Here is a 54,965-nt window from a genome sequence, read left to right on the forward strand (position 1 = left end):
GCCCGGGCGGCGCATCGACATCGCCGAGGTGCTCAATGCCGGCGCGCGGGCCCGCATGGTGCGCAACAAGGCGGGCAAGATCGAATGGGTCAGTTCGCCGATCCTGAAAACGATCCGCGAGAGCGATGCCAAAGCCAGGGATGAGAAACCCTGGATCGGCAAGGTAGGCAAACTGGCCGTCGAGGATCTCGGCTTCCGCTTCGAGGACCAGGCGACCCAGCCGAACGCCGTGCAGGAAATCGATGGTTTCAGCCTCCATGGCGAAGGCTTGACCAACGAGCCCAACCAGAAGGGGCGGATCGCGCTGAAGACCCGGGTCAACAAGAAGGGCAGCCTGAACGTCGATGGCAGCCTGCAGGTCTTTCCGCTCGACGTCGCGGTCAAGGTCGAGACCCTGGCGGTGCCGCTGACCCCGCTCGAGCCTTATCTCAGCCAGTTCCTCAACGTTTCGGTCAATCGCGGGCAGATATCGAACAAGGGCGAGGCCACGGCCAAGCTCGATACGGTCGGGCTGAAAGCCGGCTACAAGGGCAATTTCACGCTGGGCGACTTCGTGGCGGTGGACAAGGCGAACAGCGCCGACTTCCTGAAGTGGAAGTCGCTGTATTTCGGCGGTATCGATTTCAGGCTGGAGCCGATGGCCGTCAATATCGGCGAAATCGCGCTCAGCGATTTCTACTCGCGCCTGATCCTCAACAAGGAAGGCAAGCTGAACGTTGCCGACATCGTCAGGAAGCCGGAAGGCGAAGCCGCGGCCAAGCCGGCCGAGCCGCCCGTCGCGGCCAAGGGCGAGGCGAAACCGGCCGCCGCGCCGGCCAAGCCCGCCGTCCCGATCAAGATCGCCAAGATCACCTTGCAGAACGGCACGGTCAATTTCTCGGATCTTTTCGTCAAGCCGAACTACACGGTCAATCTCGCCAAGCTGGGCGGGCGGATCAGCGGCCTGTCGTCGGCCGCCGACACGGTCGCCGACATGGAGTTGCGCGGCCGCTATGCCAATTCGGCCCCGGTCCAGATCCTGGCCAAGCTGAATCCGCTGGCCGCCAAGTCCTATCTCGACCTGAAGGCCGATATCACCGGTGTCGACCTGACCGGCTTTTCTCCCTACGCGGGCAAGTACGCCGGCTACGCCATCGAGAAGGGCAAGCTGTCGCTGAACGTTGCCTACAAGCTGGAAAACAACCAGCTGGCCGCCGAGAACCGCCTGTTCATCGACCAGTTCACCTTCGGCGACAAGGTGGAAAGCCCGGATGCGACGAAGCTGCCGGTGAATCTGGCCATCTCCCTGCTCAAGAACAACCGCGGCGAGATCGACCTGAACCTGCCCATCGCGGGCTCGCTCGACGATCCGCAGTTCTCCATCGGCGGCCTGGTCGTCAAGGTCATCGTCAACCTCTTCGTCAAGGCGGTGACTTCGCCGTTCGCCTTGCTCGGTTCGATGTTCGGCGGCGGCGAAGAGTTGTCGACCATCGAATTCGCCGCCGGACGGGCGGGCTTCGATGCCGCGGCCACGAAGAAGCTGGAAAGCCTGTCCAAGGCGCTGGTCGAACGCAATTCGCTGAAGCTGGACATCACCGGCCGCGCCGACCCGGAAGCCGACAAGGAAGGCGTCAAGCGGGTTGCCATCGAGCGGGCCATGAAGGCCGAGAAACTGAAGGACCTGAAAAAGGCCGGCGAAGGCAAATCGCTCGAGGAAATCGACATTGCCGCCGAGGAATACAAGACCTACCTGACGCGGGCCTACAAGGAAGCCAAGTTCCCGAAGCCGCGTAACGTCGTCGGCATGCAGAAGGACCTTCCGGTCGAGGAAATGGAGAAGCTGATGCTGACCAACCTGCCGGCAAGCGACGACGACATCAAGACCCTGGCCGGCCGTCGCGCCGAAGCCGTGCAGTCCTGGCTGGTCGAGCAGGGCAAGGTGCCGCCCGAGCGGGTCTTCCTGCTGCCGCCCAAGGTCGAGCATGACGACAAGGGCAAGGGTAGTCGTGCCGATTTTTCCTTGAGGTGAGTTGTTGATGAGTGAAGCGATGGGGCTGGCCGTACTGGTCGGCGTGGTGGTGGTCATCCTGCTGCAGGTGGCCGTGTTGCTGCGCGGGGGGCGCAGGCAGGACGACGAGGCGCGTTTCCGCGCCCAGCAGGAGGCCCAGGAAAAGGGGCTGATGCGCCTGGAGCGGGAGTTGCGGGAGGAACTGGCGCGCGGCCGCCGGGAGGATGCCGAGGAGGCTTTCCGCGACCGCGAGGAGCGCGCCCAGTCGTCGAACCTGCTCAGCCAGGCCGTGACCACCCAGGTCGGCCAGTTCGGCGCCCTGCAGGCGGAACGCCTGGAAGCCTTCGCCCGCGAGCTGAACCGTTTCTCGCTGGGGCTCGACGAACGTTTCGAGCGCCTGAAGCTGACGGTCGAGGGCCGACTGACGGCGATGCAGGCCGACAATGCCAACAAGCTGGAGGAAATGCGCCGGACCGTCGATGAAAAGCTGCACGCCACGCTGGAGCAGCGCCTCGGCGAATCGTTCAAGCTGGTCAGCGACCGGCTCGAGCAGGTGCATCGCGGCCTGGGCGAAATGCAGACCCTGGCGGCCGGCGTCGGCGACCTCAAGCGGGTGCTGACCAACGTCAAGACGCGCGGCATGTGGGGCGAAGTGCAGTTGTCGGCCCTGCTCGAGCAGGTGCTGACCGGCGAGCAGTTCGCCGCCAACGTGGCGACCCGGCCGGGCAGCGGCGAGCGCGTGGACTTCGCGATTCGCCTGCCCGGCAAGGACGACGGCGCGGTCGTCTGGCTGCCCATCGACGCCAAGTTCCCGATCGAGGATTACCAGCGCCTGGTTGACGCGCAGGACCCGGCGGCCATCGAGGAGGCCGGCAAGGCCATCGAGCTGCGCCTGCGCAACGAGGCGAAAAGCATCCGCGAAAAATACGTGTCGCCGCCGCATACCACCGATTTCGCCATTCTCTACCTGCCCATCGAGGGCCTGTACGCCGAGGCGCTGCGCCGCCCCGGGCTGGCCGAGGCGCTGCAGCGCGACCAGCGCGTCAGCCTGGCCGGTCCGACGACCCTGGCGGCGATGCTCAACAGCCTGCAGATGGGTTTCCGGACGCTGGCCATCGAGCAGCGCTCGGCCGAGGTGTGGGCCGTACTGGGAGCGGTCAAGACCGAATTCGGCAAGTTCGGCGAAGCGCTGGCGCATACGAAAAAGAAGCTCGACGAAGCGAGCAACAGCATCGCCAAGGCGGAAACCCGGACCCGGCAGCTGTCGCGCAAGCTGAAGGAAGTCGAGGCGCTGCCGGTGGCGGATACGGAACAACTGATCGGCGTGGCGGATTTCGATGGCGAAGACGAGTGAGCTTGACGCGGCCTACAAGGCAACGACCTACCGGGTGTTCCTGCCCGGCGGCATGTGCGACCTGCGCGTCGGCGAGGCCTGCGAGGCATTGCGCTGCTGGCTGGAAACCGCCGGTTGTACGCAGTTCGCGGTGATCACCGCCTACAACCCGGGTTCCGTGACGACCGACGAGGCGATCAACGCCGAACGGCAGGCGGCGCTCGAGTGCGATCTGCTCGAGGGGAACTACGAGCCCTATGCCGCGCAGAACCTGCCGGATGCTGCCGGTGCGCCGCAGGAGGAAAGCTGCTTCGTTCCCGATCTGGCCGTGGAAGATGCCTGTGCATTGGCCGGGGATTACGGGCAGAATGCGGTTATCAGCGGAGGCCTCGACGGTGTGCCGCATCTGGTCTGGATTGAAGAAATCGAAGAATGAGCCGAAAGATCGGGCGTTTCGAAGTCAGGGGCGAGTTGGGACGCGGTGCGCAGAGCGTCGTCTATCTGGGGTTCGATCCCCAGCTGCAACGCGAGATCGCCATCAAGACCCTGCATTTCGCGCGTCCCGACCCGGTTCATAACCAGACCCTGCTGGCCGAGGCGCGGGCGGTCGGGCGCATGCGCCATCCCGGCATCGTGCCGATTTTCGAGGCCGGCGAGGAGGGGGGCGACCTCTACCTCGTGTTTGAATACGTGCCGGGCAAGAACCTCGCCGAGTTTCTGGCGCAGAGCGGCGCCTTGCCGCCGGTCAAGGCGGTCAGCATCCTCCGCCCCATCCTCGACGCGGTGTCCCATGCCCATGCGCAGGGGATCATCCACCGCGACCTGAAACCGTCGAACATCCTGCTCGACGACGACGGGACGCCCCGGGTCATGGATTTCGGCATCGCCGCGCGTGTCGATGCGGCGGGGGACGCGGCGGGGCAGATCACCGGGACGCCGGCCTACATGGCGCCCGAGTACATCCTGAATCGCGAAATCAGCGCGCGTTCCGACGTTTTCTCGGCGGGCGCGATTTTCTTCGAAATGCTGGTCGGCCGGCGCGCTTTCGCCGGCGACAGCCTGCAGGCGGTGCTCAAGCAGATTACCGGCGTCGATCTGACGCTGCCGGAGGGAACGGGCGTCGACGATCGCCTGCGCCCCATCCTGTTGAAGGCGGTGGCGCGCGACCCGGCGCTGCGCTTCCAGACGGCCGCCCAGTTCGCCGAGGCGCTCGACAACTATCTCGACCCGGAAGACGAGGAGCCGGCGACCGGCAACCGGCAGTCGACCATCGACTTCCTGCTCCGTCGGATGCGCCACAAGAGCGATTTCCCGGCGCTTTCCGAGTCGGTCACCGCGATCAACCGGATCGCCAACAGCGAAACGGAGAGCATCGACAAGCTGTCGAACACCATCCTCAAGGATTTCGCGCTGACCAACAAGCTGCTGCGCCTGGTCAATTCGGCCTACTTCAGGCCGGCCGGCGGCGGCAGCATCAGCACGGTGTCGCGGGCGGTGGTCGTGCTCGGCTTCGAGGCCGTCCGCAACATCGCGATCACCGTGCTGCTGTTCGAACACCTCCAGAACAAGGGCAACGCCAACCAGTTGAAGGAGGACTTCCTGCGCGCCAACCTGGCCGGCGTGCTGGCCAAGGACATCGGTGCCGCAGCGCAGATGCGCGATCTCGAGCAGTCCTTCATCTGCTCGCTGTTCCACAGTCTCGGCCGCCTGCTGTCGCAATACTATTTCCCCGAGGAGTCCGACGAGATTCGCCGGATCATCGCGCAAAAGACGTGCGCCGAGGAGGTCGCGGCCCGCCAGGTCCTCGGCATCTCGTTCGAGGAGCTGGGCGTCGCCATCGCGCGCCAGTGGGGCTTCCCGCCGCTGATCGTCAGCACCATGCGCCGCCTGCCGAGCGGCCCGGTGCGCAACCCGACGCAGCAGGAGGATCGCCTGCGCGTCCTGTCCGGGTTCGCCAACGAATTGTGCGACGTCATCGCCCAGGCCACGCCCGAGGCGCGCGACCGGGAGCTGAAGCGGACCATGGCGCGCTTTGCCGAGGCCATCGCCCTCGACCAGACGGAAATACTGCGCACGGTGCAGCGCGCCGTCGAGGAGGTCGCCGATTTTGCCCGTGTCGTTCATCTCAACCTGCAGCAGACGACCTTCGGCAAGCAGATGCGTCTTTTCGCCAAGGGGGCGGCGGCCGATTCGGCCGGCGGAGCGGGGGGGCACGACACCGACTACGCGGACAGCACCGTGTTGCTGGAAACCGACCCGCTGGCCGGCGGCGGGGGCGGCAAGGGCGAGCCGCAGGTCGATGCCCAGGCCGTCCTGACGGCGGGAATCCAGGATATCAGCAACACCCTGATCGACGGTTTCCAGCTCAACGACATCCTGCGCATCATTCTCGAAACGATGTACCGGGCGATGGGTTTTCGCCGCGTCGTGCTGTGCATACGCGACGCCAAGGCCGGCGTCATGCAGGGGCGTTTCGGATTCGGTCCGGATGCCAACGAGGTGGCCCGCGCCTTCCGCTTTCCGCTGAGCTTCACGCCGGACATCTTTCACGCCGCGACGTCGAAGGGGGTCGATATCCTGATCAGCGACATCGACGATCCGAAGATCGCCAGCCGGATTCCCGACTGGTATCGCAAGGCGGTGCCCGCGCATTCCTTCGTGCTGTTCCCGCTGAACATCAAGAGCAACCCGGTGGCGCTGATCTATGCCGACCGCGACGAGCCGGGCGGCATCGCGATTCCGGAAAAGGAGCTGCAGTTGCTGCGCACCTTGCGCAATCAGGCGATCCTGGCCATCAAGCAGGGCAGTTAGGGCCAGCCTCGGCCGGGAGGCCGGCGGCCATGGGCCGCCGGCGCCGCGCTTACTTGATGAAGCTGAGCTGCTTGCTGATGCGCTCGAGGACCGGCTTCTTCTTTTCGTTGAAACCGGCCTTGTTCTGCGAAATCAGGTTCTTGCCCTTGGTGTCGATGGAGATGATCAGCGGGCCGAATTCCCTGACCCGGTTGATCCACAGCGTTTCCGGCATGCCCAGGTCCTGCCATTCGGCGCCTTCGATCTCTTCGACCTGCGTCGCCGCCAGCACGGCGCAGCCGCCCGGGAAGATGGCGTGCACCGCCTTGTTCTCCTGGCAGCCGGCGGCCGTTTCCGGCCCCATGCCGCCCTTGCCGACGATCAGCTTGACGCCGGTCTGCCTGATGAACTCGCGCTCGAATTTCTCCATGCGCATGCTGGTTGTCGGGCCGATGGAAACCATCTCGAAATTGCCGTCGTCCTTCTTGCGGACGATGGGGCCGGCGTGGAAGATGGCGCCGCCTTCGAGATCGACCGGCAGCGCGCGGCCCTGTTCGATCAGGCGGCGGTGCGCCACGTCGCGGCAGGTGACCAGGCGGCCGGTGAGGTAGACCACGTCGCCGACATTGAGGTTTTCGAGGTCTTCGTCCCTGATGGGGGTCGTCAGAATCTTTTTCACAGCACCACTCCTTCGTGGGAAATGATTTCGTAGGACATGTCGGCGTTGATCTTGATCTTGCCGCGGCGATGGGCCCAGCAGCCGGTATTGACGGCGACGCCGATGGTCGAGGGATGGCGGGCCGACGATTCGATATTGACGCCCATCACGCTGTTGTTGCCGGTCAGGCCCTGCGGGCCGATGCCGATTTCGTTGAGGCCCTGTTCGAGCAGTTCTTCCATCAGCGCGGCGCGCGGGTTGGCGCTCTTCGAATCGACCGGCCGCATGATCGCCAGCTTGGACAGGCGGGCCGCGGTTTCGACCGAGGTCGACACGCCGACGCCGACGAGCAGCGGCGGGCAGGCATTGACGCCGCGCTCGGTGATGACGTCCATGACGAACTCGGCGACGCCCTCGTAGCCCTGGCCCGGCATCAGCACCTTGGCGGCGCCGGGCAGCGTGCAGCCGCCGCCGGCCATGTAGACGTCGATGGTGCAGCTGTCGAGCGTCGGCACGATGCGCCAGTCCAGCCAGGGAATGTTGGTGCCGGTGTTGGTGCCGGTGTTCTTCTCGTCGAAAGTCTCGACCGCGTTGTGGCGCAGCGGCCCCATGCGGGTCGCCCCGGCCGTCGCGTCCTTGAGGATGTCTTCCAGTTCGCCGAGCAGCGGGAAGTTGGCGCCGGCCTCGACGAAATACTGGATGACGCCGGTGTCCTGGCAGCTCGGGCGGTCGAGCCTGTCGGCCGCCTCCTGGTTGCCGGCCATCGAATCGTAGATCGACTTGGCCAGCGGGTTGGTTTCCAGCGTGCGCAGTTCGGCCAGCTTGTGCTTGACGTCCTTGGGCAGGCGCTTGCCGATGTAGGCCGTGAATTTGGCCATGGTGTCCGTCAGCGACTGGACGGCGATTTCCTTGTCCATGATTGGCTCCTTGAAGAAACTGTTGGGGTGGGGGTGTTGCGTCAGTGAGCCGCGGCTTCGGCGGTCACCAGATCGGGTTTTTGCGAGCGGGCCAGTAGCAGGGTCAGCACCGCCGAGAGCACGAGCAGGCCGGCGACGAAGTAGAGGCCGCCGGCATAGCTGCCGGTCTGGTCCTTGACCCAGCCGATCATCGCCGGGCCGGCGAAGCCGCCGAGGTTGCCGATCGAGTTGATGGTGGCGATGCCGGTGGCGGCCGCGGCGCCGGACAGGAACATCGTCGGCATGCTCCACAGCGGCGGCTTGGCGCAGCTGATGCCGATATTGACCAGGGTCAGCGCGGCGATCAGGCCGACGACGCTGTTGGCGCCGGCGGCGACGATCAGCCCCACGGAGGCCGCAACGCAGGCCAGCACGACGTGCCAGGTGCGTTCGCCGGTGCGGTCGGAATGACGCGACCAGAGCACCATGGCGACGACCGAGACGATGGGCGGGATGGCGTTCAGGAAACCGACGGTCATCGATGACACGCCCAGCTGCTTGATGATCTGCGGCGCCCAGATGCCCAGCGTGTACAGGCCGGCCGAGGTGCCGAAGTAGATCATCGCCAGGGCCAGCACGCGGGGATTGGCCAGGCCGCTCAGGATGCCGTGCTTGGCGCTGTCGGCCTTGCTGGCGTTTTCGTCGGCCATCGCCTTGACCAGCCAGGCGCGCTCGTCATCCTTCAGCCATTTGGCCTGTTCCGGCTTGTCGGTCATGTGGAAGAAGACGACGACGCCGAGGATCAGGGCGGGGATGGCCTCGAGGATGAACATCCATTGCCAGCCGTGCATGCCCATGACGCCGTTCATTTCGAGCAGCGCGGCGGAAATCGGCGAACCGAGCGCGGTGGAGATCGGCGCGGCGGCCATGAAGAAGGCGGTGACGCCGGCGCGGTGGCGGGCCGGGAACCAGTAGCTGAGGTAGAGGATGATGCCGGGGAAGAAGCCCGCCTCAGCCGCGCCGAGCAGGAAGCGCATGACGTAGAAGCTGGTCGGCCCCTCGACGAAGGCCATGGCGCCGGAGATGATGCCCCAGGTCACCATCACCCGGGCGATCCACAGCCGGGCGCCGACCTTGTGCAGGATGATGTTGGACGGCACCTCGAACAGGAAGTAGCCCCAGAAGAAGATGCCGGCGCCGAAACCGAGCATGGAGGCGGTGAAGCCCAGGTCGTTCTTCATGGTCAGGGCGGCGAAGCCGATGTTGACCCGGTCCAGGTAGGCGATGAAATACAGCAGCATGATGAATGGCACGATGCGCCAGGTGATGCGGCGCAGGGTCCGCTTTTCGATATCCAGTTCCATAAGGTGTCTCCTCCTTTTTTCATGGTTGCCGACCAATGCCGGTAACGTGGAACGGAGGTTAAAACCTGGGAAAAAAATATGAATCGCTGTAAAGTTAATTCATCATTGCAAAAAACTGACTAATGAACGCCGATTCCGAACTCGCCTTCTTCTGCCTGCTGGTCAAGCAGGGGAGCCTCGCCGCCACGGCGCGCGAGCTGAACCTGACGCCGCCGGCTGTCTCGCGCCGCCTGGCGCAACTGGAGGAGCGGCTCGGCGTCAGGCTCCTTAACCGGACGACGCGGCGCATCAGCCTGACCAGCGAAGGCGAGGTCTATTTCGAGAACGCGCAGCGCATCCTCGGCGACATCGACGAAATGGAGCGCCTGGTCTCCAGCAGCCGGGCCGCCCCGAAAGGCCTGCTGCGGGTCAATGCGCCGCTCGGTTTCGGGCGCTCCTATATCGGCCCGGCCATCTCGGCGTTTACCAAAACCTACCCGGATGTCGATGTTCAGCTGCACCTCACCGACCGTCCGGTCAGCCTGCCGGACGAGGCGATCGACGTCTCGATCCGCTTCGGCGACCTGCCCGATTCGCGGCTGATCGCCAAGAAGATCGCCGTCAACCGCCGCCTGCTGTGCGCCTCGCCGGCCTATCTGCGCGCGGCCGGCACCCCGGGCTATCCCCATGACCTGACGCAGCACCAGTGCATCGTGCTGCGCCAGAACGAATCGGCCTATGGCAACTGGCGCCTGAGCCGGGGCAAGCAGCTGGATACCGTCAAGGTCCATGGCAAGCTCAGCACCAACGATGGCGAGGTGGCGCTGAACTGGGCGCTGGAGGGGCACGGCATCCTGATGCGCGCCGAGTGGGATGTCGCCAAGTACCTGCGCAGCGGCCGCCTGGTCCAGGTGCTGGCGGATTACGCGACGCCCGCCGCCGATATCTATGCCGTCTATCTCGAGCGTCTGAACCTGTCGGCCAAGGTCGCCTGTTTCGTCGATTTCCTGCGCAGCTACCTGAGCCAGCACGCCGACGGCCCGCGCCAGGATCGCTCCAACTGGTAGCGCTAGCTACCTTCGTTCATTCCGGTCTGGGCGAACCACTGTTCCAGAAATTCGACGCACACCTTGACCTTGGCGGAGACCGATAGCCGCGAGGGATAGACGGCCCACACGTCGGCCTGCTGGAAATACTGCGGCAAGACCGGAACCAGCACGCCGGATTCGATTTCCCGGCTGACGTCCCAGGTCGAGCGGAGGATGATGCCGTGTCCGTCGATGGCCCATTGGCGGACGATTTCACCGTTGTTGGCCGACAGCGGCCCGCTGACCTTGATGGCGACCAGGCCTTCCGGCCCCGCCAGCTCCCAGTGTCCGAAGTCCTGGTCGCGTTCGCGGATGGGAATGCAGCGATGGCCTTGCAGGTCGGCCAGCGACAGCGGTGTTCCGCAGCGTTCCAGGTAGGCCGGCGACGCGCAGAGCACGCGCCGGTTGCGGGCGATCTGCCGCTTGATGACGTTGCCTTCGCGCACCGCGCCGATCCGGATGTCGAGCTGGAAGCCTTCGTCCACCAGGTCGACCGGGCGGTCGAACAGTTCGACCTGGATTTCCAGTTGCGGAAAGCGGCGGGCCAGTTCCGACAGGGCGGGAGCCAGGCGGTTGCGGCCAAAGCCCGTGCTGCTGCATATCCGCAGCAAGCCGCTCGGGGCCGCCTTTTCGCGCGAGATGGCCTCGCCCATCAGGTCGACATCCTCGAGGATGCGCAGCGCCCAAATGTGGACGATCTCGCCTTGCGCGGTCAGTTGCACGCTGCGCGTGGTCCGATGGAACAGCTGTTCCATGATGGCCGCTTCGAGCAAGGCGATCCGCTTGCTGACGACGGCTTTGGACAGGCCGAGTTCGCGGGCGGTGGCGGCAAAGCTGCGATTGCGCGCGACGACGCAGAACAGGCGAAGGTCTTCAAGCTGGGGTTTGATGTTCACGAATCGTATCCACCGGATTCACATTTTGATGGATTGTAAATAATTTCGTCGCCTATAAGCTAAGCCGATCTGAAAACCCTTCATTTGCGCAGGAGATCGACATGGGACACAAAATTGCAGTCATCGCGGGCGACGGCATCGGCCAGGAAGTCATGCCCGAAGGGCTGCGCGTGCTCGAGGCGGCGATGCGCAAGTTCGGCCTCGATCTCGAATTCACCGCCTTCGACTGGGCGCACTGCGACTATTACCTCGAACACGGCCAGATGATGCCGGACGACTGGTTTGCCCAGCTCAAGGACTTCGACGCCATCTACTTCGGCGCCGTCGGCTGGCCGGCGACCGTGCCGGACCACATCTCGCTGTGGGGCTCGCTGCTCAAGTTCCGCCGCGAATTCGACCAGTACGCCAACGTTCGCCCGGTGCGCCTGATGCCGGGCATTCCCTGTCCGCTGGCCGGCAAGCAGGTCGGCGACATCGACTTCTACGTCATCCGCGAGAATACCGAGGGCGAGTATTCCTCGATCGGCGGCCGCATCTTCGAAGGCAGCGAGCGCGAAACGGTGATCCAGGAGTCGATCTTCACGCGCAAAGGCACCGACCGCATCCTGAAATTCGCCTTCGACCTGGCGCAGACAAGGCCGAAGAAGCATGTCACCTCGGCCACCAAGTCGAACGGCATCGCCATCAGCATGCCCTACTGGGACGAGCGCCTGGAGGCCATGGCCGGCAATTACCCCGAGGTGCGCTGGGACAAGTACCACATCGACATCCTGACCGCCCGCTTCGTGCTCAGCCCGGAGCGCTTCGACGTCGTCGTCGCCTCCAACCTGTTCGGCGACATCCTGTCCGACCTTGGCCCGGCGTGCACCGGCACCATCGGCATCGCGCCGTCGGCCAACCTGAATCCGGATCGCACCTTTCCCTCGCTGTTCGAGCCGGTGCACGGCTCGGCTCCCGACATCGCCGGCCGGGGCATCGCCAATCCCATCGCCATGATCTGGTCGGGCGCCATGATGCTGGATTTCCTGGGGCAGGGCGACGCCCGCTACAAGGCTGCCCACGATGCCATCATGCAGGCCGTCGAGCACGTGCTGGTCGCCGGGCCGCGCACGCCGGACATGGGCGGCACGGCCGGCACGGTGGAACTCGGCAGCGCGATTGCCGAGGCCCTGGCGCAAGCGGGAGCCCGACCCGACCGATGAATGCCTTCCTCCATCAGCTCGCGCTCGGCGTGCCCCTGTTCGCGCTGATCCTGCTCGGCTATCTGCTGATGCGGGTCGGCGGCTGGCCGAAGGCGATGTCGCATCACCTGACCACCTTCGTGTTCAGCGTCGGCTTGCCGGCCATGCTGTTCCGGATGATGAGCGACCTGTCGAAACTGCCGCCGGTGGACGGCCGGCTGCTCATCGCCTTCTTCGGCGCCTGCCTGATCGTTTTCGTGGTCGGCCGGCTGGTCGCCTGGAAGCTGTTCGGCCTCGACGGCATCGGGCAATCGGTGTTCGGCGTCGGCTGCATCTTCTCCAACAACATCATGCTCGGCCTGCCGCTGGCCAAGGCCTCGCTGGGCGACCAGGCCATCCCGTCCGTCGCGCTGGTGCTGGTCTTCAACGCGCTCGTCCTGTGGAGCCTGGTCAGCCTGTCGGTCGAATGGCACCGGCACGGCAGCCTGTCGTTCAAGGGCATTCGGGATACGCTGAAAGGCGTGCTGCGCAATCCGATCATCCTCTCCATCCTGGCCGGCAGCGCCTTCGGCCTGACCGGTGCCAGCCTGCCGGAAATCGTCGATAGCCCGCTCAGGATGGTCGGCCAGACCGGCATGCCGCTGGCGCTGGTGGCGCTCGGCATGAGCCTGGCCGACTACGATCTCAAGGACGAATGGCGGCTCAGCCTGGGCATCGCCGGCCTCAAGCTCCTGCTCCTGCCGCTCCTCGTGTTCGGCCTGGCCCGGCTGATCGGCCTGCCTGAGCAGGAAACCCGGGTCATCGTCCTGCTCGGTTCCATCGGTTTGGGCGCCAATGTCTTCCTGATGGCCCGCCAGTTCAAGGCCGTGGAGGGGGGCATGGCCGGCGCGCTGATCATCTCCACCATGTGCTCGGCCGTCACCACGCCGCTTTTCATGGCGCTGCTCAGTCACTTCTGAAATCGGGCCGGGGTGCGATACGCATCCCGGTTTGCGCAAGGGGCGGTGCGTTGCGCCGCAAAAAAAATGCCCGCGTTGTGCGGGCATTTTTCTTGATCAGCGTCGTTCGCTTACCAGAGCTTCCACCAGGCGGTCTTGCGCTCCAGACCGTCCTTGTAGAAACGGCTGTCCGGGAAGTTCTTCTTCAGCACGCGGTTGGCGTCGTCGCGCAAATCCGTCATGCCCAGCTTGTCGTAGGCGGTGACCATGACGTACATGGCTTCTTCTATCGCCGGGGCCTGCGGGTAGGTCTTGATCGCGTACTGGGCGCGGTTGGCCGCCGCGATGTAGGCGCCCCGCTTGACGTAGTAGCGCGCGACGTGGACTTCGAGCGAGGCCATGGCATTGACCAGGTAGTTCATGCGCAAGGTCGCATCCGGCGCGTATTTGCTGTTCGGGAAGCGGTTGACCAGTTCCTTGAAGGCTTCGAACGATTCGCGGGCGGCCTTCGGGTCGCGCTCGGTCGGGTCCTGCGAACTGACGTAGGCGGTCAGGCCGAGGTCTTCGTTGAAGTTGATCAGGCCCTTCAGGTAATAGACGTAGTCGACCGTCGGGTGGCTGGGGTGCAGCTTGATGAAGCGGTCGCAGGCGGCGAGGGCGGAACCGGGCTCGTTCGCCTTCCAGTACACGTAGCCCAGTTCGAGCTGGGCCTGCTGGGCGTAGCGGCCGTACGGGAAACGGGCTTCGAGCTTTTCCAGGTACTTGGCCGATTTGTCCCAGGCGCCTTCGCCCTGGGCATCCTTGGCTTCGGAGTAAAGCTTGCCGGCGGACCAGCCGCTGGTCTCGTCGTATTTTTCCGAAGAACCGCATCCTGCGATGAGGGCTGCCACAAATAGTGCCAGCAATGTGCGGATGAGGGCGGGGAAAGACGGGAATGCGGGTAAACTTCGCATCTATGAATGATCCTATTGAAGATTCCGGCGATTATAGCCGAACTGAACCGCTCCGCCTGACCGTCCCCGAAGCATCTACCGGTCGTCGCCTCGACCAGGTGCTGGCCGACCTGTTGCCGCAGCATTCGCGCAATCGCCTCCAGGGCTGGGTCAAGGATGGCTGCGTGCTGGTCGATGACAAGTTGGAAACCGAGCCCAAGCGGAAACTGCTGGGCGGCCAGGTGCTGCTCGTGGAGGAGCCGGAAGAGGCGCGCAACCAGGTCGATCAACCCGAAGACATTCCGCTCGACGTCGTTTACGAGGACGAGACGCTGCTGGTGATCAACAAGCCGGCCGGCCTGGTCGTCCATCCCGGCAGCGGCAACTGGAGCGGAACGCTGATGAATGCCCTGCTGCACCACGTGCCGGGCATCGACCAGATTCCCCGCGCCGGTATCGTCCATCGCCTGGACAAGGACACCAGCGGCCTGATGGTGGTCGCCAAGACCCTGGAGGCGCAGACCGATCTGGTGCGCCAGTTGCAGGCACGGACCGTCAAGCGCATTTACCTGGCCTTCGCGGCGGGCGTGATCAAGAAGGATGGCGGCGTCGATTCGCCCATCGGCCGGCACCCCACGCAGCGCATCAAGATGGCGGTGGTTCCCGAGAACCGGGGCGGCAAGCCGGCCTTGACCTGGTATCGCGTGCTCGATTCCTTCCCCTATTGCACCTTCGTCGAGTGTTCGCTGGAAACCGGGCGAACCCACCAGATTCGCGTCCACCTCGCGTCGATCAACCATCCCCTGGTCGGCGACCCGGTCTACGGCAAGAACAACCCCAAGCTGCCGGAGTTCCCGCGGCAGGCGCTGCATGCTACGCGCCTCGGCCTCGTTCATCCGCTGACCGGCCTCAAGATGCAGTGGGAGGTGCCGATGCCCGAGGACATGAGGAACCTGCTCGATACCCTGCGCTATGGCTGAGTTGCTGGTTCCCGACTGGCCGGCCCCGGCTGCGGTGCGCGCCTTGCAAACGACGCGCCTCGGCGGCTGCAGTGCCGCGCCATGGGATAGCCTGAATCTCGGCGATCATGTCGGCGACGATCCGGCCAGCGTCCTGGCAAACCGCGCCCGCTTGCGCAGCGGCTTGCCGGGCGAGCCGGCCTGGTTGAAACAGGTGCATGGCACGCGGGTGGTCGATGCGGCCTTGCGCAGTTCCGACGCCGTCGAGGCGGATGCGGCGTATGCCCGCCAGGCCGGGGCTGTCTGCGTTGTCATGACGGCCGACTGCCTGCCGGTGCTGTTCTGCAACCGTGCCGGAACGGTCGTGGCGGCGGCCCATGCCGGCTGGCGCGGTCTGCAGGCCGGCGTGCTGGAGGAGACCATCGCCGCCATGGCCGAAGCGCCGGGCAATTTGCTGGCCTGGCTGGGGCCGGCTATCGGGCCGGCTCGCTTCGAGGTCGGCGACGAGGTGCGGGCGGCGTTCGTCGCCGGCGACCCGGAGGCCGCGCAGGCATTCGTGCCTGCGTCGCCGGGCAAGTGGCTGGCCGACATCTACCGGCTGGCGGAGCGCCGCCTGCGCGCAGCCGGCCTGGCGTCGATTCACGGTGGGGGGCTATGCACGGTCAGCGACGGCGAGCGATATTTCTCCTACCGCCGCGACGGCGTGACCGGTCGCATGGCGACGCTGATCTGGCTGGCCGCCGACGGCGTATAATCCGGCGCTTTTCATCAGGCCGACATTCGTGAGCACATTATCCTGGATCATTGCCGTATCGCTGGCCGGCGGCGCGCTGAGCGTTGCTGCCGCGGCGGCACTGAGCCTCTCGGTCGGGGTGCATCGGGTCAATATCCTGATCTCGTACGCCATCGGCGCCCTGCTTGGCGCGGCATTCCTGGAGATCCTGCCGCATGCGCTTGAGCATGGCGATCCGCACAAGATGGCGGCCACCGTGCTGTTCGGGATCATGGTGTTTTTCGTCCTTGAAAAACTGGTCCTCTGGAGGCATTGCCACCACGATCACTGCGAGGCCCACGAAGCCCATGCCCCGGCGCACGACCATGGACGCTCGGGCCTGCTGATCCTGGTCGGCGATACCTTCCACAATTTCGTGGACGGCATCCTCATCGCCGCGGCCTTCCTCGAAAACACCGAGCTCGGGATCGTCACGGCGCTGGCCATCATCGCCCACGAAATTCCGCAGGAAGTCGGCGATTACCTGATCCTCCTGCATTCCGGCTACAGCAGGCTCAAGGCGCTGGCCTTCAACCTGTTGTCCAGTCTGGCCACGCTGGCCGGCGCGATGCTGGCCTATTTCGCCCTGTCGGAACTGACCGAGTGGATTCCGACCCTGCTCGGCCTGGCGGCGGCGAGCATGATCTATGTCGCGGTCGCCGACCTGATACCGGGGCTGCACAAGCGAACGGAACTGAAGGCGACCCTGCAGCAGGTCCTGCTGATCGGCTCGGGCATTGCGTCCATCGCGCTGGTCAGGGCGCTGGTCGGCGAGTAACTGCCGCCCGGCCCGGGGCGGCGAGCTCGCCCTAGGTGCCCGTGTCCTGGCGGTTCTTCTCCGCCATCATCTCCTTGAAGCGCCGGCGCTCCCGGCGTACCCGTGATCCGGCAAAGTAGAGCAGGAGGCCGCAGGGCAGGGCGCCATAGAACAGGAACGAGATGATCCCGGATATGACGGTCGGCTCGTTGGCGGCGACCAGGACGGTGACGTAAAGCCACCCGATGACGATGATCAGTACGAGCGACATGGCATGGCGTCGCGGCTAGGCGAGTAAATCATTTCAAGAGTCCGGCTGATTGCAACAATGTACGGCGCGAGGGCGTCCGCGACGCCAGAATTATGCATGCAAATGCATTGACAGCGCCGAAGCGGGTATGGAGAATCCAGAGGCTCAAGCCCCCGAAACTACAGATACGAGACTTCCCATGGCGCAGGGATCGAACAACAACGACGCTTTCATGGGTTCTGCCGCGCAGTTCATGCAGGCAGGGCAGAACATGATGCAGCAGTTCATGGATTATCTCGGCAAGTCGGGCGCTCAGTCCGCTGCCATGCCACCGCCGGTTGCCGATCCGCAGGCGCTGACTACGCTGCAGAAACAGTTCATGGACCAGCAGATGTCGCTGTGGCAGTCGGTACTCGCCAAGCAGCAGGGCCAGGAACCCGCCTTCAAGGTGGCGCCGGAGCCGGGCGATCGGCGTTTTTCGGCACCGGAGTGGAAGGAAAGCCCGATCTACGATTACCTGCACCAGGCCTACCTGCTCAATACCCAGTACCTGAAGCAGATGGTCGAGGTGATTCCGGCCCAGGACGACAAGGCCAAGGAGCGCATGCGTTTCCTGGCACGCCAGATGGCCGATGCCATGGCGCCGTCGAATTTCGCCGCGACCAATCCTGAGTTCATCAAACTGGCCCTCGAAACCAAGGGGCAGAGCATCACCGACGGCATCAACAACCTGATCAAGGATTTCGAAAAAGGCCGTATTTCGATGACCGACGAGTCGGTGTTCGAGGTCGGCAAGAACATCGCGACGACGGAAGGTGCCGTCGTTTTCGAAAACGACCTGATGCAGTTGATCCAGTACGCGCCGCTCACCCCCAAGGTCGGAACCCGGCCGCTGGTCGTCGTGCCGCCGTGCATCAACAAGTTCTACATCATGGACCTGCAGCCGGACAATTCGTTGATCCGCTACGCTGTGGAGCAGGGCAACACGGTATTCCTGGTTTCCTGGCGCAACCCGCAGGAAGAACTGGGACATCTCGGCTGGGACGACTACCTCGAGCAGGGGCCGATCGCCGCCTTGCAGGTGGCCCGGGAAATCACCAAGGTCAAGCAGGTCAATGCGCTGGGCTTTTGTGTCGGCGGCACCGTTCTCACCTCGGCCCTGGCCGTGCTCAAGGCCCGTGGCGAGAGCCCGGTGGCGTCGCTGACCCTGCTCACGACGCTGCTCGATTTCTCCGATACCGGCGAAATCGGCCTGTTCATCGACGAGCAAGGCGTGGCGACACGCGAGTCGACGATCGGCCAGGGCGGACTGCTGCCGGCGCGCGACCTGCAGAATACCTTCTCCTTTCTGCGCGCCAACGACCTGGTCTGGAACTACGTGACCGGCAACTATCTCAAGGGACAGAAGCCGCAGGCTTTCGACCTGCTCTACTGGAACTCCGATTCGACCAACCTGCCGGGACCGTTCGCCGCCTGGTACATGCGCAACATGTATCTGGAAAACAGCCTGCGCGTGCCGGGCAAGCTGACCATGTGCGGCGAGCAGGTCGACCTGGGCAAGCTCGACATGCCGGTCTATCTGCTGGCCACCCGCGAGGATCACATCGTGCCGTGGCAGTCGGCCTACCAGAGCACACGCCTGCTGGGCGGCAAGATTCGCTTCGTGCTGGGCGCTTCCGGCCACATCGCCGGGGTGATCAATCCGGTCAGCAAGAACAAGCGCAGCTACTGGGTGAACGATGAGGTGAAAACCGATGCCGAGGGCTGGCTGGCCGCGGCGGAGGAAAGGAAGGGAAGCTGGTGGGCCGACTGGGCCGGCTGGCTGAAACCGTTGTCAGGAGAGCAGCGGGCACCGCGCAAGCCGGGAAATGCCAAATACAAGGCCATCGAGCCAGCGCCCGGACGCTACGTCAAGGAACGCGCGGTATAAAACTTCCCGAGGAGATAAAAATGTCCCGAGTTGCACTGATTACCGGCGGTATGGGCGGGCTTGGCGAAGCCATCTGCATCAAGATGGCAGCGCTGGGCTACAAGGTCGTGACCACGTATTCGCCGGGCAATGCCAAGGTGGATGGATGGCTGAAGGGCATGAACAACATGGGCTATGGCTTCAAGGCCTACCCGTGCGACGTGACCGATTTCGATTCGGCCAAGGCCTGTGTCGATACGGTGACCCGGGAGGTCGGCCCGGTCGACGTGCTGGTCAACAACGCCGGCATCACCCGCGACATGACCTTCAAGAAGATGACCAAGGCCGACTGGGATGCGGTCATGAACACCAATCTCGATTCCGTCTTCAACATGACCAAGCAGGTCATGGACGGCATGATCGAGCGCAAGTGGGGGCGCGTGGTCAACGTATCCTCGGTCAATGGCCAGAAGGGCGCCTTCGGCCAAACCAACTATTCGGCGGCCAAGGCAGGCATGCATGGCTTCACCAAGGCGCTGGCCCTGGAAGTGGCGAAGCAGGGCGTGACCGTGAACACCATTTCCCCGGGTTATATCGGTACCAAGATGGTGACCGCCATTCCGCAGGAAATCCTCGATTCGAAAATTCTGCCGCAGATCCCGGTCAACCGCCTGGGCAAACCGGAAGAAATCGCCGGCCTCGTTGCCTATCTCGCTTCCGATGAAGCGGCATTCGTCACCGGGGCCAATATTTCCATCAACGGCGGCCAGCACATGTTCTGACCGACGTACTTTTTACCCCGCTCTATTTAAATCAAGGAAGGAAAAATACTATGACGCAACGTATTGCTCTCGTTACTGGCGCTATGGGTGGTCTTGGAACCGCAATCTGTCAGCAACTGGCTGCTGCCGGCCACAAGGTGGTTGCTTCTTACCACCCGCAATTCGACAACAAGGAAGAGTGGCTGAAGGATATGGCTGCCGCCGGTTTCAACGATTTCGTCTGTGTCGCTGGCGACGTTTCCTCGCTGGAAGACTGCCAGAAGATGGTTGCCGAAGCTGAAGCCGCTGCTGGCCCGATCGACATCCTGATCAACAACGCCGGTATCACCCGCGACCGCATGTTTGCCAAGATGGAAAAGGATGGCTGGGATGCCGTCATCGCCACCAACCTGACCTCGCTGTTCAACATGACCAAGCAAGTCTCCGCCAAGATGGCCGAGCGCGGCTGGGGTCGCATCGTGAACATCTCCTCCGTCAACGGCGTCAAGGGTCAGGCTGGCCAGACCAACTACTCCGCTGCCAAGGCCGGCGTCATTGGCTTCACCAAGGCACTGGCCGCCGAACTGGCAAACAAGGGCGTGACCGTCAACGCCATCTGCCCGGGCTACGTCGCCACCAAGATGGTCATGGCCATCAAGCCGGAAGTGCTGCAGACCATCGTCGACTCCGTGCCGATGAAGCGTCTGGCCAAGCCGGAAGAAATCGGCTACGCCTGCGCCTACCTGTCGAACGAACTGTCCGGCTTCACCACCGGCGCCACCATCAACATCAACGGCGGCCTGTACTACCAGTAACCGTAGATTGATGCTTTCCCATGTGTCGCAGTAAGACGCATGGGGTTAGGTAAAGCCCTGTAAATCAGGGCTTTTTTATTGCCTGTAAGTTGCCATTGGTCGGGAAAAGTGAGCAGCCGTGCGATGGCAAGAGAACTGCGCAGATTTGCAATCTTGGAAGGTTCAGTTCGCAGCCCGGAGGGACTCGAACCCCCGACCCTCTGCTCCGCGATTGGTGTGGTTGTAGTGTGTAGCGCATCGCGCTACAATGTCTGCCATGATCAAACACTTCAAACATAAGGGTCTGAAGCTGTTTTTCGAGACTGGCAACAAATCGGGAATTCGCCCGGATCACGCTGCTCGATTGGCTCGTCAGCTACGCCAGTTGAACGACGCGCGGTCGGCCAAGGAAATGAATATGCCGGGCTGGAAGCTGCATCCGCTGGCCGGCGATCTTGCCGATCACTGGTCGGTGACGGTCAACGGAAACTGGCGCGTGACTTTCACGTTTGAAGGCGAGGACGCCATCCTGGTCGATTACCAGGACTATCACTAGGAGAATCGCATGGGACGCATGTATAACCCGCCGCACCCCGGCGAAACCTTGAAGGAAGATGTTCTGCCGGCGCTTGGTCTGACGGTGACGCAGGCGGCCGAAGAGTTGGGTATCAACCGGGTAACGCTGTCGCGCGTGCTGAACGGTAAGGCCGGGGTCAGTATCGACCTGGCTCTGCGTCTGGAAGCATGGCTCGATGGACCGACTGCCGAGAACTGGCTTAAGGGACAGCTTGCCTATGATTTGTGGCAGGCTGAGCAGTGCCGCCCGGTGGTTAGTGTCAGGCATGCCAAGGCTGCTTAAAAACTGCCAAGCATTGTTGAAACGAGTAGCCCAGTGAGTAGCTTGATCAATGATCGGAATGAGGAATCATTGTGCTGCAATCGATAGAGGCTTATTGATGTACTACAGTAACGATGTTGGTTGCCGGCGCCTGTCGCTGGTAATCGCAACGCCTTGAAAAGCCCGGTTTTCCGGGCTTTTTTCTATTGAAAGAAATACGTGAGCGGCTTGTCGAGGTAGAAAAATGAACCGTTTGTTATCGCTCTCCGTGGCTGCGCTCTTGCTGTCAGCCTGTTCAATTCTCGCGCCGAAGTGGCACTGGGAAAAGCCTGGCGGTAACTACGAGCAGGATGAACGCTTCTGCAAGGCGCAGACCTACAGCGGCACCGATGGCATGGTCACCCATGCCAGCGTACGGAGGATGCATGCTTGCATGGAGGGCAAAGGGTGGCGGAAGATCGAGAACTGAGTACGCCACCGAGTTGCATGGGGTGCATGCATCACTATGTGACGCATGATCCGAACTTCCGCTATGGCTGCAGGGCTTTCGGTTTCAAAAGCCAACAATCGCCGATTCGTCTGGTTCAGAAGGCATCGGCGCAGCCGTGTCGATTGTTCGAGAAGAAGACAACTGTCCGCTGAGCCATCATGCCCTGCGGTCGCCACCTGTTCGCTGGCCTTTTCGGCGGTCATTGCCGTGAGAATTCCTCACGCCACGGCCGCGCAAAAGCAGGGCTGGCACCAGGAACAGGACAAGCAGGATGAGGATGGAAAGCAGCAGGTGGTTGTCGAGAATGGCGTCTAGCACGGGTTTCTTCTCCGGCGTGTTGCTGCGGGTTGGACATGGGTCGGAGGCAAGGGTTGCATGGCTTGGGGTGCCGTCAATTCCCCGGATTGTTGCCGAACCGCCGGTACACCAGTGTGGATTTCAGCATGAAATATTGCTGAAATTTTGCATCGCAGCAGCAAACGGGCGCCTGTGGGGGCTCAGTTTTTTCGTATAATGTTGCGCTGCACACAAACCAATGTTTTGAGGATCGCAGCATGTCGGAACCGGTACGCCTGATCAAGAAATACCCCAACCGTCGTCTTTACGATACCAAGACGAGTGCGTACATCACCCTTGGCGACGTCAAGGATCTGGTGCTCAAGTTCGAGGTTTTCATGGTGGTCGATGCCAAGACCGGTGACGACCTCACCCGCAGTATCCTGCTCCAGATCATCCTCGAGGAGGAAACCGGCGGCGTACCGATGTTCTCCAGCGAACTGCTCTCCGGCTTCATCCGTTTCTACGGCAGCACCATGCAGGGCATGCTGGGCAAGTACCTGGAAAACAACATGAAGACCTTCGTCGATTTCCAGCAGAAGCTGCAGGATCAGTCGCGAACCATTTATGGTGCCGCTGACAACACGCATCTGCAGACCGATTTCTGGAACCAGTTCCTGAATTTCCAGCAGCCGGCCATGCAGAGCATGATGACTGCCTACATGGACCAGTCCAAGAAGATGTTCCAGTCGATGCAGGATCAACTGCAGAGCCAGACGCGCAACATGTTCACCGGTTTCCAGGACAAGCCCGAAAAGTAGGGTTTCCCGCCGGCGCCTGTCGCCGATGAATAAAAAATGGCCGTTTCGACGGCCATTTTTCGTTGGCGGGCGGCGCTACTAAGTCGCCGCCCGTTTTTCCTGGCGATCAGCTCTGGCTGTCGGCCTTCCAGCCGCCACCCAGGGCCTTGAACAGTTCGACCGAGGTACTCAGGCGGGCCTGGCGGACGCCGATCGCGGACAGTTGCGCCTCGTTCAGGGTGCGCTGGGCATCGAGCACTTCCAGGTAGCCGGCATGGCCGGCTTCGTAGCGCAGGCGGGAGACGGCCATGGCCTTTTCGGCGCGGTCGACCCGGGTGCCTTGCGCCTTCTCCTCCTCGCCGTACTCGCGCAGGCTGACCAGCGCATCGCGGACTTCCTTGTAGGCGGTCTGCAGGCTGTTCTGCCAGGCGACCAGCGATTGCTGGTTGAGGGCCTTGGCCTGGTCGACACGGGCCGAGGTGCGGCCGAAATCGAGGATGGGCATCAAGGCCGACAGGCCGAGCGACCAGGTGCTGGAGCCGGCGCTGAACAGGTCGGACAGCGTCTTGCTCTCGCTGCCCAGGCTGCCGGTGAGCGTGAATTTCGGGAAGTAACCGGCCTTGGCGACGCCGATGCTGGCATTGGCGGCGATCAGTTCCTGCTCGGCCTGGCGCACGTCCGGGCGGCCTTCGACGAGGTCGGCTGGCAGGCCGGCCGGCGGTTCGGGCAGGATCGGCAACTGCTTGAGGTCGCCGGCCGCAATCTTCAGTGTCGGATTGCCGGTGAGCAGGGCGAGCTGGTGCTCGGCCAGCGTGCGCTGACGACGTTGCTCGGCCAGTTGGGCCTGCGCGGCCGCCAGCAGGCCTTCTGCCTGGTAGCCGTCGAGCGGCGAGGCCAGGCCGGCGTCGACGCGGGTCTTGACCAGCTTGAGGCTTTCCTCGCGCGTCTTCACGGTTTCGGCGGTGACGGCGAGCTGGGCATCGTAGGCGCGCAGGGCGAGGTAGGTGTCGGCAACCAGGCCGGCGACGCTCAGGCGAATCGAGTCGTGGGAATACTGGGTGGCCAGGATGCTGGCCTGAGCCGCTTCGTTGGTGCGCCGGATGCGGCCCCAGACATCGAGCTCGAACGATGTGCTCAGCCCGGCGCTGCGCGCCTGGCGAATCCGCGGTTGGGTGGCGACATAGGTGGCTGTCCTGGTGCTGGCCTTGGTGTTGCTGACGCCGGCCGAGCCGTCGATTTGCGGGAAGAAGGAAGCGCCGGCCTCGCGGGCCACGGCATCGGCCTGCTCGACGCGGGCGATGGCCTGGCGCAGGCTGGCGTTGCCGGTCAGCGCCTGATCGACCAGGTCGTTCAGGGTCGCATCGTTGAACAGCGTCCACCACGCCGGGTTGATGGCCGGGTTGCTGGCGACGGCGACGTTTTCGGCCGGCTTGGCTTCGCTGAAGACGGCCGGCAGCAGGGATGCCGGGCGCAGGTAGTCCGGGCCGACGGCGCAGCCGCTCAGGGCGAGTGCGAAAGCGAGCGGGGTCAGACGGATGAGGGTGCGGGAATTCATGCCTTTTCCTCCTCGTTGTTTTCGAGGTGCGAAGGGTCGATCTGCTTGCCGCGCTCCAGCCACTTGAAGAAAAGCGGGATGAACAGCGTGGCGATGAAGGTGGCGGCGAGCATGCCGCCGAAGACGCCGGTGCCCATCGACTGGCGGGCCGCAGCGCCGGCGCCGGTGGCCTTGACCAGCGGGAAGACGCCGAGCACGAAGGCCAGCGAGGTCATGATGATCGGCCGCAGGCGCAGGCGGGCGGCTTCGACGGCAGCTTGCGCCGCAGTCATGCCCTCGGCGTACTTCTGGGCGGCGAACTCGACGATCAGGATAGCGTTTTTCGACGCCAGCCCGATCAGCACGACGAGGCCGATCTGGAAGTAGATGTCATTCGGCATGCCGCGCAGCCATATCGCGGTCAGCGCACCCATCAGGGCGAAGGGCACGGCCATCACGACGGCGACGGGCAGCGACCACTTCTCGTACTGGGCCGCGAGGATCAGGAAGACCATGACGATGGCGAAGCCGAAGGCCTGCAGCGACGAGCCGGAACTGCGCTTTTCCTGGAAGGCCTGGCCGGTCCACGCGATGCCGTAGCCGTCGGGCAGGGTCGCGGCGGCGACTTCCTCGACGATCTTGATCGCGTCGCCCGAGCTGACGCCCGGCTTCGAGTCGCCCATCACCTTGGCGGCGATGAAGCCGTTGAAGCGCTCGACCTGTTCCGGACCGACGACGTTCCGGACCTTGCTCACCGCCGACAGCGGGATCATGGCGTTGCTCGTCGCGCTGCGCACATAAACCTTGCCGATGTCGTCCGCCTTCATGCGGTAGTTGGCCTCGGCCTGCAACTGCACGCGATAGACGCGGCCGGCCTTGTTGAAGTCATTGACGTAGAGGGCGCCCATCGTGCTTTGCAGCGTCGAGTAGATGTCGGCTACGGGAATGCCCAGGGCCAGCGCCTTCTGCTCGTCGACCTCGACGTACAGTTGCGGCACGGTCGGACGGAAGAAGGTCGACACGCGGGTGAATTCCGGATGCTTCTGCAACTCGGCCATGAAGGCCTGGGTGACCTCGTTCAGCTTGCGCGCATCCCCGTCCACGCGGTTCTGGACATACACTTCGAAACCGCCGGCGGTGCCCAGGCCCATGATCGGGGGCGGGTTGAAGACCAGGCCCATGCCGTCCGGCTGCATCATGCCGAAGCCCATGAACTTGCCGGCCAGGTCCTGCGCCTTGCCCTGCCGCTCGGACCAGTCCTTGAGCGGGATGAACATGGTGCCGGCGTTCGGCTTGTTGCCGCCGCCGATCAGGTCGAAGCCGGAGACGATGAAGGTGTGCTTCACCGCCTCGTCCTTGGCGATCATCTGGCGCATGCCTTCGCCGGTCTTCTCGGTGCGCTTCAGCGTGGCACCGTCCGGCAGCATCAGCGCCGAGATCAGGTAGCCCTGGTCCTCGGCCGGCACGAAACTGCCCGGGATGACGCGGAAGAAGAGGGCGGTGCCGCCGATGATCACGGCGAACACCAGGGCGCCGACGATGCCGTGCTTGAGGGTGAAGCCGACAGCCCTGGTGTAGCCTTCGGTCAGGCGCTCGAAGGCCCGGTTGAACGGGGCGAACAGCTTGTTCTCGGTGTGCTGGGCCTTGAGCAGCAGGGCGCACAGGGCCGGCGTCAGGGTCAGCGCGACGACGCCGGAGAGCACCACGGCCACCGCCACGGTGACGGCGAACTGCTTGTACAGCTGGCCGGCGATGCCGCCGAGGAAGGCGACCGGCACGAACACCGCGCACAGCACCAGCACGATGGCGATCAGCGCGCCGGTGACCTGGTGCATGGCCTTGATCGCCGCCTGCTTGGGCGGGAGTTTCTCTTCGGCCATCAGGCGTTCGACGTTTTCCAGCACGACGATGGCGTCGTCAACCACGATACCGATGGCCAGCACCATGGCGAACAGGGTCAGCGTATTGATCGAGAAGCCGAACAGCCACAGGCCGGCGAAGGTGCCGATCAGCGAGATCGGCACGGCGACCATCGGGATCAGCGTGGCGCGCCAGCTCTGCAGGAAGATGAAGACCACGGCCAGCACCAGGATCATGGCCTCGATCAGGGTATGCACGACTTCCTTGATCGAAGCCGACACGAACAGGGTGGTGTCGAACGGAATGACGTAATCCATCGCCTCCGGGAACTTGCCCTTGAGCTCGGCCATCTTGGCCTTGACCGCATTGGACACTTCCAGCGCATTGGCGCCGGTCTGCAGGAAGACGCCCATGGCGATGGTCGGCTGGCCGTCCAGCGTCACGCGCTGGTCGTAGCTGTAGGCGCCGAGCTCGATGCGGGCGATGTCCTTGAGGCGCAGCAGGCCGCCCGGGCCGCTGGCGCGAATGACGATGTTGCCGAATTCCTCCTCGCTTAGCAGGCGCCCCTTGGCGGTCACCGTGTAGACCAGTTGCTGGTCGTTCGGCGCCGGCTCCTGGCCGATCTTGCCGGCCGCGTTCTGGGCGTTCTGGGCGCTGATGGCGGCGGCAATTTCAGTCGAGGTCAGGCCAAGCTGGGCCATGCGGTCAGGCTTCAGCCAGACGCGCATCGAATAGTCCTGGGCACCGAAAATGGTCACGTCGCCGACGCCCTTGACCCGCTTGAGTTCATCGACGATGTTCAGGCTGGCGTAGTTGGAGAGATATAGCGTGTTGTACCTGCCGCCCTCCGACTTCAGCGCGACGACCTGCAGGATGTCGTTGGAGCGCTTCTGGACGATCACGCCATTGCGCCGCACGGCTTCCGGCAGGCGCGGCTCGGCCGCCTTGACGCGGTTGTTGACGTTCACCGCGGCCATGTCGACGTTGGTGCCGACCTCGAAGGTGGCGGTGATGGTCACCGAACCGTTGGCGCTGGCCGAGGAGGTGAAATACACCATGTTCTCGACCCCGTTGAGCTGCTCCTCGATCGGCGCGGCGACGGTCTTGGCCAGGGTTTCGGCCGAGGCGCCCGGGTAGGTGGCGGTGATCAGCACGGTCGGCGGGGCGATCTGCGGGTATTGCGCGACGGGCAATACCTGCGAGGCGACCAGCCCGGCAATGACGATGATGATCGAGATGACCGACGCGAAGATCGGCCGGTTGATAAAGAATTTAGCCATGGCGATTCCTTATTGCTTGGCCGGGGCGCCAGCCGCCATGCCCGCCGGCGCATCGTTCGGCCCCTTGGGCGCGACCGGCGCGCCGGGACGGAGCTTGATCAGGTTGTCCACGATCACCTTGTCGCCGGCATTGAGGCCGCCGAGGATGACCCAGTCCTTGCCATACCATTCGCCGGCCTTGACCGGGCGCGGCGCGACCTTGTCCTCGGGGCCGGCGGTCATCACCAGCGTGCCCTGCTCGGTCTGCATCACCGCCGATTGCGGCACCAGGAAGACACCGTCGCGCTCGCCGGTCAGGATGCGGACGCGGACGAACTGGCCGGGCAGCAGCTGGCCGCCGGCATTATCGAATTCGGCGCGCAACTGCTGCGTGCCCAGCGTGGTGTCGATATTGGTGGCGAGGAAATTCAGCTTGCCGCGCTTTTCGTAGGTCTGCCCGTTCGGCATGACCAGTTCGACGCCCTTGATGTCCTTTTGCGTCATGCGCCCGTTGGGGAACTTGGCCAGGTCGCTTTCGCCGAGGCTGAAGCGCACCCAGATCGGGTTGGTCTGGTAGATCGAGGTGAGCAGGCTGTCGGCGGTTGAAATCAGGTTGCCGTCCGACTTGATGGCGCGGCCGGTGGTACCGGCCACCGGGGCGGTGACGGTGGTCCATGACAGGTTCAGTTCGGCCTGGCGCAGCGCGGCCTGGGCCATCGCATTGGCCGACACGGCATCGTCGTAGTCCTTCTGGGCGATGGCTTTTGCTTCGGCCAGGCCCTTCAGGCGACCGGCTTCGCGCGCCGTCTGCTCGGCCTTGGCCTTGGCTTCGGCCAGTGCGATCTCATAGGGCGCACGGTCGATCTGGAACAGCGGTTGCCCAGCCTTGACGGTATCGCCTTCCTGATACAGGCGCTTGACCAGGATGCCGCCGACCCGGGCGCGCACCTCGGTTTCGCGGGCGCCTTCGGTTTGCGCCATGATTTCGATGCTGGTCGGCACTTTCTGCGGCTGCATCTCGATCACGGTGACCGGCATCGGTCCCTGCTTCGGCGGGCCGCCCGCCTGCTTGTCGCCGGAGCATCCGGCTGCGCCAAAGGCGCCGATCAACGCCGAAACAATGAAAGGCAGCGCCTTGCGCTGAAAAATAGCGGTCGGGTTCACGTGGATTCTCCTTGATTATTTTCGCTGCGATGATTATAAACATTCATGAATGTATGTAAATAATTTTTTGTGTAAAATTGCACTGTCAGATGTAACTGACGGTAAATGGTTCGCCGGAGAAAGATCGTGGTCAGAAAGACAAAGGAAGAAGCGGAGCAGACGCGCAAGGAGATCATCCATGCGGCGCGCCGGGTATTCCATGAATGCGGCGTCAGTCGTTCGACGCTGGAAAAGATAGCCAAGGCGGCAGGGGTGACGCGTGGCGCGGTGTATTGGCATTTCCAGGACAAGGCGGAATTGTTCTTCGCCATGCGCGAGGACGTCTTCGCCCCGCTGGTCGAGCGCACCGATGCCTATCTGCTGTCGGAGTGCTTCGACAATCCGCTGGATGCGATCGAAGCGTCGATTAGCGAGTTCTTCAGGGTGCTCGAGGACAGTTCGGTGGTACGCGAAGTCTTCGAGATCATGATTTCGCGTTGCGAATACGTTGGTGAATTCACGTCGGTGGAGGAGGAGATCGGCCGCCCGGCACAGGATTTCCTGGCCAAGATCGAGCGGGTTTACCGGCAGGCGGCGGAGCGGGGCACCTTGCGTCCGGGGATCGATCCGCTCGATGCGGCACGCGATACCTGGGCTTTTACCAGCGGCTTGCTGCACTTGTTGCTGAGTTGCCAGCGCGCTTCCGATCTTTCCCAGAAAGTGTCGGCCATGATCCGCGTGCATATGGCGATGCGGCGCATCGCCCCTGCCTGAGCGCCGAGTTTCTTCCTAGTTGCCGGGCGGCGCGAAAGCGCCTGCGGCGTACGGCGTAAACCCGAGGCCGGGGCTGGCGGGGAGCTGCATCCTGCCCTTGCAAACCGGGTAGGGGGTTCCGCTGTCGGCGGCAAACCAGACGGCGGTGCTCAGCCCGTGTACGCTTTCCGGGGCGACGGCGGCGGCCAGTTGGGCGCAGGCGGCGAGGCCGCAGGCGCTTTCCAGGGCGGACGTGACGATCGTTTCGATGCCCGCGGACCGGGCACGCAGCGCCAGTTCGACGCTGCCCAGCAGCCCGCCGTGCCGTGCGGGTTTGACGACCAGGCGGCGGACGAACGGATGGCGAAAGAAATCGTCGTCGATCAGTTGTATCGATTCGTCGAGCGCGATGGGCCAGGGCGCCATCGATTGCAGGCGTCCGAGCGCCGCCCGCCCGGGGTCGGCCAGCGGCTCCTCCAGGCCTTCGATGGGCAGGTCGGCGCAGCCCGATACGAAAGCCTGCGCGTCGGCGAGAGGCCATGCGCCGTTGGCGTCGAGTCGCCATGCGATATCCGGCGGGGAGACAGCGGCCAGTTGATGCAGTCGGGCGATTTCCTCGGCCACCGGCTTGACGCCGACCTTGAGTTTGACGACCGCATAGCCTTGCGCCGCTGCCATCGCGAGCAGGACCGGCGTGTTGTCCGACAAGGCCCCGAGATTGTCGTTGACGGCCAGGCTGGCGACCGGCGCATCGCCGCACAACCATTGATGCAGGGGCTGGCCGGCATGCCGGGCGACGAGATCGAGGTGGGCGGTTTCTTCGGCGAAGGCGTCGGCCGCCGAGGCGGAAATGCCGAACTCGGGCAGCGGAGCCGAATCGCCCCAGCCGCACCGGCCGTCGCTCGTTCGCAGCCGCAACAGGCGGCCCCTGCGCTCGGTGATTTCGCCACGGCTGGTCAGCCACGGGCGCTTCAAGGGCAGCGCGTAGGGCAACCAGTCGGCGGCAACGATCCTCACGGGCGCTTGCGATACTTGCCGAAGTCGGGGGGGCGGCGTTCGAGCCAGGCGTTGCGGCCCTCCTGGCCTTCGTCGCTCATGTAGAACAGTCCGGTGGCGTTGCCGGCGAGTTCCTGGATGCCGGCCAGGCCGTCGGTGTCGGCGTTGAAGCCGGCCTTGATCATGCGCAGCGCCATGGGCGACAGTTTCAGCATGTCGCGGCACCAGCTCACCGTTTCCTCTTCCAGCCTGTCGACTGGTACGACGGCATTGACCAGTCCCCAGTCGAGCGCCGTGGCGGCATCGTACTGACGGCAGAGCAGCCAGATTTCCTTGGCCCGTTTCATGCCGATGGTGCGCGCCATCAGCCCGGCGCCGAGGCCGGCGTCGAAGCTGCCGACGCGCGGCCCGGTCTGGCCGAAGCGGGCATTGTCGGCGGCGATCGAGAGGTCGCAGACCAGGTGCAGGACATGACCGCCGCCGATGGCGAAGCCGGCAACCATGGCGACCACCGGCTTGGGCAGGCGACGAATCTGCATCTGCAGGTCGAGGACGTTGAGGTGCGGGGTGCCGCCTTCGTCGATGTAGCCTTCCTCGCCGCGCACCTTCTGGTCGCCGCCGGAGCAGAAGGCTTCGCTGCCGGCGCCGGTCAGGATGATGGCGCCGATGGCGTTGTCGTGGTGGGCGCGGTGGAAGGCGTCGATCAGCTGCTTGACGGTTTCCGGGCGAAAGGCATTGCGTCGCTCGGGCCGGTTGATGGAAATCTTGGCGATCCCCTCGGCGGTTTCGTAAAGAATGTCGGAGTAGGCGTGGGCGCTTTGCCAGCGGATGCTTGTCGTCATGATTCGGCTAGTGGTTGCGATGAGCCGAAGTATAGCGTCGGCAGGCAGTTGCCGATTTGATGTGCCGCGTGGGAATCGGCGCGGGAGAGCGTGCCGGCCGAAGGCCTGGCGCGCTTTCCCGGCGGTGTGGCTCAGCGGAAGAAGCGGCCGAGCAAACCCGAAATGAAACCGGCGCGCGCTTCTGCCTTGGGTACCGCGACTTCGTGGTGCGCCGCTTCGGGGCCGACCATTTGCTTCACCGAATCGGCATAGTCCCGGTCTTCGTTGGCAATGTGGTTGAGCAGCCACTTGGCCAGCATGGAGTGCAGTTCGTCGGCGATATCCTCGCCCTTGGCGGCGCGCATCGTGAAGTCGGTGACCCGCTTGATGAACAGTTCGTGGACTTTCTTGTGCGGCTTGATGAACTTGTAGCCGGCTTCTTCCATCATCGACTCTTCGAAACCGAAGTGGGATTGCGTGTAGTCGATCAGTTGCTCGATGACATCGGTGACCATGGCCTTGTCGCCCTTGGCCTTGGCGATTTCCAGGTCGTTGATGTAATCGACGATGCGTCGGTGCTGGGAATCGATGACGTCGATCCCGGTGTCCAGCTTGCTTTCCCAAATGATGGGCATGTCGGTTCTCCCGTAGTCACAATTCTGGTGCCCTTGGTACCTTGCGAAGGGCTGTTTTCTGGTGAGCCAACAGTGAAGCGACGGCCTGGTGCGATGTGCTCTGAAACGATGTTGGCGAAATTGTGGCAACACTTTCCGCTATTTCCAGGGGTGTATTATTGATTTGGGTCAATTTTTGGCCAGTTCGCCGGTGGCCCCGGGGGCTTGGATATGCCTTTGAAATATTTGGGGATTTGATTGCCCGACCGGCTTGCCCCGGTTTTCCGGAGCACGGCACGACTGTACGTTGCGGCGCTGCTCGTGTGAGAATGCAGTTTCGCCAGTTCGATTGGAATGCCACCGTGAAAGAACGTCGCCGCTCTCCCCGCGTTCGCCTGCTGGGAGAAATTCACCTCAGCCTGGGCGGGAAAAACCTCCGGCTGCCGGCCTCGGATATTTCGGTATCCGGCGTCGGGGTGCTGATCGAGGAGCGCGTTCTGGGGGCCAAGCCCAGCGGCGAGGTGGGCGTGTGCCGCATCGAGTCGCCGGATTTGGGCGGCGTCATCGAGGCCTACGTCAGCGTGATGCGGATACGCCGCGTCGGGAGCCTGCGCCTGGTGGGTTTGCGTTTCGAGTCGATCAGCGACGAGGAACTCGAGCTGATCAGCGAATACAAGCGGAAGTGCCGGCTTGCGCCGGCAACTTCCTGATCGCTTCCTCAGCTCCGGAAAAACCCCTCCAGGTTCTGGAAGACCGCATGGTCGGCGTTGTGGCGTCGAATGCCGATCACGTCTTCGAGTTTGTCGACCTGCTTCATCATCTGCGGCAGGCGCTGGTCTTCGTTGACCAGCAACCAGATCCGGCTGCGGCTGCCGTCGCCCAGCGGCAGGCAGAGAATCCCTTCGACGTTGTAGGCGCGGCGCGAGAACAGGCCGACGACGTGGGACATGACGCCGGGGTGGTTATTGACGTCGATTTCCAGAACGGCGCGAGACAGCGCATTTTGTTCGTGGCGGTTGATGGCATTCATGTTCAGGCTCCGATCATGTCGCGGTTGGCAGCGCCCGGCGGCACCATGGGATAGACTTTTTGCTCGGCATCGATGCTGGCGTGGATGAGGCATGGGCCGGGGCGGTTGATGGCTTCGACCAGTGCGGCGCAGGGGTTGGCGGCCTGATCGAGGTCGACCGCGGCGATTCCGAAACCCTGGGCCACCTTGACGAAGTCGGGCGTGGACTTGAATTGCGAGGCGAACAGCCGCTCCCCGTAGAACAATGTCTGCTGTTGATGCACCAGGCCGAGGGTCGCGTTGTTCATCAGCACGATCTTGACGTTCGCCCCTTCCTCGGCGGCAGTGACCAGCTCCTGGATGTTCATCAGGATCGAACCGTCGCCGGTGAAGCACACCACCGTCCGCTCCGGTTCGGCCAGCGCCGCGCCGATGGCGGCGGGGACGCCGAAGCCCATGGTGCCCAGGCCGCCGGAGGTCAGCCACTGCCGGGGGCGGCGCAAGGGATAGGCCTGGGCGACCCACATCTGGTGCTGGCCGACGTCGGTGGCGATGGTGGCTGCGTCGTCGAGGCAGGCGGCGACGGTGCGGATCAGGCCGAAATGTGACAGCGGATTGTCCAGGTCGGGCATCGCCAGCGGGTTCTCCGCTTTGAGGTCGGCGACGCGCTGCAGCCACTGGGGCCGCCGGTTCTCGGCAACCGCCGGCATCAGCCGGAGCAGCGCCGCTTCGACGTCGGCGGTGATGCCGATATGGGCGGTCTTGATCTTGTCCAGCTCCGCCGGGTCGATGTCGATATGAATGATCTTTGCCTGCGGGCAGAAGGCGGCGACCTTGCCGGTGGCGCGGTCGTCGAAGCGGGCACCGACGGCGACCAGGAGGTCGCACTCGTCGAGCGCCAGGTTCGTGTAGCGGGCGGCGTGCATGCCGAGCATGCCCAGCGACAGCGCATGGTCGACCGGCATGGCGCCCAGCCCCATCAGGGTCATCACGGTCGGCAGGCCGGCCTTTTCGGCGAGTTGGACGGCCAGCCCGGAGGCGCCCGAATGCACGACGCCGCCGCCCAGGTAGAGGATCGGACGCTTGGCGGCGTTGATCATCGCCGCTGCTTCGGACAGCGCCCAGCCGTCGGCCTGCGGCGGTGCCTGGCGCTGGCCGGGAGCAGGCCAGGCGCCGATCTCGATGGCCTGCATCTGCACATCCTTCGGAATGTCGACCAGCACCGGGCCGGGGCGGCCCGAGGCGGCGAGCTCGAAAGCGCGGGGGATCACTTCCAGCAATTCCTCGGCCGAAGAGACGAGGAAATTGTGCTTGGTGATGGGAATCGACAAGCCGTAGGTATCGACTTCCTGGAAGGCGTCGGTTCCGATCATGGCCTTGGGCACCTGGCCGGTGATGGCGACCAGCGGAATCGAATCGAGCTTGGCATCGGCGATGGCGGTCAGCAGGTTGGTCGCCCCGGGGCCGGAGGAGGCCAGGCAGACCGCGGTCTGGCCGGTGGCGCGGGCCATGCCCTGGGCCATGAAGCCGGCGCCCTGTTCATGCCGGGCCAGCACGTGATGGATGATGGACGATTGCCCGAGGGCATCGTAGATCGGCAGGATGGCGCCGCCGGGGATGCCGGCGACGGTGCGGATGCCCTGGCGTTCAAGCAGTCGCACGGTGATCTGGGCGCCGTTCAGTGTTTCTGTCATGGAGGTTCCTTTGGGTTGTTGGCTCAACCGGCGGGCTCCAAAACAAAACCCCCGCCGGTTTGGGCCGGCGGGGGTTGGTGAATTCCTGGTGTTTCGTTTACCTGACCCGCGACGGCGCGTGCGTTACGACGCCTACTTTAATTACGCGTACGACGACCGGCGACACTGCGTGGGCAGCGGCGGAGCGGAAGAGTCGGGTAGCGTTCATCGGGGTCTGGTTCAGGTAAATTTGTAGTGATCCTGAACTATCGCCGAGTCGTTCGGGAAAATCAAGCGCGCTGACAGTAGGGGTATTGGGTGGTGTTCTATCGGTCGGTGGTTTGCCGCTCAGGCCGCGACGGCCAGTCCCTTGACCTGGTGACGTTCCAGGCGCCGCATCTCGGCACGGAAAGCGACCTGTTGCCCGGCGGTGATCATGCGCTGGCCCGAGCTGCCGTTCCACTCGAACTGCACGCCGTTGAGGTGAACGCCGGCATGGATCAGCGCATCGGCCAATTCACGCAATTCGGCTTTCTGTATGCGGCAACCATCGCTCAATGTGGCTACGAATTCATTCTTGAACAGGATGATGCTGGCAGTGGTCGTCATGTCGTTTTCCTCCTGACGCTAAGGTAGCGCGATGCCAGCTGGGTAGTGTGTGGCGTATTCCACATTTTGCCGGAAATAGCCTTGGCGTTGCGCCCGGGAGGGTGATGGCAAATTCGCCAAATACTACAAAATAGTTCAGCTCGATCAATTACTTGCATTCGTCGGTCAAGCGGAATTTACATCTTCGATCCTTGACGGGGGGCACTGTCTCTCGCTTACACTCCCATTTCTAAGAATGAAATGGGCCGAGCGTTTGAAACGGCCCGGAGTGCAGACAAAAGGATGACAGTGAAGCGGAAAGTTCTGGTTGCCGATGCCTCGAAGGTGGTGCGTGCCTCGCTGTCCAAGCAGCTGGCCGAGCATTTCGAGGTTCGCGAGGAGGCAAGCGGCGAGTCTGCCTGGCAAACGCTGGTTCTCGACAGCGCCATTGTCGGCGTCGTCTCCGGCGTCAGCCTGACGAAGCTCGATGGCCTCGATCTGCTGGAGCGGATTCGCGAGAGCAAATTGTCGCGCCTCAAGTCGCTGCCGTTCTTTCTCGTCGTCTCGAATTCCTTTGGCGAGTCGGAGCGGATGCATGCCCGTGCGCGCGGTGTCACCGATTTTGTTGCCAAGGACTCCAGCAATGCCTCGCTGGATGGCGTGACCGCCATGCTGTTGGGCCTGGCGCCCGAGGCCTTGGAGGCCGCCGACGCGGCGGCGCCCGTAGCGTTTCCGGTGCTCGTCGCGGCCGCCGAAATCCAGCCGGACGACCTGGCGACGCGCACCGATGTCGGGGTCAGCGACGTTCTTGGAACGCTGGGCGGAATGGCGGGGCTTGAGCCCTCGGGTTTCGATGCGGCAGGGCCGATCGATGAGGACCTGGGGCACGACAGTCCGGTGTATGCGCAGGATAGCCTGGAGGCGGCGTTGGCGAAAATGCTTCCCGGCGCCCTCGAAGGGCGCGGGGTCGGCGTTCTGGCCTTTGGCCTGGATAACTACCGGGAGCTGATCGCGCAGCACGGCGAGGAGCTCGTCGCGCGAACGGTCGAGAAATTCTCCTTCATGGTCGCCAGGAAAATCAGGCCGGAGGATGTCATCAGCCAGCTTCCGGGCGGGCGCATCGTCATTGTCGCACCGGCGACGACGACCGCCATCTGCTCGGGGTTCGCGAATCGCATCTGCAAGGCGATGGCGACGGCGCAAATCGCGGTTCGCGGCCAGCGCATCGACCTGACGGTCAGTGCCGGCGTGGCCGTGATTCCCGAGGATGGCGTTTCTCTTTCCGGGCAGGCCTTGCTGAACCTGGCCGATGCCCGCCTCGACGATGCGCAGCGTGCGGGCGGCAACCGGGTTGTCGCCAAAGTCAATGCCAGAGGGAGTGGCGTCGGCAGTTGCGAGGCGTTTGTGCCTCAGCTCAAGGAACTGCTCGCATCGGTCGACCCGGCGGTCTTGCGTCCCTGTCTCGGTACTGTCGGCTTGCAGTTGATTCCGCTGCTCAAGGAGATCGAAAGCAGCTTCCGCCTCGGCTTGCCGATCGACGACCTGAAGCGCCGCCTGTGGGATAAGGCGCGGGCCGAGCGCATGCTCTGAGCGGTACGCCCTGAGGTGCTCGTGGGCCTTGCTCTGGCGGCAAGCCGGGGTCAGCGTTCGGGGCGCAGCAGGCCGATTTCCCTTGCCGTATCCGGGCCGATGACCGTTTCTGCCAGGCTGGCCGGTATTTCGGAGGTGCTTTCGTCGATCGGGGTGCGTCCCCCCATGATTTCAGCGCGAACTTGCGGCAGTCGCGGGGAGCGCTGCGGCTCGGCGTAGCCTTGCGGGTGGATGGGCTGCAGCGTGGCGGGGTCGTATTTGTCGGTTGCGCCAAAGGTGTGCAGCAGTTCGTGGGCAATGACCACGTTGTTCTGCCGTCGTTGCTGGCGGCTGGCGTAAGCGTGGATGAGGCCGAGCTGGCCCTTGGCGAGGCCGGTGGAATGCGGGGCCCTGCCGTTCAATTCGGGGTCGTGGAACAGCACGAACAGGCGGACCTGCGGCTTGGGTCCGGCGATGGCGTCGTGCCGGGAAGCCCACCAGCGTAGTTGCAGGCTCCACAGGATGGCTTCAAGCGCGCCGGCGCGGTTCGGCGGGAGAGGCGGCCTGTCGCTCAAGGGCGGCGCCAGTTGCAGCACGACGGGCTGCAGGACCGGGCGTCCGTGACGATTACTCTCGGTTTGCAGCCATTGCGCGATGTCGTCGAAGCTGTCGGCGCTCAGATTGTTCAGGTAGTTGCGTGTGGCCGGCGAGTCATCGGCGGCAATCGGGTAGATCGCCACGTGCACCGAGTGCTCCCATGCGGTCAGCCTGGCGTTGGCCCGCCACGCGCCCAGGCCGACGGTGGCCAGGACGAGGATGAGGATGGCGATGCGAAATTTTCGGAACATGTCCTGAATCGGAGTCGGCTATCGGTCGTGAACGAAGGCGGATGAAAAAACCCGGCCGCAGCCGGGTTCTCATGCATGCCGTGCAATCAGGCCTTGAGCGGGATCTTGCCGATCTTGACTTGCCATTCCTTCGGGCCGGTTTCATGCACGCTGGTGCCGGAAGAATCGACGGCCACGGTGACCGGCATGTTCTCGACATCGAACTCGTAGATGGCTTCCATGCCGAGGTCGGCGAAGCCGACGACCTTGGCCGACTTGATCGCCTTGGCGACCAGGTAGGCGGCGCCGCCGACGGCCATCAGGTAGGCCGACTTGTTGTCCTTGATCGCCGCGATGGCGGTCGGGCCGCGCTCGGACTTGCCGACCATGGAGATCAGGCCGGTCTGCTCCAGCATCATGCGGGTGAACTTGTCCATGCGGGTGGCGGTGGTCGGACCGGCCGGGCCGACGACTTCGTCGCGCACCGGGTCGACCGGCCCGACGTAGTAGATGACGCGGTTGGTGAAGTCCACCGGCAGCTTCTCGCCCTTGGCCAGCATGTCGGAAATGCGCTTGTGGGCGGCATCGCGGCCGGTCAGCATCTTGCCGTTGAGGAGCAGCTTCTGGCCGGGCTTCCAGGAGGCGACTTCTTCCTTGGTCAGGGTGTCGAGGTTGACCGGGGTGGCCGACTGGAGATCGGGCGTCCAGGTCACGGCCGGCCAGTCTTCCAGCTTCGGCGGCTCGATTTTGGCCGGGCCGGAGCCGTCCAGGTGGAAATGGCAGTGGCGGGTCGCGGCACAGTTCGGCACCAGGGCGACCGGCAGGTTGGCGGCGTGGCAGGGGTAGTCGAGCACCTTGACGTCGAGCACGGTGGTCAGGCCGCCCAGGCCCTGGGCACCGACGCCCAGCGCGTTGATCTTTTCCATCAGCTCGAGGCGCAGTTCTTCCGGACGGCTCAGCTTGGCACCGGAGGCGGCCTTGGCCTTCAGTTCGTGGATGTCGACAGGCGCCATGATGGATTCCTTGGCCAGCAGCATGGCCTTCTCCGGCGTGCCGCCGATACCGATACCGATGATGCCCGGCGGGCACCAGCCGGCGCCCATTTCCGGAATCTTCTTGAGTACCCAGTCGACCAGGTCGTCGGACGGGTTGAGCATGGCGAACTTGGACTTGGCTTCCGAGCCGCCGCCCTTGGCCGCGCAGATGACCTCGACGTGGTGGCCTTCGACGATCTCGAAGTGCACGACGGCCGGGGTGTTGTCCTTGGTGTTCTTGCGGGTGCCGGCCGGGTCGGCGAGCACGGAGGCGCGCAGCGGATTGTCCGGGTTGGCGTAGGCGCGGCGGACGCCCTCGTTGATCATCTCCTGGATGCTCATCGTCGCATCCGGCCAGCTGACCTGCATGCCGACCTTGATGAAAACCATGCCGATACCGGTGTCCTGGCAGATCGGGCGATGACCTTCGGCAGCCATCCGGGAGTTGGTCAGGATCTGGGCGATGGCGTCCTTGGCGGCGGGGTTTTCCTCGCGCTCGTAGGCTTCACCCAAGGCCTTGATGTAATCCAGCGGGTGATAGTAGCTGATGTACTGGAAGGCATCGGCGACGGACTGGATCAGGTCTTCCTGTTTGATGGCGGTCATGCGGGACTCCGGTTTAGTGGCTCTTGTGTTGCAAGGCGAGGGTCTGGGTCATCATCTTGTCGACCAGCGCCATGGCGAGGGCCGAGACAAGGAAGACCAGATGGATGACAACCTGCCAGAGCAGGGTGTGCTCGGACAGGTTGGCAGCATTGATGAAGCTTTTCAGCAGGTGGATCGACGAGATGCCGATGATCGCCGTGGATAGCTTGATCTTGAGTACGCCGGCATTGACGTGCGACAGCCATTCCGGCTGGTCCGGATGGTCGTCCAGGTCGAGGCGCGAGACGAAGGTCTCGTAGCCGCCGACGATGACCATGACCAGCAGGTTGGCGATCATCACCACGTCGATCAGGCCGAGGACGATCAGCATGACGTCGGTTTCGGTCATGTGGTGCGGGCCGAAGGCGCCGGTGACCAGGTGGCTCAACTCGACCATGAACAGCCAGCAGTAAACCACCTGGGCGACGATCAGGCCGACGTAGAGCGGGGCCTGAATCCAGCGGCTGGCAAAGATGAACGATTCGAGGGATTTGACGGGCGAACTCATCATCGGGAGGGCGGTTGGTTGGGGGCGTCGAGTTTACCACGGGGGGCGCGTCTGCCGGGGTGGGCTGAGGGTTGTCATGGAAAGTTACTGAATTGCTGCGGCGCAGCGTGATTTCGTAAGTCCTTTGTAAGATTATCCGGGTCTAATGCCGCCTCAACGCTGGCGAGGGGAATGAGGTGTTCTCCAGCTTGCGCGGCTTTAAACGTCCCGGGGGAAAGCCCGAGATCCGATCGGTTGTTTCAACATAATTGCGAAGTACCGCAGAGGAGAAAAATATGTCGAATGAGTCCGTGCAGCTTATCTATCCGTCTGACGAAATCGTCAAGAATGCGGCGGTTTCCGGGATGGACGCCTACAAGGCGCTGTGCGCGGAAGCAGAAGCCGACTACGAAGGTTTCTGGGCCAAGCGTGCCCGCGAATTCATCAGCTGGAAAACCCCATTCACCCAGACGCTCGATGAATCCAATGCTCCGTTCTTCAAGTGGTTTGCCGACGGCAAGCTGAACGTTTCCTACAACTGCCTCGACCGCAATGTCGAAGCCGGTCTGGGCGACAAGGTCGCCATCATCTTCGAAGCCGACAACGGCGAAGTCACCAAGGTCACCTACAAGGAACTGCTGGCCAAGGTCTGCAAGATGGCCAACCTGCTGCGTTCCAAGGGCGTCAAGAAGGGCGACCGCGTCGTCATCTACCTGCCGATGACCATCGAAGGCATCGTCGCCATGCAGGCCTGTGCCCGTATCGGCGCCCCGCACTCCATCGTTTTCGGCGGCTTCTCCGCCCAGTCGCTGCGCGATCGTATCAACGACGCCGGCGCCGTCATGCTGATCACCTCCGACGGCCAGTTCCGCGGCGGCAAGGCCATCCCGCTCAAGCCGATCGCCGATGAGGCCTTCTCCATGGGCGGCTGCGAATCCGTCAAGAACGTCATCGTCTTCAAGCGCACCGGCGGCGATGTCAATATGGTTGCCGGCCGCGACGAGTGGCTGCACGACGGCCTGGCCAACCAGCCGGAAACCTGCGAACCGGAATGGGTCGAAGCCGAACACCCGCTGTTCCTGCTCTACACCTCGGGTTCCACCGGCAAGCCGAAGGGTGTCCAGCACTCCACCGGCGGCTACCTGCTGCACGCCATCATGACCATGAAGTGGACCTTCGACATCAAGCCGTCGGATACCTTCTGGTGTACGGCCGACATCGGCTGGGTGACCGGCCACACCTACATCACCTACGGCCCGCTGGCCTGCGGCGCCACCGAAATCGTCTTCGAAGGCGTGCCGACCTATCCGGACGCCGGCCGTTTCTGGAAGATGATCCAGGACCACAAGGCCACCATCTTCTACACCGCCCCGACCGCGATCCGTTCGCTGATCAAGGCTGCCGACAGCAATGCCGCCGTGCATCCGAAGAGCTACGACCTGTCGTCGCTGCGCATCCTCGGTTCGGTCGGCGAGCCGATCAACCCGGCCGCCTGGCAGTGGTACTACGACAACGTCGGCGGCGGCCGCTGCCCGATCGTCGATACCTTCTGGCAAACCGAGACCGGCGGCCACATGATCACCCCGCTGCCGGGCGCCACGCCGCTGGTGCCGGGCTCCTGCACCCTGCCGTTCCCGGGCATCCAGTTCGCCGTGGTCGATGAGACCGGCGCCGACCTGCCGTGGGGCCAGGGCGGCATCCTGGTCTGCAAGAAGCCGTGGCCGTCCATGATCCGCACCATCTGGGGCGATCCGGACCGTTTCGTGAAGTCCTACTACCCGGCCGACTTCCAGGGCAAGTACTACCTGGCTGGCGACGGTGCGATCCGCGACAAGGACACCGGCTACTTCACCATCACCGGTCGTATCGACGACGTGCTGAACGTTTCCGGTCACCGCATGGGCACCATGGAAATCGAATCCGCGCTGGTCGCCAACCCGCTGGTCGCCGAAGCTGCCGTCGTCGGCCGCCCGGACGACCTGACTGGCGAAGCCATCGTCGCCTTCGTGGTTCTCAAGGGCGCTCGCCCGACCGATCCGGAAGCTGCCAAGAAGATCATCAAGGAACTGTCCGACTGGGTGGGCAAGGAGATCGGTCCGATCGCCAAGCCCAAGGACATCCGTTTCGGCGACAACCTGCCGAAGACCCGTTCCGGCAAGATCATGCGCCGTCTGCTCCGTGGCCTGGCCAAGGGCGAGGAACTCACGCAGGACACCTCGACGCTCGAGAACCCGGCCATTCTGGAACAGCTGAAGGGCTAAGGCGAACGTGCCGGGTTTTGCCTACGGTGAAACCCGGTCGCCGGCCGGCAATCTTCGGGTTGCCGGCCTGACACGATCAACAGGGATGATGGCCTTGCCACATCATCCTGACAGAACAAGGGGCAAGGAGGAGACAATGGTCGCCCATAAGGTGACTTCCCGTGTGGTCGCACATGACTGCATTCCCGAACGGCTGGCACGCTTGGCGTGCCGGCCGTTTTTATTTTTGCGGGGTGGGACATGAAACGGGCGAGCCCGACCCGCCAGCGGCTGGCCGCGCTCGGCCTGCTCGGCATTCCGTTGCTGACCTATCCCTTGCTCAGCCTGCCAGGCGGCAGCCTGTGGGGGATTCCGGCCGGCTACCTCTACCTTTTCGGCGTGTGGGCCGGACTGATAGTCCTGGCGGCCTGGGTCGCCGAGAGGCGGAGCAAGTAAATGGTGCTCTCCGGCTGGTTCATCGCGCTGTTGTCGGTGGCCTATCTCGGCCTGCTGTTCGCCGTCGCCCGCTTTGGCGATGCGCGGGCGGATGCCGGCAAGTCGATCATCTCGGCCAACGTCTACGCGCTGTCGCTGGCCGTCTATTGCACCTCGTGGACCTTCTACGGCAGCGTCGGCCGGGCGACCTCGGGCGGCCTGTCCTTCCTGACCATCTACCTGGGGCCGACGCTGATGCTGCTGTTCGTCAGCGTCATCGTCAAGATGATCCGCATCAGCAAGGCGCAGCGCATCACGTCGATCGCCGACTTCATCGCCTCGCGCTACGGCAAGAGCCAGTTGCTGGCGGGGATGGTGACGATCATCGCGGTGATCGGGGTGGTGCCCTACATCGCCCTGCAGCTCAAGGCGATGGCGGCCAGCGTCGATGTCCTGCTGGCGCATTCGGGACGCAGCGGCGTCTGGCTGGGGCTCGATTCGACCTTCCTGATCGCCGCCATCCTGGCCCTGTTTTCCATCCTTTTCGGCACCCGCCACCTCGACGCCACGGAGCGCCACGAGGGCATGGTGGCGGCGGTCGCCTTCGAATCGGTGGTCAAGCTGATCGCCTTCATGGCGGTCGGAGTCTTCGTCACATACGGCATGTTCGGCGGCCTCGGCGACCTGTTCCAGCGCGCCGCGGCGACGGCCGACCTCGGGCGCCTGCTGCAGCTCGATTCGTCGCGCGCCGGGACGTGGACGGCCATGATCGTGCTGTCCGGTCTGGCCATCGTTTTCCTGCCGCGCCAGTTCCAGATCATCGTCGTCGAGAATGTGGACGAATCGCACGTCAAACGGGCGGTCTGGCTGTTCCCGCTCTACCTGCTGCTGATCAACATCTTCGTCCTGCCGCTGGCGCTCGGCGGTTTGCTGCACTTCGACGGCCAGGGTATGAATTCCGATACCTTCGTGCTCACCCTGCCGCTGGCGCGCGGCGCCGAATCCCTGGCCCTGCTCGCCTTCATCGGCGGGCTGTCGGCGGCCACCGGCATGGTCATCGTCGAGACCATCGCGCTGTCCACCATGGTCTGCAACGACCTGGTCATGCCCTGGCTGCTGCGTTCGGCCTGGCTGCAGGCCCGGCATCACCAGGACCTGTCGGGGGTGCTGATCGGCATCCGGCGGGTCGCCATCGCTCTCATCGTGCTGCTCGGCTACATCTATTTCCGTGCCGCCGGCGAGGCCTACGCGCTGGTCGGCATCGGGCTGATCTCGTTCGCCGCCGTCGCCCAGTTCGCGCCGGCCATGTTCGGCGGCATGTACTGGAAGCAGGGCACGCATGCCGGCGCCGTGGCCGGGCTGGCGGCCGGTTTCGTCGTCTGGCTGTACACCTTGCTGCTGCCGTCGTTCGCCAAGTCGGGCTGGATTTCCAGCGGCTTCGTCGAGCAGGGGCTGTTCGGCATCCCGTGGCTCAAGGCGCAGATGCTGTTCGGGCTGGGCGGCATGGACGAGATTTCGCATTGCCTGTGGTGGAGCATGCTGGCCAATATCGGCTGCTACGTCGCCGTCTCCCTCGGTTCCCGACCGGATGCGGTCGAGGCCAGCCAGGCGGAACGCTTCGTCGATGTCTTCCGCTTCGATCGTCGGAATGCCGAAGCCCGGCTGTGGCGCGGCAAGGCCTCGCTCGATGCCCTGGTCCGCTTGCTCGAGCGTTTCCTCGGCGCCGGCCGGGCGCAGCAGCAACTGGCCCTCTACGCCCGGGGGCGGGGCCTCGGCGACTGGCGCAAGCTGCCGGCCGATGCCGAGTTCGTCCATTTCGCCGAGGCCGAGCTGGCCGGCGCCATCGGTTCGGCCAGCGCCCGGGTGATGGTCGCGTCGGTGGCCGAGGAGGAGGACCTCGGGCTGGACGAGGTTCTCGACATCCTCGACGAGGCGACCCAGGTCAGGGCCTACAGCCGGGAACTGGAGGCCAAGCAGCAGGAGCTGGAGGCGGCGACCAACGAGCTGCGCGAAGCGAACGAGCGGCTGCGCGAGGTCGATCGCATGAAGGACGATTTCATTTCGACGGTGACGCACGAGTTGCGCACGCCGCTGACCTCGATCCGGGCATTGTCGGAAATGCTGCACGAAGACCCGCGCATCGACCTGAGCAACCGGCGGCGCTTCCTCGGCATCATCGTCAATGAAACGGAGCGCCTGACGCGCCTGATCAACCAGATCCTCGACATGGCCAAGCTGGAATCGGGGCGGGCAGAGTGGACGACGGGCGAGGTCGATATCGGGGCGATTGCCCGCGAGACCATGGATTCGCTCGGGCAGCTGTTCCGCGAGCGGGGCGTCGCGCTGGACAGCGACATTCCGGCGCTCGGCCCGGTCGTGCTGGCCGATAGCGACCGCCTGACCCAGGTCCTGATCAACTTGCTGTCCAATGCCGTCAAGTTCGTGCCGGCGAACAGCGGCCGGGTGCATGTCCGGGTCGGCGTCGATGGCGCCATGGTGCGCGTCGAGGTGAGCGACAACGGCCCGGGGCTGACCGCCGAGGAATGCGATGTCATTTTCGAAAAATTCCGTCAGGGTGGAAACACCATGACCGACAAACCGCAGGGCACGGGGCTCGGGCTGCCGATCAGCCGGCAGATCATCGAATATTTCGGTGGTAAGCTTTGGGTTGAAAGCCGCCCGGGCGAGGGCGCGAATTTCATTTTCACGGTGCCGTTGCCGGCATCGGAGGAATAACAAAGGGAGACTAAACGCATGACCAAAAAAATACTCATCGTCGATGACGAACCCAACATCGTCATCTCGCTCGAATTCCTGATGAAAAAGGAAGGTTTCGAGGTTGCCGTGGCCGTCGATGGCGAAGAAGCGCTCGCCAAGGTCGACAGCTTCCGGCCCGATCTCGTCCTGCTCGACGTCATGATGCCGAAGAAATCCGGCTTCGAGGTCTGCGAAGCCCTGCGTGCCGATCCGGAAAAGGCCGGCCTGCTGGTCATCATGCTCACCGCCAAGGGGCGGGAGACCGAGGTCGCCAAGGGGCTGGCCATCGGTGCCGACGCCTACGTGACCAAGCCCTTCTCGACCAAGGACCTGGTGGTCAAGGTCAAGGGCATGCTCGGCACGGCCTGATTCAGGACCTTTCCGGCCTGGCGCCGGAGCCCCTGCAACGATAACCAACCATCCTGGGATGCCTGCCATGAAGGCAAAACATCGTTTCATCCTCGCCGTGCTCGTTCTCGGTCTGTTGATGACCGGGCCTTTTGTCGTCACCTCCTTCCTCGTCTGGCTGGACATGAAGGAGGCCGAGCGCAACATGCTGACCGAGCTGCTGGTCTCCCGCCTGCCGGTCGGCACGATGATGACGCTGTTCGGTTTCGTGATCGGCGTGCTGGTCCTGCACAAGCTGTTCAAGCAATACGTCGAAGGCTTGTTGCGCATGGCCGAGACGCTGCGCCTGATGCTCGGCGCCAACCGCAATTTCCGCGTGGCGCCGGAAGGTCCGCCGGAGGTGCAGCAGCTGGCGCAGGCCGCCAACGACCTGGCGCAACAGCGCGATGCGCTGATGGACGACGTCGATTCGCAGATCGCCCGCGCCAAGGCCTCGGTCGAGGAGGAAAAGAACCGGCTGGCGGCGCTGATGTCGGAACTGGCGCAGGCGGTGGTCGTCTGCAACCTCGATGGCCGCATCCTGCTCTACAACAACCGCGCCCGCCTGCAGTTCAAGGCGCTGTCGCAGGGGCCGACTTCGGTGGCCGGCGGGGCGCTGATCGGGCTCGGGCGTTCGATCTTCTCGATCCTGGAAAAGAGCCAGGTCGAGCATTCCCGCGAGGTCATCGACCAGCGCCTGGCCAACGGCAAGACGGCGATCGCCAATTTCATCACCACCACGCGCGGCGGCCAGTTGCTGCGCGTCCAGATGGTGCCGGTGCTCGGCGGGGCGGGGGAGGCGACGATGTCGGGCTACGTGCTGACCGTCGAGAACATCACGCGCAGCATCGAGGAAGAGGAGCGCCGCGACCAGGCGCTGCATACGCTGACCCAGGGCAGCCGTTCGGCGATCGGCAACATCCGGGCCGCGGTGGCCAACCTGATCGATTATCCGGACATGGAGCCGGAGCTGCGCCAGCGTTTCCTGCACGTCATCGACGACGAGGTCGCCCGGCGCAGCCAGGTCATCGACCAGACCATGAACCAGTTTTCCGATGCCATCAAGACGCGCTGGCCGCTGGAGGACGTGCTGGGCATCGACATCGTCGCCGCCGCCCAGCGCCGCATCGACGACAAGCTCAAGCTGCCGACCAAGACGGAGGAAATGGACGATGCGCTGTGGATCAAGGCGGACAGCTTCTCGCTGGTTTTCGCCCTGGTCTCGCTGGCTTCCAAGCTGCAGGATCATTATGCGCCGCGCGAATTGCGCTTCCGCCTGACCTCCAATGGCAAGCTGGCCTATCTCGACCTGATCTGGGCCGGCCCGGCCATGTCGTCGGAAACCTTCTACACTTGGGAAATGGAGTCCATGCAGGTCGGCACCGAAAGCTCGCCGCTGACCCTGCGCGACGTCATCGACCGCCATGGCGGCGAAATCTGGTACGAGCGCGAGAAGGCGGCGCACCGGGCCTTCTTCCGCTTCGTGCTGCCGGTGGCCACCCCGGAAGCCGAACAGGTGATCGAGGAGCGCCACGTCACCGGCCGCCCGGAATACTACGATTTCGACCTGTTCAAGTTCGAGGACAAGTCCATCGACCTCGATCGCAAGCTGTCCGAGCTGACCTATACGGTGTTCGATACCGAGACCACCGGCCTGGAGCCCTCGAACGGCGACGAGATCATCCAGGTCGGCGCCGCGCGTATCGTCAATAACCGCCTGCTGCGCCAGGAAACCTTCAACCAGATCGTCGATCCGGAAATCCCGCTCAAGCCGGAATCCATTCCCATCCACGGCATCACCGAGGACATGGTGCGCGGCCAGCCGAACATCGACGTCGTGCTGCCGGCTTTCCACGAATTCTGCGAAGACACGGTGCTGATCGCCCACAACGCCGCCTTCGACATGCGCTTCCTGCAACTCAAGGAGGGGCGCACCGGCATCCGCTTCACGCAGCCGGTGCTCGATACGCTGCTGCTGTCGGCCGTGGTGCATCCGAACCAGGAATCGCACAAGCTGGACGTGATCCTCGAACGCCTCGGCATCACCATCGGCACCCGGCACAATGCGCTGGAGGACGCGCTGGCGACCGGCGAGGTCTTCCTGAAACTGGTCAGGCTGCTGGAGGACAAGGGTATCGTCACGGTGCGCCAGGCGCTGGAAGCGGCCGAGAAAACCTATTTCGCCCGGGTGAAATACTGATCGCCGTGAGCACCGCGCCCTTGCTGCTTTGCCGACAGCGCATCGACCTGTTTGCCGCGATCGATGCGCTGCCCGCCCTGGACGGGGCGCCGGCGCTGGCCGCGGCCGTCCGTGCGCACCTGCAGGGGGCGCTGGCCGGCGGCATGGATGGCGTGGCCGCCACCCGCCTGATTTCGCTGTTCAACGACCGCCTGACGATGCGGGTTGTCGACCTGACGGCGCGCCGCCATCGCCTGCCGCAGGTGGCGTGGTGCTGGCTCGCCCTCGGCTCCGAGGGGCGGCACGAGCAGACTTTCGTCACCGACCAGGACAACGGGCTGCTCTTCCATGCCAGCAGCGAACAGGAGGCCGGCGCCTTGCGCGAGCTGTTCCTGCCTTTTGCGCAGGAAGCGAATCAGCGCCTGGCCGACTGCGGTTTCACCCTGTGTCCGGGCAAGATCATGGCCGGCAATCCGGCCTGGTGCCTGTCGCTCGACGAATGGCGGGAGCAGTTCATCGAATGGGTGCGTCGTCCCGAGCCCGAAGCGCTGCTCAACGCCAGCATCTTCTTCGACCTGCGCCCGCTGCATGGGGATCTCGCGCTGGGCGAGCAGTTGCGTACCCTGCTGCTGTCCCTGACGACCAGTACGCCGGCATTCCAGCATCTGATGGCGGCGAATGCGCTGCACGCCGAGGCCCCCCTGAATTTCCGCGGCGAGGTCGCGGTCAACGGCGAGGGCGAAGTGGATCTCAAGAAATTCGGCAGCCGGATCTTCGTCGATGCGGCCCGCATCTTCGCGCTGACCGCCGGCACGCCGAGCGTCAACACCTCGGAACGCCTGCACCAGGCCGGCAGGGCGGTCGGTTTGCCGGAGATCGAGCTGGCCAGCCTCGACGCGGCGTTCTCCCATATCCTGCGCCTGCGCCTGGTCCAGCAGATTGCCGCTGCCGCCGCGGGAACGGCGGCGGGTTCCGGTCTGAAACCCGCCGCATTGAACGACATGGATCAGGCCATCCTGCGCGAGGCGCTCAAGCAGGCCAAACGCCTGCAACAACGTCTCAAGTTAAACTATGCACTCTGAAGAAGAAACGAGGTTGTCGTGACTACGCAACAGCAAACAGGGCAGGACATGGTCGTTGGCCAGGTGGAAATGACGCTGCGCGAAAAGGGGCGTACTCGCATGGCCGGCAACACCATCGCATTTCTTCGCAACCATGCGCCGTTCAACAAAATGCAGCCGGATGCGCTGCAGCGTTTCGCGGAAAAGGCGCAGATTGCGTTTTACCCTGCCGGCAGCGAGATCATCGGCCCCGATGCGGGTAACGTCCGCTACTTCTACCTGATCGAGTCGGGCAAGGTTCAGGCGCGGCAGGCCGGCGAGGTGACGGTGACCGAGTATTCCATCCTCAGCCTGGGCGCCGGGGAGGGCTTCCCGATCGGCGCGGTCACCGCCGGGCGGCCGTCCACCAATGTCTATCTGGCGGTCGAAGACAGCTTCTGCTACCAGTTGCCGGCCGAGGATTTCCTGGCGCTGGTCGCCTCCAGTCCCGAGTTCAACCTGTTCTGCACGCAGTACATCGCCAGCCTGCTCGACCAGTCGCGCCGGCAGTTGCAGCTCCAGTTCGCACAGCGCGCCAGCGAGCAGCAGACCCTCAATTCCCCGCTGGCCGGCATCGGCTCGCGTTCGCCGATTACCGTGACGCCGGATACGCCGCTGCGGGCCGCGCTGGAAACCATGTCGCAGGCCGGAGTCGGCTCGCTGGTCGTGGCCGGCGAGGACCGCAAGGCGGTTGGCGTGTTCACCCGCAGCGATCTGCTGGACCGCGTGGTGCTGGCCGAGTTGCCCTTGGGCACGCCGGTCGGCGAGGCGATGACGGCGAGCCCGTTCATGCTCGAGGAGCATGCCACGGCGTACGACGCGATGTTCGCCATGGCCACCCACGGCATCCGCCACGTGCTGGTGACCGATGCCGAAGGCCGCCTGACCGGCGTGGTCTCGGAGCGCGACCTGTTCTCGTTGCAGCGTGTCGGCCTGCGCCAGATTCGGCAGGCCATCGACGGGGCGCACAATGTCGAAGCCCTGCAACAGGCTGCCGCCGACGTGCGCCAGCTGGCCTTCAACATGCTGGCCCAGGGGGTGGGGTCGGAGCAGCTCACCCAGTTCATTTCGGCGCTCAACGACGCCTTGACCCGCCGTGTCATCCAGCTCAACCTGGAAAAGCACGCTTTCGACGGCATCGAGTGGGCCTGGCTGGCTTTCGGTTCGGAAGGGCGCGACGAACAGACCTTCAGCACCGACCAGGATAACGGCATCGTCTTCCAGCCGCCCGAGGGCGCCTCCGTCGACGCGCTGAAACAGCGTTTCCTGGCCTATGCCCTGGATGTGAACAAGGATCTCGATCGCTGCGGTTTCCCGCTGTGCAAGGGCAACATCATGGCCAGCAATCCGCAGTGGTGCCTGACGCTCGACGAGTGGAAGGAGCAGTTCGGCAGCTGGATTCGCCAGCCGCATCCCGATGCCTTGCTCAACGCCACGATCTTCTTCGATTTCCGGCCCTTGTTCGGCAAGGCCGAGCTGGCCGAGGCCATGCGCCGCCATTTGCTGGCCCTGACGGCCTCCAACCCGATGTTCCTGCGCGCCATGGCCAAGAATGCACTCGATGTCGAGCCGCCGCTCGGCAAGATTCGCGATTTCCTGACCGACCTCGAAGCCGACCATCCCGGCAAGATCGACCTGAAGAAATACGGTTCGCGCATCTTCGTCGATGTGGCGCGCATCTATGCCATGGCCAGCGGCGTGCACAACACCAATTCCATCCAGCGCCTGCGTCTGGCCGCGCAGCGCCTGAACATACGTTCCGACGAAATCAACGCGGTGCTCGAAGGGCTCAATTTCATCCAGTTGCTGCGCCTGCAGCACCAGTACCTGGAAGGCGAGCCGGGCAAGCAGGGCGACAACCTGATTGATCCGGAAACCCTGAACGAGCTGGATCGCCGCATCCTCAAGGAATCCTTCCGTCAGGCGCGCAAGATACAGACCCGTCTCAAACTCGATTACCAGGTGAACTGACCATGCTCGGCCTGAAGAAATTCCTGTTTCGCGGCGGCGCACCGAGCGGCTTGCCGGAGGACGTCAGGGCGTCGCTGGAGGCCTGGCGCAGCAGTACGGCGCCGGGGCTGGACGATCTGCATTTCCATACCCGCTACCTGGTCGTCGATATCGTGAGCAGCGGCCTCGATCCCGAAAAGGACCAACTGCTGGCCATTGCCGCCAGCAGCATCTGGCAGGGGGCGATCCAGCCGGACGACACCTTCTATGTCGATTTCTCGACATTGGACGGCGAGGGCGCGGCCGTCGACCGCCAGTTGATGGCTTTCCTGCTCTTCGCCGCCAAGGCGCCGATGGTGACCTATCACGTTCCGTATGTCGGCGGCTTTCTGCAGCGCGCCTACAAGGAGCGTCTCGGCCTCGATTTCCAGCCGCAGTGGGTGGATATGGCCTGGCTCATGCCGTCGATGTTCGAGGACAAGGGGCATACCGTGATGCCGCTCGACCACTGGCTCGAGCTGTTCGGGATGGGAGGCGGGGAAGGGCGGCGCGACGCGATGGCCAACACGCTGCTGCTCGGCCGTCTTTTCCAGATGTTGCTGGTGCGGGCGGTCGGCAAGCAGATCGACACCGCGGCCAGGCTGGTCGACGAGTCGCGCGCCAGCAGCTTCCTGCGGCGTACCCACTAGTTTTCCCGATGTTGAGGTCGCTGACCCGCCTGCAGCGCTATTACCTGTATTACACAGGCGGCTTTCTCGCGTTCATCGGGGCGCTGGCCGTTCTCGAGCAGCATGGCATGCCGCCGCGCTGGATCGGTTACGCCTTCCTGATGTTCACCATCGCGATGTATGCGCTGATCGGCATCATCAGCCGGACCTCCGACGTGTCGGAGTACTACGTGGCCGGCCGGCGCGTGCCGGCCTTCTTCAACGGCATGGCGACCGGCGCCGACTGGATGAGTGCCGCATCGTTCATCGGCATGGCGGGAACGCTCTATCTGTCAGGGTTTCAGGGCCTGGCCTATGTCATCGGCTGGACCGGCGGTTTCGTGCTGGTGGCGCTGCTGCTGGCGCCGTACTTGCGGCGTTGCGAGCAGTACACCATCCCGGATTTCCTCGGCGCGCGCTACGGCGGCAATTCGATACGCCTCGTCGCCGTCGGGGCGGCCATCCTCGCCTCCTTCGTCTATGTGGTGGCGCAGATCTATGGCGTCGGCGTCATCACCAGCCGCTTTGTCAGCCTGCAGTTTGAAATCGGCGTGTTCGTCGGCCTGGCGGGGATTCTCGTCTGCTCCTTCCTGGGCGGCATGCGGGCAGTGACCTGGACGCAGGTGGCGCAGTATCTGATCCTGATCGTCGCCTACATCACGCCCGTCGCCATCCTGTCGTACAACGTCACCGGCAACCCGATTCCGCAACTGGTCTATGGCGAGGTACTGCAAAAGGTGACGCATCTGGAGAACCGGCTGTTCGATTCGCCGGCCGAGATCGAGGTGCGTCAGCTGTTCCACGAGCGCGCCGACGTGTACGCCCAGAAAATCATGCAACTGCCGCAATCGCTGAACAACGAGCGCGAGCAGCTATCCACCCAGATCAATCAACTCAAGGCCAGCGACGCGCAAATGCGCGACATCGTCGCCCTCGAGCGTCAGCGCCGGGAGTTGCCGCACGACCCGGAGCAGGCCAAGGTGCGCTGGGAGGCGGCGATGTTTTCCGCCGTCGAGCGGAGCCGCAAGCCGATCCATCATGCCGAGGCCTTTCCCGGGGATACGGAGGCGGAGCAGAATATCCTGCGCATCAATTTCCTGGCCCTGATTTTCTGCCTGACCGTCGGTACCGCTGCGCTACCGCACGTGTTGGTTCGTTACTACACGACTCCCACCGTACATGAAGCGCGCGAATCGGTGTTCTGGTCGCTGCTGTTCATTCTTCTGCTTTACATTACGGCGCCCGCCTACGCCGTGTTCGCCAAGCACGAGGTGCTGTCCCATCTGGCGGAAATCCCCATCGCCAAGCTGCCCGGCTGGGTGACTGCCTGGGCCAAGGTTGGCTTGGTCAGCATCGAGGACATCAATCTCGACGGGGTGCTGCAACTGGCGGAACTGTCGCTCAATCCGGACGTGATCGTCCTGGCGACGCCGGAAATCGCCGGCATGCCCTACGTCATCTCCGGACTGGTCGCGGCGGGCGGCCTGGCGGCCGCGCTATCCACCGCCGACGGCTTGCTACTCACCATCACCAGCGCCCTGTCCCACGACGTCTACTACCGCATCATCAGGCCGGACGCCTCGACGCAGTTCCGCCTGGTCATCTCCAAATCCATGCTGCTGGTGGTGGCGGTGCTTGCCGCCACGGTGGCCGCCGAAAAGCCGGGCACCATCCTGTCCATGGTGGCCTGGGCGTTCTCGATTGCCGGGTCGGCATTCTTCCCGGCCCTGGTGCTCGGCATCTTCTGGGAGCGAGCGACCCGCAAGGGCGCGCTGGCCGGCATGGTGGTCGGCGTATCCTTGTCGCTCTACTACATCCTGCGTGTCGAGTTCGACAGCATTCCCTGGCTCGGCATCAGCGGCTTCGGGATGGAACCCTGGTTCCACGTGCAGCCCACGGCGGCCGGCTTGTTCGGCGTTGTCGCCGGCTTTGCCACCATCATCGTGGTGTCGCTGATGACGCAGCCCGAACCGGGCGCAGAAGATTTCCTCACCAAGATTCGTCTGTCGAACGGCAAGGACGCATGAAAGGGAAACGCCATCTCTATTGGCGGCGGACCAGGCGCCTGACCTTTGTCCTGCTCCTGCTCTGGTTCTGCGTGACCTTCGGCACGACCTGGTTTGCGCGGGACATCAATCAGATCGTCATCTTCGGCTTCCCGCTGGGCTTTTACATGGCGGCGCAGGGCGGATTGGTGCTCTTCCTGGTCATCATCTGGTGGTACAACCGGCAGATGAAGAAAATCGATATCGAATTCGGGCTGGAAGACGAATAGCCCGGATGACCCTGTTTCTGATCAGCGCGGCTCGCGCCGTCATCGAGATGCTGGGCCTCTGCCTGATCGGCCAGGGAGCGCTGCATGTTCTGGCCGGGCGCGGCAGGGAGAGCAACAGGATATATCAGCTGTTCGCACTGATCACCCGTGCACCAAGGCAACTCGTCGCCGCGATCATGCCGGGCTTCACGGGCCGGGCCACAGGCGTGGCCTGCTTCGTGATCCTGCTCCTGCTCTGGCTCGGACTCGCTTTTCTCCGAAAGATTATTTGACCATTACAGGGATTCTGCTAGAATGCACGGCTTCCCGGAGAGGTGGATGAGCGGTTTAAGTCGCACGCCTGGAAAGCGTGTGTGGGTTAATAGCCCACCGCGGGTTCGAATCCCGCCCTCTCCGCCAGGATTCTGCAAGGCCTGATTTCTTAATCTAATCAATAGGTTACGAAGTCAGGCTTTTTGCATTTAACCCAACAATTAACCCAAGTCTTAACCCAACTGGAACACGCTGGGGACAGTCAATAATTCTTGGTCTTGGGGCTGTGTCTGACTAGTAGTCACGTTGCTACGGAATCCTCAGACCAACTGAAGATATTTACCGGACCACTACAGAGCCTACACAACAGGACAGCCTGTAGGTCATCCGGTAGGACATCTTCAGACGTCTACAGGTAACTTCTCTACTGATACTGCTTATCAGGTCTTACCTTACCTAGGCATCTTCCTGGGGCATCTATAGAGTCCCTAAAGGGGCATCTTCAGATGATCTGTAGGGACATCTTTAGGTGTATCTATAGGTATATGTAACCGGGGGAGAGGGAAGGGCCTCCCTTCTATAGGTGGGTTTTACTTAGTTGAATCTGCGTAATGCATTGAATATAAACAATAAAACCCCATTTCCGGGTGTCTTTGTTTATGCGTTTGTCTTTGCCTGCTGACACGAAAAAATAGCCCCGGAAGGCCGTCTGAAGGGTGCCCTATGGGCTTCCTCGTTTGACGGCTTCCAGGGCTATTAACGTGCGTCCTAGCGGCTGTTTTGCTTCTTCGCCTGGGCCAAGTATTGGCTGGCAATCTCCTGGACGTTCTGAAGGCGCTCAGGGCATGGGATGACGACAAACCGGCCTACGACTTCCCGCAACTGTTCTCGCCACCAATCCTCAGGCCGGGAGGTGTCTTGAACGCCTCCAGGAAGTCCTACAGGTGCCTCCAGTCCGCCCATTATGGCGGCTAGGTAGCCCTCCAGGACTACCAATAGCGCCTCCTTTGTGGCTGCACCGGGAGCCTCGTAGAATCGCTCCCTAGTGTTGCAGATGGCTGATAGCCAGTAGGGCAAAGGGTGTGGCACTAGACGCCACTCCTGGGGTCTTCCGGGGGCTTCATCCTGGGACCCTTCCGTTTCTTGCGTCGCCCACTGCCCAACAGCTTAACAGGCTGCTGAAATACTGCACCATCCTGTAGACGAAACGGTGGGTAGAAGCG

Annotated in this window: 49 protein-coding genes and 1 tRNA gene (1 of these 50 only partly in view); 32 read left to right on the plus strand and 18 right to left on the minus strand. The window is 63.6% G+C overall.

The annotated features are described in order from the left end of the window. The 4 genes in view from Q0P59_RS06910 to Q0P59_RS06925 are tightly spaced (at most 7 nt apart) and all read left to right on the plus strand, a layout consistent with a single transcriptional unit that may run on beyond the window. On the plus strand, nucleotides 1-2,008 hold the 3' portion of the coding sequence (locus Q0P59_RS06910; protein ID WP_295004954.1) for a DUF748 domain-containing protein. 1,313 nt of this gene lie to the left of the window's left edge; only the last 2,008 of its 3,321 coding nucleotides appear in the window; the start codon falls outside the window, past its left edge; its stop codon occupies nucleotides 2,006-2,008. A 7-nt stretch (nucleotides 2,009-2,015) separates the two neighbouring features. Then, nucleotides 2,016-3,341 carry a DNA recombination protein RmuC gene (gene rmuC, locus Q0P59_RS06915; RefSeq protein ID WP_295004956.1) on the plus strand — a complete coding sequence of 442 codons (1,326 nt, stop codon included), beginning with the start codon at nucleotides 2,016-2,018 and terminating at the stop codon, nucleotides 3,339-3,341. Further along, nucleotides 3,325-3,756 carry a DUF3293 domain-containing protein gene (locus Q0P59_RS06920; protein ID WP_295004958.1) on the plus strand — a complete coding sequence of 144 codons (432 nt, stop codon included), beginning with the start codon at nucleotides 3,325-3,327 and terminating at the stop codon, nucleotides 3,754-3,756. Before rmuC ends, Q0P59_RS06920 begins: the two co-directional genes overlap by 17 nt. Continuing rightward, nucleotides 3,753-6,131 (plus strand): serine/threonine protein kinase, encoded by a 2,379-nt coding sequence (locus tag Q0P59_RS06925; RefSeq protein WP_295004960.1) that lies wholly within the window; start codon nucleotides 3,753-3,755, stop codon nucleotides 6,129-6,131. Before Q0P59_RS06920 ends, Q0P59_RS06925 begins: the two co-directional genes overlap by 4 nt. A gap of 49 nt (nucleotides 6,132-6,180) precedes the next feature. Here Q0P59_RS06925 and ttdB read toward each other — a convergent pair whose 3' ends face one another. The 3 genes from ttdB to Q0P59_RS06940 are packed head-to-tail and all read right to left on the minus strand — an operon-like array spanning nucleotide 6,181 to nucleotide 9,028. Further along, nucleotides 6,181-6,789, minus strand: a complete 609-nt coding sequence (gene ttdB, locus Q0P59_RS06930) for a L(+)-tartrate dehydratase subunit beta (RefSeq protein WP_295004962.1) — start codon at nucleotides 6,787-6,789, stop codon at nucleotides 6,181-6,183. After that, the gene (gene ttdA, locus Q0P59_RS06935; RefSeq protein ID WP_295004964.1) at nucleotides 6,786-7,685 is read right to left on the minus strand and encodes a L(+)-tartrate dehydratase subunit alpha; all 900 of its coding nucleotides are present in this window, start codon (nucleotides 7,683-7,685) and stop codon (nucleotides 6,786-6,788) included. Before ttdA ends, ttdB begins: the two co-directional genes overlap by 4 nt. A gap of 41 nt (nucleotides 7,686-7,726) precedes the next feature. Continuing rightward, nucleotides 7,727-9,028 carry an MFS transporter gene (locus tag Q0P59_RS06940; protein ID WP_295004966.1) on the minus strand — a complete coding sequence of 434 codons (1,302 nt, stop codon included), beginning with the start codon at nucleotides 9,026-9,028 and terminating at the stop codon, nucleotides 7,727-7,729. Between the two features lie 122 nt (nucleotides 9,029-9,150). Between Q0P59_RS06940 and Q0P59_RS06945 the strand changes: the two genes are divergently transcribed. Next, nucleotides 9,151-10,074 carry a LysR family transcriptional regulator gene (locus Q0P59_RS06945; RefSeq protein WP_295004968.1) on the plus strand — a complete coding sequence of 308 codons (924 nt, stop codon included), beginning with the start codon at nucleotides 9,151-9,153 and terminating at the stop codon, nucleotides 10,072-10,074. A 2-nt stretch (nucleotides 10,075-10,076) separates the two neighbouring features. Here Q0P59_RS06945 and Q0P59_RS06950 read toward each other — a convergent pair whose 3' ends face one another. Further along, complete coding sequence (locus Q0P59_RS06950; protein ID WP_295004970.1) at nucleotides 10,077-10,991, minus strand: LysR family transcriptional regulator; 915 nt, start codon at nucleotides 10,989-10,991, stop codon at nucleotides 10,077-10,079. A gap of 101 nt (nucleotides 10,992-11,092) precedes the next feature. On the opposite strand from Q0P59_RS06950, the gene Q0P59_RS06955 reads away from it, so the two are divergent. Both Q0P59_RS06955 and Q0P59_RS06960 read left to right on the plus strand, forming a co-directional pair. Further along, a complete protein-coding gene (locus Q0P59_RS06955; RefSeq protein WP_295004972.1) occupies nucleotides 11,093-12,193 on the plus strand; it encodes a tartrate dehydrogenase in 1,101 nt (366 codons plus the stop codon). Continuing rightward, a complete protein-coding gene (locus Q0P59_RS06960; protein ID WP_295004974.1) occupies nucleotides 12,190-13,131 on the plus strand; it encodes an AEC family transporter in 942 nt (313 codons plus the stop codon). Before Q0P59_RS06955 ends, Q0P59_RS06960 begins: the two co-directional genes overlap by 4 nt. A 110-nt stretch (nucleotides 13,132-13,241) precedes the next feature. Here Q0P59_RS06960 and Q0P59_RS06965 read toward each other — a convergent pair whose 3' ends face one another. After that, nucleotides 13,242-14,063, minus strand: a complete 822-nt coding sequence (locus Q0P59_RS06965; protein ID WP_295004976.1) for an outer membrane protein assembly factor BamD — start codon at nucleotides 14,061-14,063, stop codon at nucleotides 13,242-13,244. 2 nt (nucleotides 14,064-14,065) lie between these two features. Here Q0P59_RS06965 and rluD point away from each other — a divergent pair, with 2 nt between their 5' ends. Genes rluD through Q0P59_RS06980 form a run of 3 tightly spaced genes read left to right on the plus strand, consistent with a single transcriptional unit; the run spans nucleotide 14,066 to nucleotide 16,551 of the window. Continuing rightward, nucleotides 14,066-15,022, plus strand: a complete 957-nt coding sequence (rluD, locus tag Q0P59_RS06970; RefSeq protein WP_295004978.1) for a 23S rRNA pseudouridine(1911/1915/1917) synthase RluD — start codon at nucleotides 14,066-14,068, stop codon at nucleotides 15,020-15,022. Continuing rightward, nucleotides 15,015-15,755 (plus strand): peptidoglycan editing factor PgeF, encoded by a 741-nt coding sequence (pgeF, locus tag Q0P59_RS06975; protein ID WP_295004980.1) that lies wholly within the window; start codon nucleotides 15,015-15,017, stop codon nucleotides 15,753-15,755. Before rluD ends, pgeF begins: the two co-directional genes overlap by 8 nt. A 28-nt stretch (nucleotides 15,756-15,783) precedes the next feature. Next, nucleotides 15,784-16,551, plus strand: coding sequence for a ZIP family metal transporter (locus tag Q0P59_RS06980; RefSeq protein ID WP_295004982.1), 768 nt, complete (start codon nucleotides 15,784-15,786; stop codon nucleotides 16,549-16,551). A 31-nt stretch (nucleotides 16,552-16,582) separates the two neighbouring features. Here Q0P59_RS06980 and Q0P59_RS06985 read toward each other — a convergent pair whose 3' ends face one another. Further along, nucleotides 16,583-16,801, minus strand: a complete 219-nt coding sequence (locus Q0P59_RS06985; RefSeq protein ID WP_295004984.1) for a hypothetical protein — start codon at nucleotides 16,799-16,801, stop codon at nucleotides 16,583-16,585. 178 nt (nucleotides 16,802-16,979) lie between these two features. Here Q0P59_RS06985 and phaC point away from each other — a divergent pair, with 178 nt between their 5' ends. The 7 genes from phaC (at nucleotide 16,980) to phaR (ending at nucleotide 22,669) form a co-directional block, all read left to right on the plus strand. Beyond that, nucleotides 16,980-18,710: a class I poly(R)-hydroxyalkanoic acid synthase gene (gene phaC / locus Q0P59_RS06990; protein ID WP_295004986.1), complete on the plus strand. Its 1,731-nt coding sequence runs from the start codon at nucleotides 16,980-16,982 to the stop codon at nucleotides 18,708-18,710. Nucleotides 18,711-18,730: 20 nt separating this feature from the next. Continuing rightward, on the plus strand, nucleotides 18,731-19,471 hold the full coding sequence (gene phbB, locus Q0P59_RS06995) for an acetoacetyl-CoA reductase (protein WP_295004988.1): 741 nt from the start codon (nucleotides 18,731-18,733) through the stop codon (nucleotides 19,469-19,471). Between the two features lie 50 nt (nucleotides 19,472-19,521). Continuing rightward, nucleotides 19,522-20,265, plus strand: coding sequence for a beta-ketoacyl-ACP reductase (locus tag Q0P59_RS07000; RefSeq protein ID WP_295004990.1), 744 nt, complete (start codon nucleotides 19,522-19,524; stop codon nucleotides 20,263-20,265). 256 nt (nucleotides 20,266-20,521) lie between these two features. Next, the gene (locus Q0P59_RS07005; RefSeq protein ID WP_295004992.1) at nucleotides 20,522-20,800 is read left to right on the plus strand and encodes a type II toxin-antitoxin system RelE/ParE family toxin; all 279 of its coding nucleotides are present in this window, start codon (nucleotides 20,522-20,524) and stop codon (nucleotides 20,798-20,800) included. A 9-nt stretch (nucleotides 20,801-20,809) separates the two neighbouring features. Further along, nucleotides 20,810-21,103, plus strand: a complete 294-nt coding sequence (locus tag Q0P59_RS07010) for a HigA family addiction module antitoxin (RefSeq protein ID WP_295004994.1) — start codon at nucleotides 20,810-20,812, stop codon at nucleotides 21,101-21,103. Between the two features lie 223 nt (nucleotides 21,104-21,326). Next, on the plus strand, nucleotides 21,327-21,551 hold the full coding sequence (locus tag Q0P59_RS07015; protein WP_295004996.1) for a hypothetical protein: 225 nt from the start codon (nucleotides 21,327-21,329) through the stop codon (nucleotides 21,549-21,551). A 575-nt stretch (nucleotides 21,552-22,126) separates the two neighbouring features. Beyond that, complete coding sequence (phaR, locus tag Q0P59_RS07020) at nucleotides 22,127-22,669, plus strand: polyhydroxyalkanoate synthesis repressor PhaR (protein ID WP_295004998.1); 543 nt, start codon at nucleotides 22,127-22,129, stop codon at nucleotides 22,667-22,669. Between the two features lie 106 nt (nucleotides 22,670-22,775). Here the strand turns inward: phaR and Q0P59_RS07025 are convergent, their stop codons facing one another. The 3 genes from Q0P59_RS07025 to Q0P59_RS07035 are packed head-to-tail and all read right to left on the minus strand — an operon-like array spanning nucleotide 22,776 to nucleotide 28,465. After that, on the minus strand, nucleotides 22,776-24,203 hold the full coding sequence (locus Q0P59_RS07025) for an efflux transporter outer membrane subunit (protein WP_295004999.1): 1,428 nt from the start codon (nucleotides 24,201-24,203) through the stop codon (nucleotides 22,776-22,778). Next, complete coding sequence (locus Q0P59_RS07030) at nucleotides 24,200-27,322, minus strand: multidrug efflux RND transporter permease subunit (RefSeq protein ID WP_295005001.1); 3,123 nt, start codon at nucleotides 27,320-27,322, stop codon at nucleotides 24,200-24,202. Before Q0P59_RS07030 ends, Q0P59_RS07025 begins: the two co-directional genes overlap by 4 nt. A 9-nt stretch (nucleotides 27,323-27,331) precedes the next feature. Continuing rightward, nucleotides 27,332-28,465 carry an efflux RND transporter periplasmic adaptor subunit gene (locus Q0P59_RS07035; protein WP_295005003.1) on the minus strand — a complete coding sequence of 378 codons (1,134 nt, stop codon included), beginning with the start codon at nucleotides 28,463-28,465 and terminating at the stop codon, nucleotides 27,332-27,334. Nucleotides 28,466-28,591: 126 nt separating this feature from the next. On the opposite strand from Q0P59_RS07035, the gene Q0P59_RS07040 reads away from it, so the two are divergent. Further along, a complete protein-coding gene (locus tag Q0P59_RS07040) occupies nucleotides 28,592-29,218 on the plus strand; it encodes a TetR family transcriptional regulator (RefSeq protein ID WP_295005005.1) in 627 nt (208 codons plus the stop codon). Nucleotides 29,219-29,233: 15 nt separating this feature from the next. On the opposite strand, the gene Q0P59_RS07045 is transcribed toward Q0P59_RS07040, so the two are convergent. The 3 genes from Q0P59_RS07045 to Q0P59_RS07055 all read right to left on the minus strand — a co-directional run bounded on the left by Q0P59_RS07045 (nucleotide 29,234) and on the right by Q0P59_RS07055 (nucleotide 31,649). After that, complete coding sequence (locus Q0P59_RS07045; RefSeq protein ID WP_295005007.1) at nucleotides 29,234-30,214, minus strand: o-succinylbenzoate synthase; 981 nt, start codon at nucleotides 30,212-30,214, stop codon at nucleotides 29,234-29,236. After that, nucleotides 30,211-31,035 (minus strand): 1,4-dihydroxy-2-naphthoyl-CoA synthase, encoded by an 825-nt coding sequence (gene menB, locus Q0P59_RS07050; RefSeq protein ID WP_295005009.1) that lies wholly within the window; start codon nucleotides 31,033-31,035, stop codon nucleotides 30,211-30,213. Before menB ends, Q0P59_RS07045 begins: the two co-directional genes overlap by 4 nt. 131 nt (nucleotides 31,036-31,166) lie before the next feature. Continuing rightward, nucleotides 31,167-31,649 carry a bacteriohemerythrin gene (locus Q0P59_RS07055; RefSeq protein WP_295005011.1) on the minus strand — a complete coding sequence of 161 codons (483 nt, stop codon included), beginning with the start codon at nucleotides 31,647-31,649 and terminating at the stop codon, nucleotides 31,167-31,169. Nucleotides 31,650-31,990: 341 nt separating this feature from the next. Between Q0P59_RS07055 and Q0P59_RS07060 the strand changes: the two genes are divergently transcribed. Further along, a complete protein-coding gene (locus Q0P59_RS07060) occupies nucleotides 31,991-32,338 on the plus strand; it encodes a PilZ domain-containing protein (RefSeq protein WP_295005013.1) in 348 nt (115 codons plus the stop codon). A gap of 8 nt (nucleotides 32,339-32,346) precedes the next feature. On the opposite strand, the gene ilvN is transcribed toward Q0P59_RS07060, so the two are convergent. The 3 genes from ilvN to Q0P59_RS07075 all read right to left on the minus strand — a co-directional run bounded on the left by ilvN (nucleotide 32,347) and on the right by Q0P59_RS07075 (nucleotide 34,919). Beyond that, nucleotides 32,347-32,658, minus strand: a complete 312-nt coding sequence (gene ilvN / locus Q0P59_RS07065; protein WP_295005015.1) for an acetolactate synthase small subunit — start codon at nucleotides 32,656-32,658, stop codon at nucleotides 32,347-32,349. A gap of 2 nt (nucleotides 32,659-32,660) precedes the next feature. Continuing rightward, nucleotides 32,661-34,331 carry an acetolactate synthase large subunit gene (gene ilvB, locus Q0P59_RS07070; protein WP_295005017.1) on the minus strand — a complete coding sequence of 557 codons (1,671 nt, stop codon included), beginning with the start codon at nucleotides 34,329-34,331 and terminating at the stop codon, nucleotides 32,661-32,663. A 327-nt stretch (nucleotides 34,332-34,658) separates the two neighbouring features. Further along, on the minus strand, nucleotides 34,659-34,919 hold the full coding sequence (locus Q0P59_RS07075; RefSeq protein WP_295005019.1) for a hypothetical protein: 261 nt from the start codon (nucleotides 34,917-34,919) through the stop codon (nucleotides 34,659-34,661). 288 nt (nucleotides 34,920-35,207) lie between these two features. Between Q0P59_RS07075 and Q0P59_RS07080 the strand changes: the two genes are divergently transcribed. Further along, nucleotides 35,208-36,488 carry a diguanylate cyclase gene (locus Q0P59_RS07080; protein WP_295005021.1) on the plus strand — a complete coding sequence of 427 codons (1,281 nt, stop codon included), beginning with the start codon at nucleotides 35,208-35,210 and terminating at the stop codon, nucleotides 36,486-36,488. 50 nt (nucleotides 36,489-36,538) lie between these two features. Here the strand turns inward: Q0P59_RS07080 and Q0P59_RS07085 are convergent, their stop codons facing one another. The 3 genes from Q0P59_RS07085 to Q0P59_RS07095 form a co-directional block, all read right to left on the minus strand. After that, nucleotides 36,539-37,315, minus strand: coding sequence for a hypothetical protein (locus tag Q0P59_RS07085; protein ID WP_295005023.1), 777 nt, complete (start codon nucleotides 37,313-37,315; stop codon nucleotides 36,539-36,541). An 86-nt stretch (nucleotides 37,316-37,401) separates the two neighbouring features. Next, nucleotides 37,402-38,934, minus strand: a complete 1,533-nt coding sequence (locus Q0P59_RS07090) for a fumarate hydratase (protein ID WP_295005025.1) — start codon at nucleotides 38,932-38,934, stop codon at nucleotides 37,402-37,404. 13 nt (nucleotides 38,935-38,947) lie between these two features. Continuing rightward, nucleotides 38,948-39,484, minus strand: coding sequence for a TIGR00645 family protein (locus tag Q0P59_RS07095; RefSeq protein WP_295005027.1), 537 nt, complete (start codon nucleotides 39,482-39,484; stop codon nucleotides 38,948-38,950). A 272-nt stretch (nucleotides 39,485-39,756) separates the two neighbouring features. Here Q0P59_RS07095 and acs point away from each other — a divergent pair, with 272 nt between their 5' ends. The 12 genes from acs (at nucleotide 39,757) to Q0P59_RS07155 (ending at nucleotide 53,889) form a co-directional block, all read left to right on the plus strand. Further along, complete coding sequence (gene acs / locus Q0P59_RS07100; protein ID WP_295005029.1) at nucleotides 39,757-41,721, plus strand: acetate--CoA ligase; 1,965 nt, start codon at nucleotides 39,757-39,759, stop codon at nucleotides 41,719-41,721. Nucleotides 41,722-41,961: 240 nt separating this feature from the next. Then, the gene (locus Q0P59_RS07105) at nucleotides 41,962-42,156 is read left to right on the plus strand and encodes a hypothetical protein (RefSeq protein WP_295005031.1); all 195 of its coding nucleotides are present in this window, start codon (nucleotides 41,962-41,964) and stop codon (nucleotides 42,154-42,156) included. Between the two features lie 3 nt (nucleotides 42,157-42,159). Beyond that, nucleotides 42,160-44,871, plus strand: coding sequence for a sensor histidine kinase (locus Q0P59_RS07110; RefSeq protein WP_295005048.1), 2,712 nt, complete (start codon nucleotides 42,160-42,162; stop codon nucleotides 44,869-44,871). A gap of 18 nt (nucleotides 44,872-44,889) precedes the next feature. Then, nucleotides 44,890-45,261, plus strand: a complete 372-nt coding sequence (locus tag Q0P59_RS07115; protein WP_295005032.1) for a response regulator — start codon at nucleotides 44,890-44,892, stop codon at nucleotides 45,259-45,261. Between the two features lie 67 nt (nucleotides 45,262-45,328). Then, nucleotides 45,329-47,479, plus strand: a complete 2,151-nt coding sequence (locus Q0P59_RS07120) for an exonuclease domain-containing protein (RefSeq protein WP_295005034.1) — start codon at nucleotides 45,329-45,331, stop codon at nucleotides 47,477-47,479. Nucleotides 47,480-47,484: 5 nt separating this feature from the next. Next, nucleotides 47,485-48,540 carry a DUF294 nucleotidyltransferase-like domain-containing protein gene (locus tag Q0P59_RS07125; protein ID WP_295005036.1) on the plus strand — a complete coding sequence of 352 codons (1,056 nt, stop codon included), beginning with the start codon at nucleotides 47,485-47,487 and terminating at the stop codon, nucleotides 48,538-48,540. 99 nt (nucleotides 48,541-48,639) lie between these two features. Then, a complete protein-coding gene (locus Q0P59_RS07130) occupies nucleotides 48,640-50,529 on the plus strand; it encodes a DUF294 nucleotidyltransferase-like domain-containing protein (RefSeq protein ID WP_295005050.1) in 1,890 nt (629 codons plus the stop codon). 2 nt (nucleotides 50,530-50,531) lie between these two features. Then, on the plus strand, nucleotides 50,532-51,197 hold the full coding sequence (locus tag Q0P59_RS07135; protein WP_295005038.1) for a hypothetical protein: 666 nt from the start codon (nucleotides 50,532-50,534) through the stop codon (nucleotides 51,195-51,197). 8 nt (nucleotides 51,198-51,205) lie between these two features. Continuing rightward, nucleotides 51,206-53,242, plus strand: a complete 2,037-nt coding sequence (locus Q0P59_RS07140; protein WP_295005040.1) for a sodium:solute symporter family protein — start codon at nucleotides 51,206-51,208, stop codon at nucleotides 53,240-53,242. Continuing rightward, nucleotides 53,239-53,490: a DUF4212 domain-containing protein gene (locus Q0P59_RS07145; RefSeq protein ID WP_295005042.1), complete on the plus strand. Its 252-nt coding sequence runs from the start codon at nucleotides 53,239-53,241 to the stop codon at nucleotides 53,488-53,490. The genes Q0P59_RS07140 and Q0P59_RS07145 overlap by 4 nt, the downstream gene beginning before the upstream one ends. Before the next feature lie 5 nt (nucleotides 53,491-53,495). Next, nucleotides 53,496-53,762: a hypothetical protein gene (locus tag Q0P59_RS07150; RefSeq protein WP_295005044.1), complete on the plus strand. Its 267-nt coding sequence runs from the start codon at nucleotides 53,496-53,498 to the stop codon at nucleotides 53,760-53,762. Nucleotides 53,763-53,798: 36 nt separating this feature from the next. Beyond that, nucleotides 53,799-53,889 (plus strand) — tRNA-Ser (locus tag Q0P59_RS07155). The last annotated feature ends 1,076 nt before the right edge of the window (nucleotides 53,890-54,965 follow it).

This window comes from uncultured Dechloromonas sp. (genome assembly GCF_945957265.1).
GTDB lineage: Bacteria > Pseudomonadota > Gammaproteobacteria > Burkholderiales > Rhodocyclaceae > Azonexus.

What these genes read in the sequence shown, in the direction of transcription:
- rmuC (WP_295004956.1), top strand. Translation starts at nt 2,016, where the DNA reads ATGAGTGAAGCGATGGGGCTGGCCGTACTGGTCGGCGTGGTGGTGGTC.
- Q0P59_RS06920 (WP_295004958.1), top strand. Translation starts at nt 3,325, where the DNA reads ATGGCGAAGACGAGTGAGCTTGACGCGGCCTACAAGGCAACGACCTAC.
- Q0P59_RS06925 (WP_295004960.1), top strand. Translation starts at nt 3,753, where the DNA reads ATGAGCCGAAAGATCGGGCGTTTCGAAGTCAGGGGCGAGTTGGGACGC.
- ttdA (WP_295004964.1), bottom strand. Translation starts at nt 7,685, where the DNA reads ATGGACAAGGAAATCGCCGTCCAGTCGCTGACGGACACCATGGCCAAA.
- Q0P59_RS06940 (WP_295004966.1), bottom strand. Translation starts at nt 9,028, where the DNA reads ATGGAACTGGATATCGAAAAGCGGACCCTGCGCCGCATCACCTGGCGC.
- Q0P59_RS06945 (WP_295004968.1), top strand. Translation starts at nt 9,151, where the DNA reads ATGAACGCCGATTCCGAACTCGCCTTCTTCTGCCTGCTGGTCAAGCAG.
- Q0P59_RS06955 (WP_295004972.1), top strand. Translation starts at nt 11,093, where the DNA reads ATGGGACACAAAATTGCAGTCATCGCGGGCGACGGCATCGGCCAGGAA.
- Q0P59_RS06960 (WP_295004974.1), top strand. Translation starts at nt 12,190, where the DNA reads ATGAATGCCTTCCTCCATCAGCTCGCGCTCGGCGTGCCCCTGTTCGCG.
- Q0P59_RS06965 (WP_295004976.1), bottom strand. Translation starts at nt 14,063, where the DNA reads ATGCGAAGTTTACCCGCATTCCCGTCTTTCCCCGCCCTCATCCGCACA.
- rluD (WP_295004978.1), top strand. Translation starts at nt 14,066, where the DNA reads ATGAATGATCCTATTGAAGATTCCGGCGATTATAGCCGAACTGAACCG.
- pgeF (WP_295004980.1), top strand. Translation starts at nt 15,015, where the DNA reads ATGGCTGAGTTGCTGGTTCCCGACTGGCCGGCCCCGGCTGCGGTGCGC.
- Q0P59_RS06985 (WP_295004984.1), bottom strand. Translation starts at nt 16,801, where the DNA reads ATGTCGCTCGTACTGATCATCGTCATCGGGTGGCTTTACGTCACCGTC.
- phaC (WP_295004986.1), top strand. Translation starts at nt 16,980, where the DNA reads ATGGCGCAGGGATCGAACAACAACGACGCTTTCATGGGTTCTGCCGCG.
- phbB (WP_295004988.1), top strand. Translation starts at nt 18,731, where the DNA reads ATGTCCCGAGTTGCACTGATTACCGGCGGTATGGGCGGGCTTGGCGAA.
- Q0P59_RS07000 (WP_295004990.1), top strand. Translation starts at nt 19,522, where the DNA reads ATGACGCAACGTATTGCTCTCGTTACTGGCGCTATGGGTGGTCTTGGA.
- Q0P59_RS07005 (WP_295004992.1), top strand. Translation starts at nt 20,522, where the DNA reads ATGATCAAACACTTCAAACATAAGGGTCTGAAGCTGTTTTTCGAGACT.
- Q0P59_RS07010 (WP_295004994.1), top strand. Translation starts at nt 20,810, where the DNA reads ATGGGACGCATGTATAACCCGCCGCACCCCGGCGAAACCTTGAAGGAA.
- Q0P59_RS07015 (WP_295004996.1), top strand. Translation starts at nt 21,327, where the DNA reads ATGAACCGTTTGTTATCGCTCTCCGTGGCTGCGCTCTTGCTGTCAGCC.
- phaR (WP_295004998.1), top strand. Translation starts at nt 22,127, where the DNA reads ATGTCGGAACCGGTACGCCTGATCAAGAAATACCCCAACCGTCGTCTT.
- Q0P59_RS07025 (WP_295004999.1), bottom strand. Translation starts at nt 24,203, where the DNA reads ATGAATTCCCGCACCCTCATCCGTCTGACCCCGCTCGCTTTCGCACTC.
- Q0P59_RS07030 (WP_295005001.1), bottom strand. Translation starts at nt 27,322, where the DNA reads ATGGCTAAATTCTTTATCAACCGGCCGATCTTCGCGTCGGTCATCTCG.
- menB (WP_295005009.1), bottom strand. Translation starts at nt 31,035, where the DNA reads ATGACGACAAGCATCCGCTGGCAAAGCGCCCACGCCTACTCCGACATT.
- Q0P59_RS07055 (WP_295005011.1), bottom strand. Translation starts at nt 31,649, where the DNA reads ATGCCCATCATTTGGGAAAGCAAGCTGGACACCGGGATCGACGTCATC.
- ilvN (WP_295005015.1), bottom strand. Translation starts at nt 32,658, where the DNA reads ATGAATGCCATCAACCGCCACGAACAAAATGCGCTGTCTCGCGCCGTT.
- ilvB (WP_295005017.1), bottom strand. Translation starts at nt 34,331, where the DNA reads ATGACAGAAACACTGAACGGCGCCCAGATCACCGTGCGACTGCTTGAA.
- Q0P59_RS07075 (WP_295005019.1), bottom strand. Translation starts at nt 34,919, where the DNA reads ATGACGACCACTGCCAGCATCATCCTGTTCAAGAATGAATTCGTAGCC.
- Q0P59_RS07085 (WP_295005023.1), bottom strand. Translation starts at nt 37,315, where the DNA reads ATGTTCCGAAAATTTCGCATCGCCATCCTCATCCTCGTCCTGGCCACC.
- Q0P59_RS07090 (WP_295005025.1), bottom strand. Translation starts at nt 38,934, where the DNA reads ATGACCGCCATCAAACAGGAAGACCTGATCCAGTCCGTCGCCGATGCC.
- Q0P59_RS07095 (WP_295005027.1), bottom strand. Translation starts at nt 39,484, where the DNA reads ATGATGAGTTCGCCCGTCAAATCCCTCGAATCGTTCATCTTTGCCAGC.
- acs (WP_295005029.1), top strand. Translation starts at nt 39,757, where the DNA reads ATGTCGAATGAGTCCGTGCAGCTTATCTATCCGTCTGACGAAATCGTC.
- Q0P59_RS07105 (WP_295005031.1), top strand. Translation starts at nt 41,962, where the DNA reads ATGAAACGGGCGAGCCCGACCCGCCAGCGGCTGGCCGCGCTCGGCCTG.
- Q0P59_RS07115 (WP_295005032.1), top strand. Translation starts at nt 44,890, where the DNA reads ATGACCAAAAAAATACTCATCGTCGATGACGAACCCAACATCGTCATC.
- Q0P59_RS07120 (WP_295005034.1), top strand. Translation starts at nt 45,329, where the DNA reads ATGAAGGCAAAACATCGTTTCATCCTCGCCGTGCTCGTTCTCGGTCTG.
- Q0P59_RS07130 (WP_295005050.1), top strand. Translation starts at nt 48,640, where the DNA reads ATGGCCGGCAACACCATCGCATTTCTTCGCAACCATGCGCCGTTCAAC.
- Q0P59_RS07135 (WP_295005038.1), top strand. Translation starts at nt 50,532, where the DNA reads ATGCTCGGCCTGAAGAAATTCCTGTTTCGCGGCGGCGCACCGAGCGGC.
- Q0P59_RS07140 (WP_295005040.1), top strand. Translation starts at nt 51,206, where the DNA reads ATGTTGAGGTCGCTGACCCGCCTGCAGCGCTATTACCTGTATTACACA.
- Q0P59_RS07145 (WP_295005042.1), top strand. Translation starts at nt 53,239, where the DNA reads ATGAAAGGGAAACGCCATCTCTATTGGCGGCGGACCAGGCGCCTGACC.
- Q0P59_RS07150 (WP_295005044.1), top strand. Translation starts at nt 53,496, where the DNA reads ATGACCCTGTTTCTGATCAGCGCGGCTCGCGCCGTCATCGAGATGCTG.